We start from the raw sequence: 47885 nt of genomic DNA, 5'->3' as shown, positions 1-47885 counted from the left end.
ATTGATCAATGCATTGGTTGAGCAGTCATGAGCGGTAACCGTTTGCGTTCCCTGAATTTCCGGATAGATCGCTTTGGCAAGCTGTTTGCCGAGTTCAACACCCCACTGATCAAAGGAGTTGATATCCCAGATAACCCCCTGAACAAACACCTTGTGCTCATACATGGCGATGAGCTTGCCAAGATTGAATGGCGTGAGTTCATCGAGAAGAATGGTGTTGGTCGGCCTGTTACCCGGAAAAACCTTGTGCGGAAGCAGCGCTTCAAGAGCGGAAGGCTCCATTCCCGCAGCTTCAAGCTCAAGACGGACCTCCTCGGCGGTCTTTCCTTTCATAAGCGCTTCGGTCTGGGCAAAGCAGTTTGAGAGCAGAATATCATGATGCTCCCCTGCCGGATTCTGACTTTGAAGCGGCACAATAAAATCCGCAGGAATAAATCCGGTTCCCTGGTGCAGAAGCTGGAAAAATGCGTGCTGGGAGTTGGTTCCGGGCTCGCCCCAGATTACCGGACCGGTCGCATAATCCACGGTGTTACCATCCCGGTTGACTCTCTTGCCGTTACTCTCCATATCGAGCTGCTGGAGATAGGCCGGAAAGCGGTGCAGGTACTGGTCATAGGGAATGACTGCGTGTGAGGAGACACTGAAAAAGTTATTGTACCAGACGCCGAGCAGCGCAAGCAGAACAGGGATATTATGCTCAAGCGGTTCGTTCAGAAAATGCTCATCCATCGCCCAGGCTCCCTGAAGGAGCTCCTCAAAGCGCTCAAAACCGAGATAGAGCGCGATGGAAAGCCCGATGGAAGACCAGAGTGAGTAACGCCCCCCTACCCAGTCCCAGAACCGGAACATGTTGGCCTCATCAATTCCAAACTCGACAACCTTTGCCCTGTTGGTCGATACAGCGGCAAAATGCCTTGCAATATGCGATTCACTGGCGGCATGCCTTAAAAACCACTCGCGGGCACTCATGGCATTGGTGAGCGTCTCCTGTGTTGTAAAGGTTTTGGAGGCAATAATAAAGAGTGTCGTTTCCGGATCGAGTTTTTTCAGGGTTTCGGTGATATGGGTGCCGTCAATATTGGAAACGAAATGCACCTGAAGCCCTCCATGCGCAAAGGGGCGAAGTGCCTCTGTGACCATACAGGGGCCGAGATCGGAGCCACCGATACCGATATTGACCACATCGGTCAGCACTTTACCGGTGTAACCCTTCCAGGTGCCCGATATAATCCGCTCACAGAACCCTTTCATCTGCAAAAGAACATCGGCGATCTCCTCCGATAGATTGAGACCCTCTACTTCAAGCGCATATCCTGAAGGCCTGCGAAGAGCGGTATGGAGCACCGCACGATTTTCGGTTGAGTTAATAGCCTGGCCTTCAAACATCGCACTCCGTTTTGCTTCTACTCCTGCATTGCGAGCAAGTTCCACCAGCAGCTCCATGGTGCGCGGAGTTATCCTGTTCTTTGAATAGTCAAGAAGCAGTTCCCCACATCTGAGAGAAAATCGTTCAAACCGCTGAGAGTCGTTCCGGAACAACTCCCTCATGTGCAATGTTTCGGTTTCATGCTTGTGCGAGACAAGGGCACTCCATGCAGCGCTTCGTGACAGGTCCATGACAGGTAGTTTATTTGTTATAGAATAAAGGCTTGAAAAGAAGGGCCAGTTACAGAATCAATAGGGAATATAACGCAACACCAGGGTTGATCCATCCCGGCTTCGCTCGACATTGATGCTTTCTGCAATGCTTTTGATAATATATACCCCCCGACCGGAGAGTTGAAAGCGATTATGGGGATCGAGAGGGTCCGGAAGTTCTTCAGGATTGAAACCCTCTCCGCAATCCGTTATGGTTGCAAGAAGCATATTCCCTTCGGCGCAGAGTGAACATGATACGGAAAGTTCATCACTCTCCCTGTTTCCATGTTTGACAGCATTGATAAACGCCTCTTTCAGAGCGAGCTGCAGGTCGTCCGAAAATTGAGCACTGTACCCTTTCGATGCGGTAAAAGATGCTATGAAATCATGGAGAGCGCTGTATTGACTCTCTCCCCCGGTGAGCACTATCTCATGTCGGCAAACAGGCATGATTAATTCAGGAGAGCGTCTGGCACGGCGGCAGGTCCGTCAAGAACGCCATAAAAACGGGAGCAAAGAGCCATAAACGTAATATTCTTAGTTATGCGCAGTGAAATGACTAATAATTTATTACTAATTTGTAATATTTAGTTAAAATATTATATTTATTCAATGCGGATGAACAAGAGCAGGTGCCTTTTATTTCAAGAGTCGAAAATAAGAATTGATTCCGCAAACAACACACAAAAACATAACAAGGAGTTCATCAATGAAAAAAACAGCAAAATTATTAACGCTCGCTGTTGCAATTTTTGCAGGCTCGGTCGGAACAGCCCAGGCTGAAGGGTTTAAAGTAGGCGCTGATGTCGTGAGCAGCTATGTATGGAGAGGCGGAGAGCTTGGTAACTCACCGGCAATCCAGCCGGCACTCTCCTATACCTTCCCTGGAATCGGTATTGTTGTTGGTGGATGGGGATCATATGCCATTTCACAGGATGCAGGAACCCGATACAAGGAAGTTGACCTTTTTGCTACCATTCCGGTTGGACCGCTCAGCTTTACGGTAACCGATTACTATACATCAACGGCCACCAGCAGATCATTTGACTTCACCAATGACGGTCCGAACATTGTTGAGCTCAGTGTTGCCTATGCAAAAGAGAATGTCTCCCTTCTTGCAGCAATCAACGTAGCTGGCAACAATACCGGAGCCAACAAAAACGCCAAATACTGTGAAGCCGGCTACAAGTTCTATGACAAGGATGGCTATACAGCCAAAGGTGTTGTAGGTCTTGGTGATGAGGACGTGTATGGTGACAAGGAGGGCGATAAAATCGCTGTGGTAAACACCGGCGTATCGGTTTCCAAAGACCGCTACACCGCATCTTACATCTACAATCCTGACACGGAAGCTTCAAACCTTGTCTTTATGGCATCGTTCTGAAGATGATTACTGTCTGAGTTTTGTGCTCTCAGGCAATACAAACGAAAAGAGACCGTCAAAAGCGGTCTCTTTTCGTTTGTATAAAATGAAAAACGATGATCAAATATCGGCTTCGTAAATGATATACTCCTTGTAGGGTTTGCCTCCGATCACCTTGGCCAGTTTGCTCATGGCCTCATTGCACTTGAGAACCCAGCTCATTTCACTGGCAAAGACGCCATGTTTGCCTCCGTAATCGGCAATGTGTGTATTAAGAATGCTGTCTACACCCTTTTTGCGATATTCTGGCAGCACACCCATGGTTATGGTACGGACCATGGTGATTTTACGGCTGTACCAGAGATATTTAAGGAGGCCGATCGGAGAGAATGGATTTCCGTTGACATGCCTGAGCGCCTGGTTGACATCCGGAAGAGAGAGGGAAAAGCCTACCGTTCGTTTGTTTCGATCTTCGACAAAGTAGATATAGTGAGGATTCGCAAGCGGTTTCAGACTTTTTGCGAGGCAATCGAACTCTTTTGTGGTCATTGGCACAAAGCCCCAGTTACTCTCCCACGCTCGGTTGTAGATCTCTCTGATTCGTTCAATCTCGCCATCAAAATCCTTCATATTCAGAATCCGTATCGAGAGCCCCTCCTTTTTCATGACATGCTCCGAAATGCGGCGAAGACGCTCAATATCGATTATTTTCTGGTCGATATACCAGGCAAGAAGCTCCTGGCCGACACGGTGACCATAGTTTCTGGTCAGCTCATTGTAGTAGGGTGGATTGTAGAGCATAAGAAAAACCGGCGGACTGTCGTAACCTTTTGTCAGCATGCCGCACTGGTCGTTCATGGAGGGACTGACAGGTCCGCGCATCGCATTGAGACCCTTCTTCTTCAGCCAAGCCGCAGCAGCATCAAAAAGGGCATCGGCAACCTTCTGGTCATTGACCGATTCAAAAAAACCCCAGAACCCGACCTTGTCGCCGTGAAACTCGTTATGCCGGCGGTTCTCTATTGCCGCAATCGTACCGGCCATAACGCCATCTCTCCATGCCGTAAACATGGCAAGATCGGCATGTTCATAGAGGGGAAACTTCCCGGTATCGAGCGTTTTCATGTAATCGTCTATGACCGGGGGAACCCAGTATTTATTGAGTTCAGGATCATTCCGATAGATCTGCCAGGCAAATTTGATGAACTCCTTGCGCTCTCTTTTGTTGCCGACCTGTCGAATCTCAATAGCCATAAACCCTCTCGTTATGAATTAATGCTTCCCGGCAAGCGTGCGCATAACCGCAGCACCCTCCCGGAGCATCCGTTCGGTCTCTTCCCATGAAATACACTCATCGGTAATGGAGACTCCGTAGCGGAGTTTTCCCGGCTCTTCAGGAAACGGCTGGTTACCCGCACAGATGTTGCTCTCGATCATAACACCGATAATACTTCTGTTCCCTTCGGTTTTCTGCTTGAGAACATCCTCCCAGACCTTAAGCTGCTGTTCATGTTTTTTTCCTGAATTGGCATGGCTGCAGTCCACCAGCAGTGACTGTTCAAGGCCGGCCTTTGTAATCCAGGACTCGGCAAGAGCAATGCTTTTTGCGTCATAATTGGGTTTGTCGCCTCCCCGAAGCACAAGATGACCGAAAGGATTTCCTTTTGTCGTTATAACACTGCTGTATCCGTCAGGGTCAATGCCAAGAAAACTGTGCGGGTGCATTGCTGAACGGATCGCATCAACAGCCACATTGATACGGCCATCAGTAGAGTTCTTGAAGCCGACAGGCATCGAGAGACCACTGGCCATCTGCCGGTGGGTCTGCGACTCGATAGTTCTTGCTCCGATGGCTGCCCAGCTTACCACATCGGCAACATACTGCGGCGATATGGGATCAAGAAACTCCGTCGCTGCAGGAAGACCCATCTGATTGATTTCAAGCAGGAGCTTGCGGGCGTAAAAAAGACCGTGTTCGATGTCGTAGGTATCATCAAGATGAGGATCGTTGATAAACCCTTTCCAGCCGACTGTGGTGCGCGGCTTTTCAAAGTAAACGCGCATCAGGATACAGAGATCATCCTTGAGTTCGATCCTCAACGCAGCAAGTTTACGGGCATACTCAAGAGCCGAGTCCATATCATGTATGGAACAGGGCCCGACTATAACGAGCATCCGTCTGTCCTTGCCAGTCAATATATTTTCAACTTCACGGCGACCGTTAACAATAGTTGCGGCGGCCTGTTCATCAACAGGTAACTTCTCCTTGAACTCCCTCGGTGAAGAGAGGCGAATAATTCGTGAAACCCTTAAATCATGTAACTGTTCCATCAGCTTTCCAACAATAGTATCGTCATTAAAATTCACTGGATGCAAGATAAAAAAAACCTTTATATATAATCAGTATCGAATCCTATAAATTCCGGACAAGAGCACTGCAAGTTGAAGAAGGTTATTGAGGGCACCAGTGATATCCTGAAAAGAGAGACAATATTTCCTGATTCTTATCGTCCTAAAAAAATATATTATACTCGTAAAGAGCTGCGGGAATAAAATCTGAATACAACGCCTGCACTCATAACATAACGGGCAATCCTAATCATTCAAGAACATGAAAGTACTGATCACTGACGGTATTGATTCTCAATGCGCTCAAATCCTCAAACAGAACGGTTTTGACGTTACCGAAAAGCCAAAAATCAGCAAAGAGGAGCTCAAGGAGATCATCGGCGACTTTGACAAGCTGATCGTCAGAAGTGCAACAAAGGTAACGAGCGAAATTATTGAGGCGGGAAAAAAACTGCAACTTATCGGCAGAGCCGGAGCCGGTGTTGACAATATTGATATTGAGGCAGCCACCCGGAACGGCATCATTGTTATGAACACTCCTGGTGGTAATACTATATCCGCTGCTGAACATACCTGTGCCATGATGCTCTCGGCAGCACGCCTTATTCCCCAGGCTACAGCAGACCTGAAACAGGGCAACTGGAACAAAACCAAATTCACAGGGGTGGAACTTGAGGGAAAAACACTCTCTATTATCGGTCTCGGCAAGATTGGCCGCGAAGTTGCAAGCCGTATGCAGGCGTTCGGAATGAAAACGATTGCCTATGATCCGATGATCCCCGATGAATTTGCCGCACATCTTAACATAGAGCTCCTTCCCCTGCACGAAAACTTTATTCGGGCTGATTTTATCACTATTCACTCATCACTCAACGAGTCCACCCGCAATCTCATTTCTGAAGGGACTTTTGAGCTCATGAAACAGGGCGTGATTATTGTCAACTGTGCCAGAGGCGGAATAATCAATGAAGCTGATCTGGCTGAAGCCATAGAGTCCGGAAAGGTGCGAGCCGCAGCGCTTGATGTCTTTGAAACCGAACCGGTAAAAGCTGATAATCCCCTTCTGAAGCTTGAGCGCGTTATTGTCACTCCCCACATTGCGGCATCCACCAATGAAGCGCAGGAAAAAGTTGCTGTCCAGATAGCCGAACAGATCGTTGAATGGAAACGAAGAGGAAAACTTGAAGGAGCAGTCAATGCTTCCGCGGTAGAACTTGCCCAGGCTCCCGGTGTCAGCGCATACCTGGCTCTCGCTGAAAAACTTGGCGCCACACTTGCCCAGCTTGCTCCATCACAAGCCAATAAAATGACCGTATTTACTTCCGGCGAGTTTCTGCATAAATTCAATGAGGTTATTACGGCGGCAGCATTGAAAGGCTTTCTTGATGTCCGTCAGTCAAAAGACACCAACTATATCAATGCATTCACGATGGCAAAAGAGTGCGGTATAGGTCTGGAGCAGAAGTTTGAAAAGGAAAACCCCGATTATACCAACCTGATACGCATAGAGCTTGAAAACGGAAGTGAAAAACGCATGATTGGCGGCACCGTTTTTGGCGACAAAGAGATCCGGATTGTCATGATTGATCAGTTTCTGGTCGAGTTCAAACCGGAAGGCCACATTATTATCTACAATAATATCGACAAGCCGGGTGTTATTGCCCATGTCACCCAGCTGCTGCTTCAGCATAACCTGAATGTCGCCTATGTAGCCCTATCAAGGGACGAGGAGAAAAAGGTTGCCATGACGGCAATTGTGGTTGATGGTGAGGTATCTGATGCGCTGCTCCAGGCCGTAAGCAGTGTAAACGGAGTGTCCAGCGCTAATCTTGTGTTACTCTGAAGAGTTAAGCGAAGTAACGGTAAACAAAAAACCTGCCCGGCGGCAGGTTTTTTGTTTTGTGTACAGGTCTGTATCAGATCTTGGCTGATATTCTAATTCAACCCTTTGTGAAATCAATGCTGAGCCACTTGTCTTCGTAGGATGCCCCTGTTGACTCCATACCCGCAAGGAAGATCGGCAGTGCAACAATCTTCTGGTAATCGCCGATGCGGATGGTCAAATCATCGCCGAGTTTGAGGATTTTCGGTTCAAGACCCATGTTCTCCATAAACGGCAGTCTGACACGAACCTTATAGTGTCCGTCCGAAACCTTTTTAATATCAATCGGGTTTTCGGTGAAAAAGACATCAAGCGGATTCTGGTCGGCATAGACCTTTTCGCCTACCCTGCGGAGCATTGCCAGACCGACAACTTCATCATCAAACAAGGGGACTTCAGCAATCGGAATAGGAGCAAATGCTTCGGTGATCTGCTCAATATATTTCTGCTGAATGCCGCGCCATTTCTGGAAGTATGGATCAGGGCTCTGATCAGGCATGACCCGGTTGATGGTGATGCGATCAACCGTAATACCGTAAAGGTTAAGATAGGTCAAGGCACGCATAGACTCCTTGATAACCATCTTCTCGGGGTTCATGACAAGACGCATGGTTGTTTTTGAGCCATCAGCAAGCAGGTCAATAATACCTTCCGTTGACGAGAAGAGATTGTCAACCTTGTCATAGACCTCTTCGGGAGCGACAAAGTCATCGATTTTCTTGATCTTCTTGGAAAGAGGACGAAGTACCGGTTTGACCATGAATTTTTCAACATTGCGAATCATCTTGATAAACCAGCCGAATGTCTCGGGCAGGGAGAGAAGACGGAGCGTCTCGCCTGTAGGAGCGCAGTCAACAACAAGAAGATCATACTCATTCTGTTCATTATAACGCTTGATATAGGAGAGCGAAAAAAGCTCTTCCATACCTGGCAGCACGCCCATCTCTTCTGCGTACACCCCTTCAATTCCACGGGCTTCCATCAAATGAGCAAAGTGCTCTCTGACCACATCCCAGTTCAGATTGAGATCACCAAAAACGCTGACCTCCTGACCCCAAAGATTTTCGGCAATTTTAACAGGTGAAGGTCCAAGCTGTACATCAAGCGAGTCACCAAGACTGTGAGCCGGATCGGTAGACATGATCAGGGTTTTGTACCCCATGTCTGCCGCCTTGAGAGCCGTTGCCGCAGCAATGGAGGTTTTACCAACACCACCCTTTCCGGTAAAAATGATATTACGCATACGTTTTAATGATTCTCATTTAAAGAATTATTGAATAAAGCAGTTTCTGCCAACCATTATTCTCTGTCAGTCGAGCAATCTGAAAAGGCTTAAGATAAAAAATTCTTATGTAATCGCACAGGTTAAAAGCCCATAATTATCGGTGCGATAAAATAAATAACAGAACCCGACCCGCTGGCGTTAACGCTTTTTCCTGCGTTTTGAAGGGGCTTTTTTGACTGCTTTCGATTTTTTGTTTTTTTGGACTTTCTCAATTCTGGTTCGCCGGGAACCGTGGCGGACCGGGTTAGAAACCACGGCATCCACCTCCCTTTCCACCTTGATCTGTTGTCCGGGAGTAATACGGCGCCCTTTCAACCGGTTCAATTCACTGATTCTGTCAACAGTTATCCCGTACTTTCTGGAAATAGAAGAGAGCGTCTCCCCTTTTTTTACCTTGTGACGCAGAACTATTTTTTTTCCGGAAGATGACCGTTTTGAAGAATTCCCGGTATTATCACTTCCGGATGCAGCGTTACTGTCATTACCGCCGAAAACAACAAGCTTCTGGCCGGGAGTGACATCCGCATCTTTCAGACTGTTCCAGACGATAAGCTGACTGATATAGGTCCGGTAGAGTCGTGCGATGGAACCGAGGCTTTCGCCCTGCTGAACAACATGAATTTTCTCTGCCTTACCTGTTGCGCTGTTGGGGGAATTGAAGGCAGAATTGAGACTTTCAACCCGGGCAAGCAGTTGCTCGCGCTCAATTGTTTTCGGCGACTTGTAGGCATAGATCTCCTGCTCCCTGCGCTGAAACTGGGAAATATATTTTCTCGGAAGACGGAGCACATTGCCGGTAGCGTCTGAGGGGATGATACCAAGCTTGTACTGGGGATTAAGAAACTGGAGATCGCGCATCGGAACCCCTATGGTCTCATTGATCTGATCAAAGGAGAGCATGCGTGAAGTTCTGAGGGTATCAATATCCTTATAGAGAAAGCCGGGTTCGACAGGGCGGATATTGTGCTCGTTGTAATAACTCATGATGTAGTTTACCGCAATAAATGCCGGAACATATCCTCTTGTTTCTGCCGGAAGATAATCCCAGATGGCCCAGTAGTTCTTTACACCCCCGGCCCGTCTGATCGCCTTGTTGACATTACCCGGACCAGAGTTATAGGCGGCAAGAGCAAGGAACCAGTCTCCATAGATGTTATACAGATCCCGCAGGTGGCGGCTGGCTGCAACCGTAGCTTTTTCAGGGTCATACCGGTCTTCGATAAAAGAAGATGACTGCAGGCCGTACATTCTTCCTGTACCGTACATGAACTGCCACAACCCTTTCGCTCCGGCTGAAGAGACCGCCGTCGGATTGAGAGCTGACTCGACAATGGCGAGATACTTCATCTCAAGCGGAACATTGTAGGCATCAAGTTTTTCTTCAAAGAGCGGGAAGTAGATCTTGGTCAAACCAAGAATTTTAGCGGTCATGTTACGGCGGTCAACGGCATAGATTCTTATAAAACCGCGTACATGTTCATTATAGACAAGATTAAAAGGAGTTTTACGGTCAAGAGCCGAGATTCTGGCTGCATAGACAGAGTCGCTGTACTGGGGTATAAAATTGGCGGGAAAAGCGAATTTTTCCGACTCCCTGGTTGAGCGGGTAAAGTACTCATCCTTGAAGTAGGTTGCCGTAACAAGACTGTCAAGAATATCCGAAACAGATGACTTTCTGAACACGGCCCGGTCACTCGAAAGAGGATCAACAGCAAAAACCGGGAGAACCGGCAACTGCAAAACCAGTACAGTCAGTAACACCTTGAAGATCTTGTAATAAAAGCTGATTTTCACAAGCGGTACGTTCTTTAGAGGGGGGAATACGAAAAGATCAATACTTGTTAGGCAAAAATCTTTCTTGAAAAGATAACATAAAAACAGTTCAGGACTAATACAAGGGAGCACCGTTAATTGTCATAAGCGGTTTGATGTTCAAGCCCCGGAGGGGCGAAAGATGTGCCGCGCAGAAACCCTCTTTCGGCACAACTACAGCGCGAATCCTTCAGTAGGTTACTCTCCAGAGAAAGAGCCCCGAGGGAGCAACAGGATTAAGCTGTGTAGTCATAACCCCTGTTTCAAGCATCCTTTTGAACTCCTCCGCGCTGAGTGTTCCTTTTCCTGCGCGGAGCATGCCGTCAACAAGATATCGAACCATACTGCGCAGAAACCGGTTGGCTGAAATACTCAGGACGAGGAAGTGCTGATATCGATACCACTGGCAGGCCGTAACCGTACAGAGCCGACCGGGACTATCCCGGTCCTCCCTTGAAAATGCAGAAAAATCGTGAACACCCCGAACCGAGCCTGCAACCTGCTGCATCACGGCAAGATCAGGTGTGCCGAACGAACAACCGGAAAATCTGCCGTATATCGCCGATGGCTCGGCTATAAGAAAATATCGATAGTGGCGCTCCCGGGCGCTGTGCCGGGAATGAAACTCCTTCGGCATCTCAAGGGGATCAGTGATCCGGATGGTATCGGGCAACAGTGCATTGAGCGAGTGGACCATTCTTGAGAGATCCATCGGTGATGCGGTCGAAAAGTTGGCAATCTGTGCTTTGGCATGTACGCCCTTGTCTGTTCTTCCCGCAGCGGCAAGGGAGATCTTCTCCTGCAGAATCATCCCGAGTGCCGACTCTATCTCACCCTGAACAGTTACACACCCCTTGCGGTTCTGTCGCTGCCACCCGGAGTAGGGCGTGCCGTCATACTCAACGGTGATCCGTATGTTCTTCATATCTGGGATGTGCAGCCGGGGCAACGGGTGGCCTTAAGGGGGACGCTGCTCAGGCAGTATGGGCACTCTTTTGTTGTGGGCGCAGAAGGTGGAGCCGCCGCCGGCGTTTTCTCCATCCGCCGAAGGGTGTTGATGGCCTTGACAAGCAGAAAGACGGCAAATGCCATAATCAGAAAGCTTATCACCGAGTTCAGGAACACGCCGTAATTGATGGTGACGGCTCCGGCCGCTTTTGCATCAAGCAGGGCTGAATAGGGGCCCGCCTTGGCACCCTCTTTCAGAACGATGTAGAGGTTTGAAAAATCCACGCCGCCAAGCAGCAGGCCGAGAGGAGGCATCAGAACCTCGGAGACGAGGGTTGTAACAATTGAGCCGAAGGCACCGCCGACAATGATGCCGACCGCCATATCAACAACATTTCCCTTTACAGCAAACTCTTTAAACTCTTTCAGCATAATCTGCAATCCGGTAAAAGTTTGATTGAAGTCGCGATTTTGGTCTGCTTTTCAGGTTAAAATAACATTCTTTACAACCCGCCGAAAGGACAAACCGTCTTAAATCCCCATACCCTGAAACCCTGAAGCAAGAGGCGCCGCTCATGTTATGCAGGGATGATTATCTTTAGTACATTCCTCTTCAAAAACCGTTATCTTCTCCTTTTTCCTGCTTAAAATATAATACGTTGCAAACAACTTACCTTTCACTGCTCGTCAAGGCACTGGAAAGCCTGCCTGAGCTGTTACCCGGAACCACCTACAGAGTTCCATCCATCTGGACCGGAGATGAAACCGGAGCACAGCAGGTCAATCCCGCCCTATACTTCGGCACCATCATCAGCGAGATTCTGAAAAACCACAACCATGCCGGGGACGATCACTCCGGGAGTGCGTGGCGGTCTGAAGCTGTTGTCTATAACCTTTTTGTCCGCCTTGCGGCCGCATTTGATCACAACGGCGATGGCTGCATCGGAACAGAACCACTTGACTGCGGATTCAGGGAGACAGGAACACTCCTGAAAGCCATTGCTCTCCTCCCCTATATCAAAAAGCTTGGAGCCAATACCGTCTATCTTCTCCCGCTAACCGAAATAGGATCAGCATGTAAAAAAGGATCGCTGGGATCGCCGTATGCCATTAAAAATCCGCGCAAGCTCGACTCCCTGCTCGCCGAGCCTGCACTCGGCCTCTCAGCGGAAGTGCTGCTCAAGGCCTTTGTAGAGGCAGCTCATCTGCTCGGTATACGGGTTGTTCTCGAATTCGTTTTCAGAACAACATCTGTTGACAGCAGCTGGATTCAGGAGCATCCGAATTGGTTCTACTGGATTCGTGATGATGAAAGCGCCGCTCACTACGGCCCTCCAGGTTTTGATCCTGATACACTCAGCAACATTTATGGCCGGATTGAGCGCCATGATATGCAGAACCTCCCCGCTCCATCCTCTGAGTATCGTGACAGGTTCGTTTCACAGCCGGTTACCGTTACCCGAAATGATGGCGGACTTCAAGGAAGCAGTGCTGATGGTTCGCCATGCAAAGTGGCTACAGCTTTCTCCGACTGGCCCCCTGACGACAAGCAACCGCCGTGGAGCGACGTCACCTATCTGAAAATGCACAACCACGACGCCTTCAACTACATCGCCTATAATACCATAAGGATGTACGACAGCGCACTCGACAATCCGGAAACCTTCAATACCGGTCTGTGGGACGAAATTGCAGATATTATTCCATCCTTCCAGGAGAGCTACAATATCGACGGCGCCATGATTGATATGGGTCATGCCCTGCCATCTCTCCTGAAGAGAACCATTGTCAGAAAAGCCCGTGAAAAAAGAGCGGATTTTGCATTCTGGGATGAGAATTTTGATCCTTCGCCCTCAATACGGGAAGAGGGTTTCGATGCGGTCTTCGGTTCACTTCCCTTTGTGATCCATGATATTGTCTTTATCCGTGGTCTATTGAACTACCTGAACAAAACCGGAGTGGCACTCCCCTTTTTCGGCACCGGAGAGAATCACAACACCCCGCGAGTCTGCTTCCGTTATCCCCGTCAGGAGGCCGGACGAAACTTTTCGATGTTTATCTTTACGCTCACGGCGGTTCTGCCGGCCATACCATTTCTTCAATCAGGTATGGAGCTGTGCGAATGGTATCCGGTAAATCTCGGCCTTAATTTCACCGATGAAGACCGCGAGCTCTATCCGCCGGAAAAACTCCCCCTTTTCAGTCCCTTCAGCTATGACTGGGAAGGCGGCAACGGCCTTAAGCCCCTCAACAGCTACATCGCAAAGGTTCTCTCCATCCGCAGCCGATTCCTGGATCTTGTACTCTCGGGAGAACCGGGATCAATGACCATCCCCTATGTCAGTGAACCGGAGCTTTTTGCCGTCATGAGAAGTTCAGGTGCTCAATCGCTGCTCTTTATCGGCAACAGCAATCTTTACGAAGAGAGAAGAGGCACCCTTGAGTTCAGTATGCAAAACAGCACTCTGACAGAACTGATCGGAGGTGACACGCATTCGATATGCGAGCACAAACTTGAGATCCTCTGTAAACCGGGAGCGTGTATGCTTTTCGAACTTTCCGATAAGCAATGAGTTACAGAAAAGTTGCAAAAATAGTATCTTGCGTCATTTTCCATAAACCAAACTCTCTTTAAACTATGTCTATTCTCATTGTCGGTTCTCTTGCCTTTGATGACATCGAAACCCCCTTCGGGCGTTCGGACAACACCCTTGGCGGATCATCAACCTATATTGCCCTGTCGGCAAGCTATTTTACCGACAAGGTAGAGATGGTCGGTGTTGTCGGCTCCGACTTTGAACAGAAGCATTTTGATCTCCTTCATTCAAAAAACATCGACACCAAAGGAGTCCAGAAGGTCGATAACGGAAAGACCTTCCGTTGGGCCGGACGTTACCATTACGATATGAACACCCGCGATACGCTCGACACCCAGTTGAATGTCTTTGCGGATTTTGATCCCGTGGTTCCCCTTCAGTATCAGAATGCCGATTTTGTCTGTCTCGGCAACATCGATCCGGAGTTGCAGCTCAAGGTTCTTGACCAGATAAGCAAGCCGAAGCTTGTCATTCTTGATACCATGAATTTCTGGATAGAGGGGAAACCTGAAGAACTTAAAAAAACGCTTGAGCGTGTCGATATCTTCATTCTCAACGACAGTGAAGCCCGGCTCCTGAGCGGAGACCCGAATCTGGTTAGATCAGCAAGAATCATTCGCAACATGGGCCCCAAAACCCTGATCATCAAAAAAGGTGAACACGGTGCACTGCTCTTTACCGACAGTGGAATATTTGCGGCACCGGCATTCCCACTTGAGTCCATTTTTGATCCTACCGGTGCCGGAGATACCTTTGCCGGCGGCTTTATCGGCCACCTGGCACGCTGCGAAACAATCAATGATCTGGAGATGCGCAAGGCTGTGCTTTACGGCAGTTCAATGGCAAGCTTCTGTGTCGAAAAATTCGGTACCGAAAAAATTGCAGCACTTGATCTGCTTGAAATTGAGGATCGCTATCAGAGCTTCCTTGAACTTTCAAGGACCGACAACTGACGGTGAACGGGAAATATTCGTCATGGTGACGACAGGGACATGCAGAAGAACAAGGGGCGCCTCTGAATCATAAGAGGTGCCCTTTGACTGTCAAGGAAGGCCTCCCCGGAAAACAGTTTAAGACTATATGAACTATGGAACAGCTCAATCTGCTCGATTATGGGTTTATACTCGGCTACCTTCTTCTGACCCTTGTTATCGGCCTCTGGTTCTCAAAACGGGCTGCGGAGAATGTTGACGAGTTTTTTCTTTCCGGACGCCAGCTCCCCTGGTGGATCGCCGGTACCGGTATGGTTGCGACCACCTTTGCGGCTGACACCCCTCTTGCTGTTGCCGGATTTGTCGCAAAAAACGGCATTGCCGGCAACTGGGTCTGGTGGACCTTTGTTTCCGGAGGAATGCTGACGGTCTTCTTTTTTGCCCGGCTCTGGCGCCGGGCGGAGATCCTGACCGACCTGGAGTTCATCGAGCTTCGCTACAGCGGCAGAGCTGCACGCTTTCTTCGTGGATTCAAGGCGGTCTATTTCGGTCTCTTTATCAATGCGGTCATCATCGGCTGGGTGAATCTGGCCATGTTCAAGATCATCAGGATCATGCTCCCCGAGCTTAATCCTGAAGTGACCATTGTAGCCCTTGTTGTCCTGACCACTTTCTATTCCGGACTTTCCGGGCTATGGGGTGTATCCATTACCGATGCCGTACAGTTTGTGATCGCCATGGCAGGCTGCATTATTCTTGCTGTTCTTGCCGTCAACTCCCCGGCGGTTGTCTCGGCCGGAGGCCTGACCAAAGCTCTGCCTTCATGGATGTTTGACTTTTTCCCCTCATTCAGCCCGGCAGGTGCCGATCGGTCGGTAACCGGAGCTGCCGCCCTCACCTTCGCCTCTTTTGCCGCCATGGCATTTGTGCAGTGGTGGTCATCCTGGTACCCGGGAGCTGAACCCGGCGGCGGAGGCTATATTGCCCAGCGCATGATGAGCGCAAAAAACGAGAAACATTCGCTGCTTGCCACGCTCTGGTTTACCGTAGCCCACTACTGCCTGAGACCGTGGCCATGGATCATTGTCGGACTTGCAAGCCTTGTCATGTTTCCGGATCTTCCGCTGAACCAGAAGGAGGACGGGTTTGTCTATGTGATGAAGGCCGTGCTGCCTCCCGGACTGAAAGGGCTCCTGATAGCCGCCTTTCTTGCTGCCTATATGTCTACACTCTCGACCCATTTGAACTGGGGCACAAGCTATCTCATCAACGACTTCTACAAGCGGTTTCTTAAAACCGATGGAGATGAACGGCACTATGTCAACATTTCGAAAATCACCACCTTTCTGACGGCAGCTTTTGCGCTCTTCATCACCTTCTTTGTGCTTGAAACCATTACCGGTGCCTGGGAGTTCATAATCCAGTGCGGAGCTGGTACCGGCTTTGTGCTTATTCTCCGCTGGTTCTGGTGGCGCCTCAACGCATGGTCGGAAATCACCTCTATGGTTGTTCCTTTTATCGTCTTTGGCTGGATCAATTTCTTTACCTCAATTACCTTCCCCTCTTCGATTTTCATTATCGTTACCATCACCATTGCCGCAACCCTTGTCGTCACCTATTTGACAAAGCCGACCGAACCGGCACAGCTCGAAACATTCTACAGAACCACAAGAGTCGGCGGTCTGCTCTGGAAAAAGGTTTCCGTTAACCTTCCCGATGTAGAGTCAGATAAAGGATTTGTCATGCTCTTTGCCGACTGGGCTCTCGGCATTATCATGATCTACGCCATTCTCTTCGGTACGGGCAGAGTAATTTTCGGTGACGTCGTTCAGGGAGTGCTCTTCCTTGGCGGCGGGCTTGTTGCCGGAGCACTCATATTTGCCGACCTTAATCGCAGGGGCTGGAACAATCTCAACTGAAAACCATGTATCAACCCCGACTGATCCTTGCGTCGCAGTCCCCGCGTCGCAAGGATATTCTCTCTCTGATGCAGCTGCCGTTTGAGACGCTCGCGGTCGATACCGATGAGAGTCTCGACCCCTCACTCGCAATTGAAGAGAACGTCACCTCGATCGCCCGCAGAAAAGCAGAGGCCGCTTCCTCTCTGATAGAGAAAACCGGGCAAAGAACGGTGATTCTGGCCGCTGATACCGTAGTGGCCAAGGGTAACCGCATCTATGGGAAACCGGCAGGATTCGATGAGGCATTCGGGATGCTTAAAACGCTCCAGAACCGTTCACACCGGGTCTATACCGGCTTCGTTCTGCTCTCGGGCGACAAATCGCACACCGAGTGCGTTACAACTACCGTGGAGTTCGAACCCATGAGCGAGCGGGAGATAACCCGCTACCTGCTCGCACTCCAGCCTTACGACAAGGCCGGATCCTATGGAATACAGGATCCCCTGATGGCCTGTCACATAAAACGCATTGAGGGGTGTTACTACAACGTGGTCGGTCTTCCCCTCTCAAGGGTCTGCAAGGCGCTCAAGGCGTTTTTGTAAGTCTGCGTCTCCTTTTTCCGAATTTTTGCCGGGCGGACACCATTGATTATTTCAGGGGAGCACCTTACAGGCAGAAGAGCATCGGAATCAAGGGCTGACTGCACGGTCATAAACATCCCCTTTAGAAGAAGAATTACATCATTATATTGATTGTTGATCAACTCCTGACTTATGCTCCTGGAATCTCAATACGTAAAGGACTTTATCTTTCGGATTCAGGATACAATCATTCACGTTCAAGGTCTCTATTATGAAAAAACAGCCCTCATCAAGGCATAAAGAAATTGAGACCGGTAAAAAGGTGTTCAATGAGCCAAGTTCAACACCTTTTCCAGTTATCGGCCTTGGTTCTTCTGCCGGAGGTCTTGAAGCGCTTGAACTCTTTATGAAAAATGTTCCGGACTCTTCAGGGATGGCGTTTGTGATTGTTCAGCATCTGGACCCTACCCATAAAGGAATCATGGCGGAGCTGCTTCAGCGAGTTACACCTATACCGGTTCAGCAAATCACGGATCGGCTGAAAATTGAGCCCGACCATATCTATCTCATCCCGCCGAACAAGAACTTGACAATACTTCACGGAGTACTGCATCTTCTTGATATGGTCAAACCAAGAGGTTTACGGCTGCCTATTGACTTTTTTTTCCGTTCAATGGCCGATGACCTTCATCAGCACTCTTTGGGGGTTATCCTTTCAGGCATGGGTTCCGATGGTACGTTCGGCCTTCGGGCAATCAAGGAGAAAGGCGGCGCTGTTTTTGTGCAGGATCCTGAATCTGCGAAGTTTGACGGAATGCCCAGAAGCGCAATCGATGCAGGACTTGCCGATGTTATTGCTCCGGTTGAAATGCTTCCGGAAAAAATCATCTCCTATCTCAAACATGAACAGCTAAACTTCAAACAGACAGACACCCTTGAAGACGCATCGCTGAGTGCTTTGGCAAAAGTGATCATTCTCCTTCGATCCCAAACCGGACATGATTTTTCACTCTATAAAAAAAACACCATCTATCGCCGTATTGAGAGGCGAATGAGCATTCATCAGATTCAGAAAATCTCGTTTTATGTCAAGTATCTCCAGGAAAATCCCCAGGAAATCGAGTTGCTTTTCAGGGAGCTGCTGATCGGAGTAACCAGCTTTTTCCGTGATCCGGCAGCCTGGGAAATCATGAAAAAACGGGCAATTCCTTCACTCATTGCTGCCCGGCCATCAGGCGGTCTTTTGCGAGCCTGGGTTGCCGGTTGTTCAACCGGTGAAGAGGCTTACACCCTTGCGATTCTCTTCCGGGAGGTTATTGATGCAATCAAACCTGCGGGAAATTTCAAATTACAGATTTTTGCCACCGACCTTGACAAGGATGCTATCGACAAGGCCAGGGCTGGAGTCTACCCGTCAAATATTGTGGCTGACCTTACAGCGGAACACATCAAACGCTATTTCGACAAAGATGACAGCGGCTACAAAATCAAGCGCGAAATTCGTGAAACCATTGTGTTTGCCCCCCATAACGTCATTATGGATCCGCCCTTTACCAAGCTCGATATTGTTATCTGCCGCAATCTGTTGATCTATATGGAGCAGGAGCTCCAGAAAAAGCTTCTGCCGCTCTTTCATTACAGTCTTAACAATGGCGGTATCCTTTTTCTTGGCAGTGCGGAAACCATTGGGGCCAATAACAATCTGTTTGAAACCGTTGACGGCAAGGCACGTATTTTTCGCCATATTCATCAACATAGCCGGACTCTGCCGATTGATTTCCCCTCATCGTTAATCAACTTCCCGCCTCCTTCAAGGGATTTTTCAGCTCATCCAGCCACGGTAACATCCGAACTCAATCTGAAGGCAATCACCGATCAGCTGCTGCTTGATCACTACACCCCGGCCGCAGTTCTCACCAATGAAAACGGCGATATTATCTATATCAGCGGTCATACCGGCAAGTATCTTGAACCGGCAGCAGGAAAAGCAAATCTGAATGTATTTGCCATGGCCAGGGAGGGTATTCGCTATGACCTGAATATACTTTTCGGTCATGTGCAGCATGAAAAAGGAGAGTTAACCAAAAAGGGCTTGACTGTCGGAACCAACGGCGGGAAACAGAGTGTTGATTTGAGTGTAAAGCTTCTTGAACAACCCGAACCATTGAGAGGGCTGGTCATGATTGTTTTTACCGACAGCACAAAATTTGTTTCGGGCATTGATTCCGACAGGACGTTGGCGGAATATTCCGGAGACGGCCGGATTGCATTGCTTGAAAATGAACTGCAAGTGGCAAAGGATGAGATTCTGAGCATTCGCGAACAGATGCAGACATCACAGGAGGAGCTCAAATCAACCAATGAGGAGATGCAATCTGCCAATGAGGAGTTGCAGAGCACCAATGAGGAGTTGAATACCTCGAAGGAGGAGATGCAGTCGCTCAACGAAGAGCTGCAGACAGTTAACCATGAGCTGCAGTCGAAGGTAAGCGACTTTTCGCAGACAAATAATGACATGAAAAACCTCCTCAACAGCACCGATATTGCAACACTCTTTCTCGATGATGAGCTTAATATTCGCCGTTTTACCAACCGTACAGCCACAATAATCAAGCTGATTCCCGCTGATATTGGCCGCCCCATAACCGATATTGCAACCGACCTGCACTATCCGGCTTTGGAGAGCGATGCCCGGGAGGTGCTTCAATCGCTTGTAATGAGCGAAAAAAATATTGCCGCATCTAACAACCGATGGTTTAAGGTCAAGATCATGCCCTACCGGACTCTTGATAATCGCATTGACGGACTGGTGATTACCTTTAATGATATCACCACCGCCATGAGACTGGAAGAGAGCCTGAGAGAGACAGATGAGAGTTATCGTTTTTTGATTGATACCATGCAGATTGGCGCTCTTATTCAGGACGCTTCCGGAACTGTTATAATGATCAACCGGGAGGCTTACCGTATTTTCGGATTCTCCAAAGAAGAGATCAAGGGTAAACTTCTCGATCAACTCCCCCTGAAATTTGTCCGGAGTGACGGTACCGATCTTCCTCAGGATGAACGGCCGTCACAAATAGCGTTGCGGACAGGCAACCCTGTCAGAGGAGTTGTCATCGGTATAATGGGACATTCAGACAAAAATTTCACATGGATCAATGTCAATTGCTTTCCCCGCATCCGAAAAGGAGGTGATAAAGCTGATATGACCTATATCTCATTTTATGAAATATCCGGTCCGACTAAACCTGTTACCGAATAAAATCTTCATACAGCAGAATGTTCATGAATCAAAAGAGACCTGATTCTGATACCCTATCAGAATTGTGCGCCAAAGCTGAAGCAGGGCTGAGAAATAGTCAGGATAATGCCGTTGAGTTCTCCGCCTCCCCCGAAGAGATGCGGAGGTTGATTCATGAACTCACTGTTCACCAGCTTGAGCTGAACATGCAGCATGAGGAGCTGTTTCAGTCGAGAATCGAACTGGAAAAGAGTCTCAATCGATACGCCGACCTTTACGACTTTGCTCCGGTAGGCTATCTGACACTTTCACGTGAGAGCAGAATAGTCGAAGGAAACCTTACCGCTGCAAAGATTCTTGGTGTCAGCCGATCCCTGTTACCGGACAAATACCTCTATAACTTTATTACGGCTTATGACCGTACCCCCTTTACAGCATTTATTGAGCAGGTATTCACCCTGAAGGGAGAGCCGTCATACTGCGAAGTATCGCTGAAGCCGAAGGCTGTTCAGGCGGATCAATTGCATTTGGCCACACCTTCATCTGTGCGCATGGATGCCGTATTAAACGATAATGGAGAGAATTGTCGACTTGTGCTTACGGATGTCACCCGTCAACAAAAAGCAGAGCATGTCATATCAGCCAATCATGAACGTCAGCAACTTATTCTGAAAGAGACACATTCCGGCATTTGGGAGTGGGATATTAAGAGCAACACCAATGTCTGGTCGGATGAACTTTGGCCGATGTACGGCCTGGAACAAAACGATCTTGAGGCCTCCTATGAACTCTGGAAAGAGTGCATTGAACCCCGGGAGCGTTCAGCCGTTGAGACAGCGGTCTGGCATGCGGTACAACAGGGCGAGGATTTCTCAATTGAGTGGCGTGTCAGGAACTGCCCTGATCCAGGCCGTTGGCTCATGTCCAAAGGAATTCCGTATAAAGACCAAACTGGCGAGATTACACGATATGTTGGAATCGTTGTGGATATCACGGAGCTGAAACGTGCCCGGCAAATCGGAATAGAAGAGCGGCTTTTCACCAAAAACGTTATTGAAAGTATTCCCGGCGCTTATTATATCATTGATACAAATGGCAGCTATATCGGCTGGAATGCATTCCTGCGCGATGAAATTGTCGGAAAACCGGAGAGCGAGATGCTGCATACCCCGGTCGGTTCCGTCCTGCATCCGGAAGATCTTCCTGTCGTTCAGCAAAAAATCATCAATGTTATTGAACATGGGATTGAAGAAAAAGTTGAAGCGCGAGTGCTGCTCCGTGGCGGGCCGGAATTCCGGTGGTATCTCCTGACAGGTAAAAAAATAATTATCGACGGCAACACTTGTGTTATAGGAACAGGTATCGATATTACCGAGCAAAAGCAGATAGAAGAGGAGAATGCCCAGCTTGAAATGCAGCTCGTGCAGTCACAGAAAATGGAGATGCTCGGAACCCTCGCAGGAGGCATCGCCCATGACTTCAACAATATGCTTGGCGTTATACTTGGCTACACCGAGATGCTTCTTGACGAGTTCTCCCCTGCCGATGCACACTATCTGGACATTGATGCCATACGTGAAGCGGCAGCACGATCTGCCGAACTGACACAGCAACTGCTTGCCTTTGCCCGGAAACAGACCATCGTCCCGGAAGTATTTCAGCTTAACGCCTCCGTTGAAAAGATGCTTCCGATGCTCCGTCGCCTTATCGGGGAAAATATCACACTTCACTTTGTACCGGCCACAAATAAAACACAGATAAAGATTGATCCATCCCAGATCGACCAGATTCTTGTCAACCTCTGTGTCAATGCACGGGACTCGATAACCGGAAATGGCCAGATAACCATTAAAATTAACCGGTGCGATATAGCTGAAAGCAGCAGTGAACTATCGAAAAAAGTTGTCGAATATTTGGCCCTTTCCGTAAATGACGACGGGTGCGGGATAGCTAAAAACGATATCCCTCATATTTTCGAACCATTCTTTACCACAAAGGAGCAGGGAAAAGGTACAGGTCTCGGGCTCTCAACCATTTACGGAATCGTCAAACAGAACAACGGCCGCATCGACTGCAAGAGCGAATCAGGAATCGGAACAACCATAACGGTCTACCTGCCCCTGAACAGAGATCAATCCGCCTCGGAGAGAGAGGAGGTGTCGGATCCATTGACACATCAGGGAGATCATACAATCCTGATAGTGGAAGATGAACCCGGTATACTCAAACTCTGCAAACTCATGCTTGAACGCAAGGGATACCGTGTACTTGTCGCTGAAACACCCCGTGACGCCATCACCCTTGCCGACAAATATAACGAGAAAATCGATCTGCTTCTGACGGACGTCATCATGCCGGAAATGAACGGACAGGATCTCTCTGAAATCATTCTTGCTGTCCGCCCCGATATAAAAATACTCTTCATGTCCGGCTATACCGCAGATGCTCTTGGCGGCACAACCAATATCCATACAGAACATCACTTTATCCGCAAACCCTTCACCATTACCTCGCTCAACAACGCCGTCTTTGACACCCTCAACGCCGACAATCCGCTTTAACAATCGCCCTTTTCCTCCCTCGAGGGGAGGTTTCGCTTCTTCGGATAATCTTCTATCTTTCCTCTTCATTATGGCTACATGGATCCATTATTACCGATAAACATGCCTTGCGAAGCAACAACGAAACAGGTCATCGTCATTCTCGGGCCAACGGCTTCCGGTAAATCCGCCCTGGCCCTTTCTGTGGCAAGGAAAATCGGTGCGGAGATCATCTCGGCTGATTCACGCCAGATCTATCGTGAACTCGATATAGGATCCGCAAAGCCTTCCCGGGATGTACTCCGGGAGATAAAACACCATTTTGTTGACGAAAAGAGTATCGGTGAGCCCTTCACTGCCGGTGATTTTGCGACTGAAGCTGTTCAGCGTATACAGGATATTCACAAGCGAGGCAAAGCTGCGGTTGTTGCCGGTGGCTCGACGCTCTATCTGGAAGGGTTGCTTGAAGGGTTTGCAGACCTCCCTGCTGCTGACCCTGTAATAAGAGCGCGGCTCCTGGAGGAAATGGAAAGAGAGGGCAAAGAGGCTCTTTTTGAACGGTTGCGCCAGCTTGACCCCGATCAGGCCGGAACTCTTGACGCAACCAAGAGTCAGCGGCTCATACGCAGCCTTGAGATCATTGAAATCACTGGCAGGCCTGTTACAGCATTACAGGCGGAGAAAAACAAGCGTCAACCCTCAATCAGCTATACTTCCGTAGCCCTTTCGATGCCCCGCGAACGGCTCTATGAGCGAATAAACCGTCGAACTGACGAGATGATTGAAGCAGGTCTTTGCAATGAGGCTGAAATGCTCTATCATAGGTATCATGAATTGCTTGAGTGCGGCAAAACATCTGCACTGCAATCGGTGGGATATCAGGAACTTTTTCAATACTTTCAGGGAAAGATTGCATTGCCTGCCGCAATCACTCTTATAAAGCAGCACAGTCGTAATTATGCAAAACGGCAGTTGACTTTTTTTAAAAATAGGCTTAACGTTAACTGGATAACTGCTCCAGAGAGTAATGATGAGCTTGAGGTTCTTGCCAACCGGCTGTCAGGAACACGATAACCAGAAAAAGTATGCCGGTTATTATCACCAACCCCTGTTCGGCGGGTTTATCACAGAGACAACGCATGCCTTTTTGACTTTGTAGATCGCCACTTCCAGCGGTGTACAAGTAAGGCCAACCGGTAGTATCGTTATGAAACACTCAATTTCAACCCGCAAAGAGCTAACTATCCTGAAAATTGAGGAAGATGTATTCGATTTTCGTCATGGCAGTGCATTCAAAGAGATCATTGACAGCCTTGTTATTCATGAGAACAGCAAAAATCTTATCATTGATTTCTCTCTTGTGAAAGCTATTGATTCCTGCGGCATAAGCTCAATGCTGCTTGCCCATCAATTGGCAAATCAATCACACGGTCTGGCTATTTTCGTCTCTCTGTGTCAGCAGATCAAAGATCTCCTCAAGCTGACAAATCTCGATAAACAGCTCTATATCTTTTCATCAATCAATGAGGTAATGACCCTCATTGAACCTGCCATGAAGGGCAAGCGTGGTCCAAGGGGTAAAGCTGCAACTCCGGCCTATGAAGCAGTCGATGAGTTGTGTGAAGAGCTTGATCTTATTGCTGAACATGACCTGCATGATGATACGCTCGATGTTGCGCTTGTCGATCCTGACGAGATTACGGGTCAGGCTGAGCTTTCGGATCCTCCCGCTGTTAAGGAACCAGGAATAAAAAAGAGAGGTCGCCCTAAAAAATCCTGAGAAATACCGCTATATTACACAGTAGCCCAGAGAACGACTACCACACTTCACTCTAAAAGGAGAGGTTGGCACCATGGGCAGTAATTTTTTCAAACACCGTCTTTCAGATCTTCTTTCTTCGGCAGGCATTACCGTAAACGGCAGTGCCCCATGGGATATTACGGTTCATGACGACCGCTTTTATCGCCGTGTCCTCTCGGAAGCACATCTTGGCGCCGGTGAGTCCTATATGGATGGCTGGTGGGACGCTCCCGCTCTTGATGAGTTTTTTTACCGCATCCTCAGGGCCGGAGTTGAAAAACAGCTTTCCGGCCTTCCCCGTCTGCTCAATGGAGTGCTTGGCAAAGTCATCAACCTTCAGAATCCATCAAGAGCCTATACTGTCGGCGAAACCCATTACAATATCGGTAACGACCTTTATTCGATGATGCTCGACCGCCAGATGATCTACAGTTGCGCATACTGGAAAGAGGCCTTGACTCTTGACGATGCGCAGGAGAAGAAGCTGCGTCTGGTATGCGAAAAACTGATGCTGAAACCCGGAATGAAGGTGCTCGATATAGGGTGTGGATGGGGAGGGGCTGCACGCTTTGCTGCGGAAAACTACGGGGTTACCGTAACCGGTATTACCATTTCAAGCGAGCAGGCTAAACTGGCAAGGGAGCTCTGCCGGGGCGTGCCTGTTGAGATAAAGCTCTCTGATTACCGGGATATCAGCGGAAGCTATGACCGGATCTACTCCATCGGCATGTTTGAGCATGTCGGCCACAAGAATTACCGCAACTACTTTCAGATTGTCCGCAACCATCTTGCTGCTGACGGACTCTTTCTCCTGCACACCATCGGAAGCAACCGTTCGGGAACAAATACCGATCCCTGGACCAGTAAATACATTTTTCCCAACTCCATGCTCCCTTCAGCCAGCCATTTGACCGCTGCAGCCGAAGGCAGGCTTATAGTTGAAGATTGGCACTCTTTCGGCCATGACTACTACCGCACCCTCAAGGCCTGGCATTCGAATATTGAAGATAACTGGGCAGCTCTTTCACTTGCGTATGATGAGCGTTTCCATCGCATGTGGCGATACTATCTGCTCAGTGCCGCGGGCTCCTTCAGGGCACGTCATGTGCAGTTGTGGCAACTGCTCTATTCAAAAAACGGAATTGAAGAGGAGTTCCGGGTTCCGAGATAGCTTCCGGATGATGCTAAACTGTCGAAGCGTATGGTTGACACCTTCTTCAAAAGAGAGCTTGAACGGCTGTTCGGCTCTGCCGATATCCGCATCGGGGGTAACCGGCCCTGGGATGTTCAGATACATAACACGAGTGTCTACCGTCGGGTCATCACCGAAGGCAGCCTGGGGCTTGGCGAGTCCTATATGGATGGAGAGTGGGAGTGCGACGACCTCGAAGCGTTTTTTTTCAGGCTGCTCTCTTCGAGAGTGGATAAAAAGGTGGTTACGGTGGCGGACAAGATCAATAAATACTTAGGCAAAATCCGCAATCTACAGTGCCCGACGAGGGCCTTTACGGTCGGAGAGACCCATTACAATACCGGTAACGACCTGTTTAAGGCCATGCTCGATACCCGGATGATTTACAGTTGCGGTTACTGGAAAGAGACCAACAGCCTTGACGAGGCCCAAAAAAACAAACTCCGCCTTGTGTTCGACAAGTTGCAACTTCAGCCCGGCATGAAACTGCTTGATATCGGGTGCGGTTGGGGTGGTGCTGCACGCTATGCAGCGGAGCACTACGATGTATCCGTAACGGCTCTGACTGTTTCAAGCGAACAGGCCCAATTCGCCAGGGAACAGTGTGCCGGAATGCCGGTCAACATAGAGCTGATGGACTATCGTGATCTTCATGGTTCTTTTGACCGGGTATACTCTATCGGCATGTTTGAGCATGTGGGGTATAAGAACTATCGCCACTATTTCGAAATCGTCAACCGGTGCCTTAAACAGGACGGTTTGACCCTGCTGCACACTATCGGAAGCAATCAGCCATGCACCAATGGTGATCCATGGAGCTGCAAATATATATTTCCGAACTCCATGCTCCCTTCTGCAAGCCAGATCTCGGAAAGCTATGAAGGGCTTTTCATGCTCGAAGACTGGCATGTTTTTACCCATGATTACGCGCTGACGCTCAAGGCATGGTATGAAAAGTTTGAACAGTCATGGCCTGAACTGCAATCAGGATACAGTGAACGGTTTCACCGCATGTGGCGCTACTACCTTCTGAGTTTTGCCGGAGCCTTCCGGGCACGATCCATTCAGCTCTGGCAGGTACTGCTCTCCAAAAAGGGACTTCAGGGACGGACAGCCATTCCGAGATAGATCAGCGATAAAGATATGATGGTGCGGGGGTGCTCCGGTTGAACTGTTCGATCTGCCGAAAGCTCTCCTCCATGATTTTATCAAGCGGCATCTGCCTTGTGATCATCTCCCTGAAACGGGGCGTACCGGCAAGCAGGTCAAAAAATCTGCCATCCTTGACAACCCTTCCGGGATAGAGTCGCTCAAGCTCAAGCAGAAGAGCTGCGGCGGTTCTGAATGGACGAAAGCCTTTCCTGTCGGTAAGGGAGAGTTTCAATCCATGGCAAAGCTCTCCCTGATACTTGTTGGAGCGGGGAGTGAATGTGACCGGCTGAACACTGACCCCCGCCAGCCGGTATGCGTTGAGAGCCAGAGCCAGCTCACTGCTGTTGATAAAGGGGGCTCCGAACTGCATAAACGGCGCATCGGTTCCGCGTCCTTCGCTTATTGTTGTTGCTTCAAGAAAGACTGTTGCAGGATAGAGCAGTGCCGTGTTGACGTTTCGGATATTTGGTGAAGGCGTTACAAATCTGAATCCCGCATACTCATCACCAAACCGCTCCCGGCTGTACCCCTGCATCGTGATCACCCGCAGGTCAAGTTTTTTAAACCGCTGCTCCTTCAGCAAAAGGGCAATCTCTCCGACCGTCATGGCGTGAACAAAGGGAATATTGACGGCACCGACAAAGGAGTCATACCCTTTTTCCACCATAAATCCCTCCTGAGGAAGAGGGATAACCGGATTGGGGCGATCAAGTACCATGAACGCGATACCGGCCTCCTCACACGCTTCCATGGCACTCTTCATGGTTGAGATATAGGTATAACAGCGAGAGCCGACATCCTGAAGATCAAAAACAAGAATATCCACCTCCTTCAACTGTGACGGATCAGGTTTTTTGGTGGCACCGTAAAGCGAATAGACCGGAAGCGCATTGGCTACAACGGTATTTGCTATCGTCCGGCCTGCTTCGACGTCGGCTGCAAAGCCGTGCTCAGGTGCCATAAGAAACTTCAGGTTGACGCCACTGCGGAGCATGAGCAGGTAGTCAGCCTCCCCGTTGCGGTTCACACCTGCCGCATTGGTAACAAGAGCAACCCTCATACCTGAAAGCTCCCTGAAACACGATGCTTCAAGCCGGTCAATGCCGCAGCGCAGGCTCTCTTCTGCCCGGAGTGAAAACGGCAAAAAAAGGGAGAGCAATGCAAAAGTAAATACAGAGATCGGCAGCATAACTTTTTTTGCGCAAGAGCTGCAAGCCGCAGGATGAAGAGTCTCTTCAGTCATAACAACATAGCTCATCACGGAGAGTCCCGTGCGGTTGTGAGGAAATGAGCAGGTATCAACACCAAGGTAACCGGATTTTCCGACTATACCCAATGATCAACCGGAAGCGGTTAAGGAGGTGCTCCGGACTCCGGAGGGATGAAAACAAAAAAGCCGCCATGTTGCAGGCGGCTTTTTTTACTGGTGGTGGGGACAGGACTTGAACCTGCAACCTTCGGGTTATGAGCCCGACGAGCTACCAATTGCTCCACCCCACGATGTTGTGCTCACAATGTAAGCAAATAAACTTCAGTTGCAAACATTTATTGTATCTGCCGGCCATTTATTTCCTCTCCGGCAGGTTCCACAACGAAAAGCTTTCCGTCCGGGCCTTCAACAGCCAGAATCATCCCTTCGGAGTGTTCATCACGGATGGTACGATCAGCAAGATTGGCAACAAGAACTACATTTTTGCCCACCATCTCTTCGGGGGAGTAATTTTTTGCTATACCCGCAAGCACCTGTTTTGTCACTGAACCCACCTGGAGCTGAAGTTTCAGCAGCTTCCCTGCTTTTTTAACTTTTTCGGCCGAGATAACACGGGCAACCCGCAAATCAACTTTGAGAAAATCATCAAATGAGATGACCGGTTTGAACTCCATCTTCTGCTGCTCGGCGCCGGACTCGCGTTTTTCTGCTTCGGCCACCAGCAGTTCTATTTTCCGCAGTTCAGGAGCAATATCGGAATCCTCTATTTTCGTAAAGAGAATTTCAGAATCTCCACGGAGCCGGTGTCCTTTTTCAAGCATGGGACGGAGCAGTGATTCACTGAGGGAGTGGCCATGGGTCAACAGGTCGTCAATGGTACCGGAAAAGCCAAGCATGGCATAGATCCGGTTGCTGGTTCCGGGAATAACCGGGTAGAGCGCAACAGCAAGCGCATGACAGAGATTGAGTGAAAGGGCCATGGTTTTAGCCGCTTCCTCACGGTCACTCTTGATAACCTTCCATGGTTCCGCCTCGGTGAGAAAGCGGTTTGCCGCCCTTGCCATCTCCATTCCAAGAGAGAGAGCATCCCTGAAATGAAACTGTTCAAATGCAAGATCGAGCTGGCTCAGAAGCTCCTGCCAGTCTATGCCGATTGTGTTCCACTCGTCGAAGGTGCAGGCATAAGGAACCTCGCCATCAAAACGGGCATTGGTAAAGTCAATGGATCGTTTGATGAAGTTACCGAGGGTATCGGCAAGTTCACCGTTGGTACGGTTCTGGAAGTCCAGCCAGCTGAAATCGGTATCCTTGTTTTCAGGATAGTTCATGGCAATGCTGTAACGGAGCGTATCGGCCGGGAACTTCTCAAGAAACTCCCCGAGATAGACCGCATAGTTCCTTGATTTCGAGAACTTTCTTCCCTCGAAATTCATGAATTCCGAAGCCGGAACATTGTCAGCAAGATTGTAGCATCCCTCCATGCGTCCTTCATTCCAGGCCATCAGAATTGCCGGAAACATCAGGGTATGGAAAACAACATTATCCTTGCCGATAAAATGAACGAGACGGCTTTCAGGGTCCTGCCAGTACTCTTTCCAGCGGTCAGGGCTCCCCTGCTCCTGTGCCCACTCCCTGGTAAAAGAGATATAGCCGAGTACGGCATCAAACCAGACATAGAGCACCTTACCCTCGGCTTCAGCGCTGTCGAGTGGCACCTTGATTCCCCAGTTCAGGTCGCGGGTTATGGCACGGTCATTGAGTCCCTGCTTCAGCCAGGTACGGCTGTAATTGACAACATTTGAGCGCCACTCATCCTCATGGCTGTTCACATAGGCTTCAAGCTGCGGCTGAAACCTGCCGAGCGGGAAATACCAGTGCATGGTATCGCGAAGTTCGGGAGTTTCATCTGAAAGCTTGCTCTTCGGATTGATCAGTTCAAGGGGGCTCAAATGCGTGCCGCACTGCTCACACTGGTCACCGTTGGCTTCCGGATTATTACAGATCGGACAGGTTCCGGTAACGTACCGGTCAGAAAGGAAGCGATCGGCTTTCCTGTCAAAAAAAAGCTTTTCGGTCTTCTTGTTGAAAATGCCTTTGTGCTCTATCTCGGTGAAAAACTCCTGTGCGGTTGCATGATGAGTGGCTGATGAGGTTCTTCCGTAATAGTCAAAGGAGATAGCGCACTTGCGGAATGCATCAAGGTTCATCCGGTGATAGCGGTCAACAACATCCTGAGGGGAGATGCCTTCCCTTTCGGCCGTAATGGTTATCGGCACGCCATGTTCATCAGAGCCGCCTATATGGAGAATATCCTCACCCTTCAGCCGTTTGTACCGGACATAGATATCAGCCGGAAGATAAACCCCTGCAAGATGACCGAGATGAACCGGCCCATTGGCATAGGGAAGAGCCGTTGTGACAAGTGTTCTTTTGAAATGAGACATGCTTACAGATAGAGAGCGTTATGAATGGGAGCGTTGGTATCCTGCTGCATCACCCCTGTTTTTTGATGAACAGAGCATTGAACTTTTCAATCGGGTATTTGCGCTTCTGATCACTTTTTTCATAATGCAGCCATACCAGTTTTTTCTGCGCGTCAATGCTCTCAACAACTGCGGCGCCTTCGGGAGTTGCGACCCTGCTGCCCACTGAAGGCAGCTGCGACTGGGATGAGGAGTGGTGCTGACACCCTTTTTCATGTTTGGAGTAACCCAGACAGCATTTAGGGCGGTTGCACAGCCCGGTTATATTGAAAGCATGGCTCTCGTTGCCGGACGCTTCGGAATATTGTGATTTTTCGGCAAACGGATTTGCGTGTATTTTCTGCAGCCAGCTTGAGCAGCACAACAGACAGCCGCAGGGACCAAAGTCATTTGCCCTGCGGGCCTCCTCACGGGTTGTAATCTGCACCATCTGAATCCTCGCCTTGAACTCGCCGGCAAGATCCCGTACAAGAGTCCGGAAATCAACCCGGTGCGAAGAGGTGTAGTAAACCGACAGTTTCTGCTGATCCATTCGCAGCTCCACATCAACCAGCTTCAGATCAAGTTCATGTTTTTTGATCTTGTTCACACAGATATCGCGGATCTCGGCCTGTCTGGTTTTAAGATCCAGAATTGCCTGGCTGTCACTCTCATCGGCAGAGCGCACAACAACCGAAAACTCCTGGCCGCTTTTATCCAGCCCTTTCAATCGAAGTTTCTTTCGGGCAATCTGACCTGTTGAATAGACAACTCCGAAATCATAACCTCCATCAGATTCAACTATAACCTGCTGCCCAACACTGAAGGCACTTCCGGTGTTATTGGAAAAAAACTCACGTCGGCAGCCCTGGAGCTCAACTTCACAGATATCAGGATAAATCTCCTCCGGAGCATCACCGTAAAGGGCCTCCACCTCACTGTGCAGCAATTGAGAAAGTCTCAGACGTACTCTGGCATTATCACCCAAAAGACAACTGCAAATAACATTACTCATAACAGATTGTTTTGAGATGCAGGAAAGAGTTTCACTGCGCATTAAACAATATTACAATAACAACTTAAATGTCTTGCGGACGGTATATAAGGTGCTTTGGTTTTAATCCCGGCAGCAAGGCAGTCAATCACTGCGCTTCACTTGCCATGCACTTGACTCATGCTGCCTCCAAGGTATGCAAATTTACACTATTTTTGGAACCCTGCACCGCTTTAGATGCGCCGACAGGAACAAAAAAAGCGCCAGCCTATGCTCTATCCAGATGCAGCACTCTCCTGAACTTTTCAACCCTCCGATTTATTGAGGAGCCCCCTTTGAGCAGGATCTTTGCGTCATCAAGATTGCGATCGGAAATTCTCGACGTAAGCTCGTCAAGATGGCTCTCGGTTATACTCTGCATGGATGCGGTAAGCTCATCCGGACCGCTATAGTTTTCAGCCGTCACAAGAAGCGGCGCCCTGAAAGAGAGAAAGAGTTCCGGTTTCTGCTCTTCGAGATAATCAATCCTGCTGACAACAGAGAGCAGGTAAATCTGCCCTGTTTTTTCAATTACCCTTGAGAGTATTGAGGCTGTACCCTTGAAAAAGAAGAGTGGTCGTTTGTCAATATGCTCAATCTTTCCCTGGGGAAAAATCCAGAGCGCGTTCTGGCGGTCAGAGTCGGCACTCAGCAGCTCGGCCGCATAACGAAGCGTAGCCGGAAGTGTTCTCGGGCGTGAACGGTCAAGGGAAAAAGCGCCAATACGGGTAAAAAACCGATGCTTGTGCAACTGCTGATACTCGATAATGATATGAAGGTTCTGATGAAAATACTCCTCGGTGCAGAGCTGTGACCAGAAGCCATCCCACCAGTAGGCATGATTGGCATAAAAAATAACCGGAGTGCCGGGATCCATATCCGGCACTCCGGGCGGCATAAAGACGCAGACCGAATTAAAATACCGTCTGAACTGGCGGCGGGAGTACCACCCGAACCACAGGGTATAGAGGCTGCTGCGACGGACTTTCAGCATATACCGACTATTTGAATGCTCTCCTGATACGATTGACCGCTTCTTCAAGCGAGGCAATAGAGGCCGCATAGGAGAGGCGAAGATTGTTGGGTGCCCCGAAGGCATCACCGGGAACCGTTGCCACAAAATGCTCCTTGAGCAGGTATTCGGCAACATCTGCCGAATCTTGCATCACAACACCGTTGAAGGTCTGGCCAAGCACACCGCTGATATCCGGGAAAATATAAAAGGCACCCTGTGGAAGAGCCGTCCTGAATCCGGGAATACTGTTGAGGGCTGCGTACATATAGTCCCGCCTTTTTTCAAATTCAAGACGTCGTTCCTCAACAATACGCTGATCACCGATAAGTGCAGCCACAGCCGCTTTCTGTGCAATCGCGTTGGGGTTTGAGGTGGTCTGCGACTGAATCTTGTCGCAGGCATCAATCAGCCATTTCGGCCCTGCAAGATAACCGATTCTCCAGCCGGTCATGGCGTAGGTTTTGGAAACCCCGTTACTGACAATTACCCAATCCTTCATGGCGGGAATCCTTGCCGGAGAGAAGGGACGGATACCGCCATAGACGATCATGTCATACATCTCGTCTGATAGGACGAAAATCTCCCGGCCTTCAAGCACCTGCATGAGTGCCCGTACCTCGGCTTCATTATAGACCGCTCCCGTAGGATTGGAGGGTGAGTTCAGCACGACTATTTTTGTTTTCGGGGTAATGGCTTGTTCAAGCTGGAGAGGAGTAATCTTGTATTCACTCTCAATGGTGGTATGAACAATGACCGGCGTGCCTCCGGCAAGACGAACCATTTCAGGGAAACTGACCCAGAACGGTGCCGGAACAATCACCTCATCCCCCTCTTCGCAGAGCGCGAGAAAGGTGTTTGCAAGGGTCTGCTTTCCTCCGTTACTGACGATGATCTGGTTCTCCTGAAACTCAAGCCCATTATCACGGCGGAACTTCTCGATAATGGCTTTTTTCAGCTCCGAAATACCGGAGTTGGCGGTATAACGGGTAAAGCCGGACTTGATTGCGTCAATTCCTGCCTGATTGACATGATCAGGTGTCGGAAAATCAGGTTCACCGGCTGAAAGGCTTACGACATCCTTCCCCTCTGCTTTCATTTTACCGGCAAGATTGCTGATTCTCATAGTCTGCGACTCCTGCATGCTGAGAACTCTGCGGGTCAGATATTTTTCTTCAGGATGAGATGATGTGGACATATCGAATGTTTTGTTATGATTTTTGTACGTTTCGTTCTTCGCGTTTTAGATTGAGCATCTCCATGACACAGGGATGAACAAATTTACTGACATCACCACCCAGCATGGATACCTCCCTGATAATCGATGAGGCAACATAGGTATACTTGACATTCGGCATAAGAAAAACCGTTGTCACTTCAGGATAGAGATGGCGGTTCAGAAGCGACATCTGAAACTCATACTCAAAATCCTTGACCTGCCGCACGCCCCGTATAATTGCTTTCGCTCCAAGTTGCCGTGCATAATCGGCAAGAAGTCCCTGACGGAGCACTTCAACCCTGACTCCGGCATATTCACCGACAACTTCATTGATCATTGCCTGCCGCTCTTCAATCGTAAAGAGTGACTGTTTCTGGGTATTCTCGGCAATAACCACGATTACCTCTTCAAAAATATTCAGAGCACGTTCGAGTACATCAAGATGACCGTTGGTGAACGGATCAAATGTTCCGGGATAAATGGCATTTGTTTGCATCGCATCACTCCGTTCGGGTCTGAAAAAAAGTAACTCTTGTCATGCCGTAATCCTTTTGAAAAGAGTAGTATGGAGAGTGTTTGAACTCAAGATGCGCACGGTGTTCAATAAGCAGGATTCCCTCATCAGCAAGAAGGGCGCCGCCGGCAATCTTTTCAATCAACTGCCCGTAATCCGGCCAGGAGTAGGGTGGATCACAAAAAACCAGGTCAAATGGTTTTGATGGCCGGGAAAGAAATGCTGAAACATCTGCATTAACTATCTTCACCCGCTCTTCAACCCCCAGCTGAAGTGCCGTTGCCTTAATGGCTTTGAGCGCATCGACATGCTGATCGACAAAACATACTGATGCTGCCCCCCGGCTCAGAGCCTCGAAACCAAGGGAGCCGAATCCGGCAAAGAGATCAAGTACGGTTATGTTATCAAAATCGAGCCTTGCAGCAAGCGTGTCGAAGAGCGATTTCTTGACACGGCTGCTGCAGGGACGAATAGCATTGGTTGATGAACTCCTGATTTTCCTTCCTTTGTATGTTCCTGCAAGTATCTGCATGAAATACTACGGCCTAAAAGTCACCATAAACAGTCTCGCCAAGGATGGCAAGTGCTTTGACTGCATCTTCCTTTGACGGAGGTTTGCCGTGCCAGTTGGAGTTATCCGGCATTGACCCCTCAAAGAAATGAACGCCTTTTCCCATTACCGTCGTTGCAAGCACAACCGAAGGTCTGCTCCGTTTCCCCCCTGCTCTCAGGTTCTCGATGGTGGAAACAAAATCCTCGATATCGTTACCGTTGCAGTGACAAACATCCCAGCCAAACGCCCGCCACTTGTCGGCAAACGGCTCAACACTCATAACATCGGTAACTTCACCGTCAATCTGCAGATTGTTGTAGTCAACTATACCAATCAGATTACCAAGTCCGTAATGAGCAGCACTCATGGCTGCCTCCCAGATCTGTCCCTCCTGACACTCTCCGTCACCCATCAGACAGAAAACATCGCTCTGCTTGCCATCCATGCGAAGTCCGAGAGCTGCACCGACGGCCGCAGAAAGTCCCTGACCAAGAGAGCCGGATGCGATTCTGATGCCCGGAAGCTTCGATTCGGACGTTGGATGGCCCTGAAGGTAGGAGTTGACCTGACGCAGTGAGTTCAGCTCACTCAGCGAGAAATAGCCTGCACGGGCAAGTACACTGTACCAGACCGGTGCGATGTGACCATTTGAAAGAAAAACCATATCAAGATCATGCTTCTCCCAGAACTCATGCGGTTTATGCAGGAGAAGGCGAAAGTAGAGGGCAGTAAAAATATCGGCCATTCCGAGTGAACCGCCGGTATGACCGGAATTGGCCATAGCGAGCATTCGGACAATATCCCGACGGACCTGTCGGGCCATCTCTTTGAGATCGTCAATCGAATCAAGCTCGAGAAGTGTGCCTTTTTTTTCGGCTGGATACAGTTTTAAGTCTTTTGCCATGGTAATTCAACAAAATTCTTGGGAATTAATGAACTATAAATTTGAACGTTACGGGTTCTGTTAAATAATAAAAAAAACTCATTCATGCTGCCGCTTTCTTTCCCTGATAAACTTCCAGACGGAAAAAAGAATGAGCAGTACAAAAAAGATCGTAACGGGAATACTGTAGAGGGCAACATAACCACCGATATTTTTCCAGTTACTTCCGAGAAAGTATCCGCCATAGAGCAGCAGCACATTCCAGAGCAGAGCACTTACTGCAGCCGCAAGCAGTACGAAGAGTGTTTTGAGATGCATCAGACCGGCCATGACCGAGATAACCGCTCTGGAACCAAACAGAAAACGGTTCAGAAAAACGGCAAGGTAACCATGGGTTGCAAATTTCCGGCGCAGAAGCTCCATGTCCGAAGGGGGGAAAAAACGGTGAACACGTTTTGAGAACCAGTGCTGTGCAGGAGTATCTCCACCGGAGTACAACTTCAATCCAAAATGTTTACTCAAAAGGAAAATCACCATAAATCCGGATACTGAACCCATCGAAGCCCAGAGTACGGTACCTGCAAAGGTAAGGCTGCTGCTGTAGATCAGGTACCCGATAAATGCAACAGGCACATCACCGGGTATCGGAGGGATTACGTTTTCGAGAAAAGCAATCAGAAAAAGAAATAGATAGACCGAAAAAGGGTCAGCATGCTGCAGATAACTGATTGCAGATTCAAGCATATTTTATTTCCGGTCTTCACATCTGTTGGTTTCAGTCAAGATCAAGAACACGTCTCTGCACTTCACTGTAGGCATCCTCAACGCCGCCAAGATCAAAACGGAAGCGGTCCTTGTCGAGCTTTTCGTTGGTGTCAAGATCCCAGAGACGGCAGGTGTCGGGACTTATCTCATCACCAAGCAGAATAGTGCCCTTGTTGCGGCCGAACTCAAGTTTGAAATCAACCAGCTTGAGTTTTCTGTCGGCAAAGAAGCGTCTGAGCACCAGATTGATTGCTTCCGCACGGTTCTTCAGTACCGCAATCTCCTCATAGGTGGCAACACCGAGAGCCACGGCATGAGCGTCATTCATCAGAGGATCATCAAGATCATCATTTTTCAGATAGAGCTCCACAATGGGTTGTTCAAGCAGTGTCCCTTCAGCAAAACCATACCGTTTTACCAGCGACCCTGCCGCGATGTTGCGAACGACGACCTCAACCTTGATGATATCGAGATAACGGCAGAGCATCTCACGCTCGGAGAGCTTTTCTACAAGATGGGTACGAATGCCGTTCTCTTCAAGCAGGGTAAACAGTTTGCAGGAGATTGCATTATTGACAACACCCTTGTCGGCTATGCTCCCTTTTTTCTTGTTGTTGAAAGCGGTAGCATCGTCCTTGAACTCCTGGATTACCAGGTCGCTGTCATCCGTTAAAAAAACCTTTTTTGCCTTGCCTTCATAAAGCTGTGTCGTCTTGTTCATCATTCCACTTTTAAATATTGATTGACTCCGGCCGGCAACAGCCGTTACTCTCTTTAAAAATATGCTCCTGCGCTCACTCGCTCTGCTGATCGGAAGCTGCCTGCTGCACGGCACCGGTCAGAACAATGGTAATCTGATCATCAGTGAGACCCTTCTCTTTCAGAAAATTCATAAATCTGAAGACGCCAAGATCTGAAAGCATGGCTTTCGGCTGGTCCTGTGGAGAGAGCCCCCTTGTACCGCTGTACTCCTTGGAGGTCTTGATCCAGTCTTCGATGAACTGTTCTGATTTGCCGTTTTCCAGAAAATATCCGGTAACGATCGTTTCAACCTCCTCTGTTACCGGGTCAGGGTGGGCCTGAAACAAAAGCTGCATCTCTTCTGAAATTCTCGTCAACACAATAACCGCTTCCCTGTTAAGGGTCTCCTCGAGGATATCTTTTGCCTGTTCCTTGACATCGCTCTTCTGGGTCATAGGGCCTTCCGGATCATTGGATAATAAAATATTGACATCTGAAAATTCCCGATTAAGTTACATAATGATTATGGTAAAGAAAAAAAATTAGACAGAAAGGGGTTATGAGCCGACTGCTCTGCTGTTTTTTTCTTGTTTCCATGGCCCTGTCGTGGTCTCCCTGTCACGCTGCCGGTGCTCCATCAGGCAGAAAAGAGATCGTGCTGTTGTGGTGGAACATTGAAAACCTTTTTGATACACACGACGACCCGGTGACCGATGACGACGAGTTCACCCCCCAGGGAAGCAGGAACTGGACGGCAAAAAAACTCTTGCTCAAGGAGATGCGTATCCGCCACACCCTCATGGCGGTCGAAGCCCATCCTGACTACGGGAAATTTCCTGACATCGTGGCATTTGCCGAAGTTGAAAACCGGCAGGTTTTTCAACAGACACTCTCCGGACTTCCGGGCATCACCTATAAAACGGTCTATTACGACTCTCCGGACCCGAGAGGTATCGATATCGGGCTTGCCTATAACCCGAAGGGTGTCACCTTGAAAGCATCCCGGGCCTATAGTGTCACCCTTGATGAAAAACCGACGCGAAAGATCATTATTGCCGAATTTTCAGATTCCGGAGACTCATTTCACCTGATTCTGAATCACTGGCCATCAAGAGCATTCGATACCGGGTGGAGTGAACCGAAACGTCTTGCTGCGGCAAAGGTCACCCGGCATATTCTTGACAGCCTCCGCTCATCCAATCCTACAGCCGATATCATTACCATGGGCGATTTTAACGATGAACCCGCCAATCGCTCACTTTCAGAGGGGCTTGGTTCATCATTTGATGCAGCACAAGTGCGTCGCAACAGCAAAACACTGCTCTACAACTGCTGGAGTGGCTATCAGGGAATCGGCAGCTACTACTATCATCGAAAATGGGAGCGTATTGACCAGATTCTTCTCTCTGCCGGCATGCTTGACAAGGAGGGTTTTTCTGTTTCCGGTGATCCATTCCGATGCTTTACATTCTCCCGGATGCTTCTCTACCCTGACAATAAGCCCTGGCCTACCTATGAAAAAAGGGAGTACCGTGGGGGCTACTCCGACCATTTGCCGCTGCTGCTGAAAATTCATTGAAAGAGCTCTCCTCTCCATCTGCACTTTTGCATGCAACACTCTGTTGATCGGAGGGTTGTGCGTCCATTTCCGGATACCATCGCTGCATTTTAAGCATCTTTTAAGCACCCGCTTACCCTTCTTTAAGGTTGATACCGGTATGTTTGAACTGTATTGAAAGCGCTCTCTTCGGCTGTTGTCATTACCCCTTGGGAGAAAAACAAATGCAAAACAGAAGGAATACCATGAAATGCCCGGCATGCAATACCATCAATCTTCTGATCTCTGAACGTCAGGGAATCGAACTTGATTATTGCCCGGAATGCCGCGGTGTATGGCTCGACAGGGGCGAGCTGGACAAGATTATTGAGCGCTCAGCAACTGAATTACGCCCGGTACGTCAGGAGCATCATAAGGAGGAATCACGTCACAGTTATCATGAAGAGGATCACGACTACTACACGGACCCGAAAACCGGCAGAAGAAAACGAAAAGGGGGCCCTCTCGGCTTTCTTGGAGAGTTGTTTGACTAAAGCTGTAATACCCTGCAATCGTCACAGAATCTTTATCAACCACAAAATCAAACTATCAGATGAAAAATAATTTCCTCTCTCTTTTGTGCTTACTGGTGCCGTTGATGCTGATCTCCTTATCGGGTTGCAACAATATGACATCTGAAATGAATAATTTTTCTATGGGTTCCGAATCGGGAAGCAACGATATTATAAAGGGTGGGGTGATAGGGCTCAGACGCGCTCTTGCCGTTGACACCACTTCAGCCAATGTGTTCATCGGGAGCGCTATCATTAAAATCGATTCCGGCGACTGCGAAGGGGCCATATCCGACCTTACCAGGGCAATAAAACTCAACCCGGAATCCGTAGTGGCTTACTCGGGAAGAGCAACCGCAAGATTTGCGGAAGAGGATCTGAAGGGGGCTTTGGCTGATCTTGTCATGGCCGAAAAACTTAAGCTGACGGAATCCCTCGGATTGAGAGTGCTCTGAGAGCAAAGAGAACCGATCACCACCATGCCGGAGCATGCCGTTTAATTCAAGGGAGCTGTCCGGCGAGCCTTATCATGAAGTCAGAGCCAGTTTCTGCTTTTAAAGAACATCACTCCGGAAGTTGAGAGCAGAAAAGAGAAGAGCAGAATAAACCAGAACCCTAAGGGTGAATTTTCAAAGGTATTGGGCACATTCATCCCGTACAGGCTTGCGATAAGGGTCGGGATCATCAGAATGATCGATATCGACGTAAGCCGCTTCATCACTACATTCAGATTATTGGAAATTACCGAGGCATAGGCATCCATCATACCGCTGAGAATATCACTGTAGATGTTCGTAATCTCCTGTGCCTGTTTCAGCTCGACCTCGACATCCTCTATCAGATCAAGATCATAAGCATCTCTTTTTGATTTGATATTCTTTATGCGGTGAAGCAGAATATCATTGCCCTTGAGAGATGTCAAAAAATAGACAAGACATTTCTCGATCTGGAGCAGTGTCTGAAGATCCTCGTTTTTAATGGACTTGTCGAGCTTGCTTTCAGCATTTTTTATCTGCTGGTTGATCTGTTTCAGATACTTGAGAAACCAGATACTTGAAGAGAGGAGGAGCTTGAGAAGCAGATCAAAATTGTTTTCGACCGTGATATTTTTGCGTTTCGTATGCTCGATAAAGTCCTGTATCAGTTCGGTTTCAAAAAAACAGACCGAAAGGATAATATCCTCATTGAAAATAACACCGAGCGGGATGGTCGTGAACGGAAGATCATCGTCATTGGTTTTATAGGGAATTCTCAACAGAATAAAGTACCATCCATCCTCAACTTCAATACGCGGCCTCTCATCGATATCCTCAATATCGTTATAAAAGGACAAGGGGACTTTAAGCTCATTGATTACATAATCCCGGTCATCATCGCTGGGACATTCAATGTTAATCCAGCAGTTCTTCTGCCACGTTTCAATGGGCTCCAGTCCGTTTCCGTTTTTAAGAAATACCCGCATGATGATGACCTGTTAAGTAATGATATAAACTCAGTCCTTCCTTTAATCGCGGAACCATGTAATAGCGGCAGCCATCAGAAGGTCGCGTCACGCTGCCCGATGCTTCTGATTACTTGATATATTGTTAACCGTCCACTCAACCTTCTCCCGGAAGGGCGATTGTCGAGCGGAACAACCCTCTTTCCGGCAAATTTCACAGGAGTAGTCAAGGCATCCATCGGTATGCACAAAGAGCTCGATAGATTCGCCGAACTCTGTGCTGACCAGTTGATTGAGGCGGTCAATTTCCTCGTGAGCCTCATGAACATTGAGATACCACGGAACAGTCAGATGGCAGTCGAGATGCAGGGTACTGCCATACTTGATAATCCGCAAGTTATGAAGATCTACCCAGTTTTCCCCCCTGTTTATCTGTAATATTTGAACCATTTTTTCCAGTAACGCTTCATCCGCCTCATCCATAATTCCCCGGAGCGAGTCGCGGATGATTTTGTATCCGGTAAAGACAATCAGGAGCGCGAAGAGAAGGGCAACCGCGCTGTCGAGCCAGGCGATTTTGGTAAAAAAGAGGAGAATCAGTCCGACAATGATGCCGATCGTTGAATAGGTATCAGACTGGAGGTGTTTACCGCTTGCAACAAGCGCCAGGGAGTTGTTTTTAAGCCCCTTTTTTACCGCAACCGCACCGACAAGGTAGTTGATTACCGCTGTTGCTGATATCAGGTAGATGCCAAAATCAAGCTGGCCTATCTGGCGTGGATTTCCAAGACCTTTTACTGCCTCATAAATAATGAGTAACCCTGCGGCTGAAATCAGTGCTCCTTCAATCGCCGCCGAGATGAACTCCACTTTGCCGTGACCATAGGGATGACTGGTATCTTTTGGTTTGGCAGATACATAGAGGCTGTATAATCCGATGAATGCACTGGTCACATTGACCGTGCTTTCAAGTGCATCGGTAAGAATGGCTACAGAGTTGGTCAGATACCATGCTGCCATTTTAATCAAAAACAGCAGAACACCGGTAACTGCCACGATTTTCTGAAAGTTGAAGTTCTGTTTTGCAGTGCTCATTATGGTGCAGAAAATCTTTGAACGAAAAAAAAAGCAACGCAACCGCGTGTAAGGGAGAGGCTATTGACGAGAGTACCTTCCTGATCTGAAGACGCCGGTTAATTTCAGCAGTTCAAACCAGAGCACACTGCCGAATCCGGCAGCAAGACAAAGGAGAAGATCCGTGAAACGGATGGCAGAAAATCTGAACAGTGTGACAAAAAACGGAACATAGAGCACAATTCCAAGAAAAAGCATTGCGCCGGCGATAACCGGAATCAGTGCTGAATTCGGGAAAAAGAGCGATGCCCGGATGGTCGTGCTCCAGGAGCGGTTGGTCAGAATGAGGCAGAGATTGGCAATCATGAGTGTTGTAAAGGTAAGCGTTCGAACTTCGGCAATGCCAGCCCCCCTGTTGTGGAAAAACCAGAAAATACCCATGACAACACCAAGCACCACAACTCCCTGCATGACACCGGCAGCGATCATGCTGCGGCTGAATAAAGGCTCATCTGCTCTCCTTGGCGTGCGAGTCATAACATCACGCTCCTCCTGCTCTCCCTCAAAAACAATCGAACAGGCCGGATCAATGATAAGCTCAAGAAAAGCAATATGGGCCGGCAAAAAAAGCAGCGGCCACTGAAAAAGCACAGGAAGAAGCAGCATCCCGGCAATAGGTACGTGAATGGCAAAAATATAGGCAATTGCCTTTCGGATATTGTCAAAAATCCGGCGTCCAAGCCTTATGGCCTCTACTATGGATGAGAAATCATCGTCAAGGAGTACCATCGATGCCGACTCCCTTGCTACATCGCTTCCCCGTCCCCCCATGGCAATGCCGATATTAGCGGCTTTAAGAGCCGGAGCATCATTGACCCCGTCACCGGTCATGGCCACAATCTCCCCATGCATCTGGAGAGCTTTAACCAGACGAAGTTTCTGTTCAGGAACGACTCTGGCAAAAATATTCACCGAACCAATCCGCTCCTGCAGCTCCGTTTCCGCCATCCCCTCCAGCTCACTGCCGGTCAAAACCATTTCCGGCTCTTTCAAGCCTATCTGACGCGCAATAGTTGTGGCTGTGCCGGGATAATCGCCGGTAATCATCACGACACGGATACCGGCGGCATAACACTCCGCTATAGCCGCGGGCACGGTCGGCCTGACCGGATCCGCAAGCCCGATAAGGCCGAGAAATTCAAAGACGAAGTCATGCTGTTTTTCCGGCAGTTCGGAATGCACAAAATATGCCCGTGCTACTCCAAGCACCCGCAATCCGGTATCTGCCAGCTCATTGATGCGAAGAGAGAGTTGCTGTATTGTCAACGCATCGAGATGGCAGAGATCCATAACCGCTTCGGGAGCACCTTTGGCTGCTATGATATATTTTTCGCGACCCTCCGACTTCCAGACCCGGGAAAGGGAGAGCAGCTCTCTGGACAGAGGATACTCATGCACCAGATTCCAGTCACCATGCAGGTGTTCACTCTCCTTCAGATACCTATCTCCGATGAGCCTGATGGCCTTTTCCATCGGATCAAAAGGATCGAGCTGACTTGCCAGGATACTGAACTCAACCAGTTCGTGGAAATCTTCGGGCATCTCTTGTTCTTCTGATGATGTGATATCGATACGCTTCTCTCCGGCAATGAGGGCATCGACTGTCATCCGGTTCATGGTCAGCGTGCCGGTCTTGTCTACACAGAGCACCGTAGCTGACCCGAGCGTCTCTATTGCCGGCATTCGGCGCGTAAGCACCTGTTTTTTGGAGATCCGCCATGCGCCCATAGCAAGAAATATGGTCAGCACAACCGGAAGTTCTTCGGGGAGAGTAGCCATGGCGAGGGTAATACCCGCAAGCACCCCTTCAAGCCATTCCCCCCTGTGTGTGAAGGAGTAGAAAAGGATCACAACAATGCAAAGAGAAATTCCGACAATGGCAAGATTTTGCACCCATCTGCCGGTCTCCTTCTCAAGCCGGGTCTCTTCCTGCGCTACACCCTTAATCACCTTGCCTATCTTTCCGAGTTCCGTACCGTTGCCGATAGCTGTTACTCTGGCAATCCCCTGCCCCTGAACCACAAGTGTACCCGACCAGAGAAACGGAAGGTCATCACCACCTGGGCGGACATCAACGGCCGCGCTCTCTTCGTCACTCTTCCTGACAGGAACCGACTCTCCGGTCAAAAGCGATTCATCAACCATAAGATTAAGCGCGGAGAGGAGTTGAGCGTCTGCCGGAACACGGTCCCCCTCACCGACAACAAGCAGATCACCTTTTACCACCTCACGTCCGGCAATACGGCGCTGGGCTCTATCCCTGATAACAGAGGCTCTCGGACTGGAGAGATCTTTTAACACTTCGAGTGCATGCTCTGTTTTCCGCTCCTGATAGAGTGTAAGAGCCATCACGAAAAACACAAAACCGAGCAGCATCAATGCCTCATAGAGATCACCAAGAACCAGATAGACCGCTCCGCAGGCGACAAGAAGGAGAAACATCGGCTCCCTGACTACGCCGAATGCAAGGATAAAGAGGTTGCGCCGGCTGGAGGAAGGCAGCTCATTGTATCCATCGGAGGCAAGTCTGGCGGCGGCTTCTGCATCAGAAAGGCCGACAAACTCCTCCTGCGGTATGCTGTTGTTCATGAAGGCTGCGGGTAAACAATCCTTAACGCACAAAGAGAACTTATACTACCGTTCCGTACTTTATAAGATAGTGCGAAGAAGAGGTAAAACACTATGCATGATACCCGTGACTGATTTTATACATAAACCATGACGACTGCCAGCAAAAAGCACTCTCTCCTGAAGCGATTCTGGGGGATTTTCGGTCCCGGCCTTATCACCGGAGCAAGTGATGACGACCCCTCAGGGATCGCCACCTACACGCAGGCCGGTGCCGCCTTCGGCTCCCAGCTGCTCTGGAGTGCCATTGTCACCTACCCTCTGATGGTCTCTGTTCAGGAGATGTGCGCCCGCATAGGGCTCGTAACCAATCACGGGCTGATCGGCATCATCAAGAAATATTACCCGAAATATCTTCTCTATCTGATCCTGATTATCAGCTTCCCCTCCATAACACTCAATATCGGCGCCGATATTGCCGGAATGGGAGCCGTCGGCAACCTGCTCTTTCCGGCCATACCCGCATTTTCATTCTCGATTCTCTTTACCGCCCTTATACTCTACAGTGTCATCTTCTGGTCGTACCATAAAATAGCCTTCATACTCAAATGGCTCTGTATCAGCCTCGTCAGCTATATTCTTATCCCCTTTCTTATCGGTGTTGACTGGCCCCATGTTCTGAAGGATACCTTTCTGCCGTCGTTCACACCCGACAAAGCCTATTTCCTGATGCTGGTCGGCATTCTCGGCACGACAATCTCTCCCTATCTCTTTTTCTGGCAGGCATCCATGGAGGTTGAAGAGCGGCACGAAAAAAAGCTTATGGTGGATAAACGAATTATCGAGGAGATGGAGGCGGATGTCAAGGGTGGAATGCTCTTTACCAATATTGTTTTCTACTTCATCATTCTTGCTGCGGGCACCGTACTCTTCAATGCCGGAATCCATAACATCACTACCGTGGAGGAGGCAGCCCGTGCGCTGCGCCCTTTGGCCGGAGACCAGGCCTATCTTCTCTTTGCCCTCGGCGTTATCGGTACCGGGTTTCTTGCCATTCCGGTACTTGGCGGAGCATTGAGTTACATGATGGCGGAAACCTTCGGATGGAAAGAGGGACTTGACAAAAAATACTATGAGGCTCCGGGATTCTACCTCACCATGGCCATATCGCTTATAGTTGGTCTGTTGATCCACTTTATCGGCATCAGTCCGATACAGGCGCTCATCTACACCGCCGTGCTTTACGGCGTTACTGCCCCTGTGCTCATTGCACTCATCCTGCACATCTGCAACAGCAAAAAAATAATGGGCAGGTACACCAACAAATTCTGGTCGAATTTCTTCGGTATTGCAACCTTTATTCTGATGACCGTCTCATCACTCTTTCTGCTCTGGTACACCCTCGGTAACTGAATGAATGGATGTTCAGCCGACTATCGCGGGTTGTTCTTTGAGCAAACGGTGAAAACAGTACGGGTTATTGTGATACTGGCCTGTTGAAGCTATCGACATGACTGAGCACCCCCCTTTACATTTTTCACCATGCTCACAAGCTGTACAGTTATCTCCAAGATCGGCAGTTGAAAATCTCCTTGTACCGGAAAAGGAGTTTTCATCAAACCAGATATCCCAGAGTTCACGCTCACGCAGGCTTCCCTCAACATAACGGTCAGGCATGGAAAGACACCCTTTGATCAACCCGTTACTGGTGATGCCGCAGGATGAGATGCCGGCAGCACACCCGCTCCAGGCTCTTGTTCTTGAGTCAAGTGATGAGAAGTAGCCGACACCGTCCGCAGGTACAAGATTAATCATTGATGAAGAACATGGCTCCTGGCGACACTGGATGAAGCTTCCAAGTTCAAGAAATGTTTCATCGGAGAGGGTAAGTTCACCCTCTTTTGCCCGCCCGAGAGAAAAGGTTGGCTGTACCTGCCAGTGTTCAATACCGAGATTGCAGATAAATGTTTCAAGTGCCTGAAGTTCCTCAATGTTAGTGTCGTTGACCGCCGTGATCACGGCAATGGGAATACCCGCTTTGAGGGCTGTCTCTATGCCGCTGACAATTGTTCTGAAGAGTCCCGGCCTTTCCCTTATTCGGTCGTGCGTCGCTTCAAGACCGTCAAGGCTGATACCGACAGTTGCAATACCACTCTCTTTGAGTTGAGGAACATTTTCTTTCAGAAGCGAGCCATTTGTAACCATCCGTACCGGGATGCCAAGCTTGTTAAGGTGCGTAGTAACAGCAAACCACTCCGGACGGAGCAGAGGTTCTCCTCCGGTGATATCGACTTCCTGAACAAAAAGATCCGGAAACTGATCGCAAATAGAGAGCAGTTCTTCCAGAGAGAGCTCATTTGAACGGGACCTTGTGGTTGCAGCAGAAGCACAGTGCCGGCATCTGAGATTGCAGGCAAGGGTAAGTTCGAGGCCTATAACGATTGGAAATCCTTCAAAAGACATGGTGGGGGGCTCCTTTTTTTGAAGTCGAAAAATCAAACATCATTCCGGGACGAGCGTTGAGCTCATCCCGGAAAAACAGGAGAAGATCATAGGAGTTTGTTAGCCTTTGCGTAGCTCATCAGCGCGATGTAGTCACCAGCCTTCAGGGTCACTTCACGATGTGAAATGATGTCATCGGCGATGTTCATGATCGCAGAAGCGATCTCCTTTGGCGGTTCAGCACCTTCTGCCACATGTGCCACAACCTGCTCTCTGATCATGTCGAAAAATTTCTCTGACGGCCTTACCTTGAGAAGATCAGCCCGTTTTGCCAGCAGTTTGTCAATAATCACCAGATACATGACCACACTGGGGTCGAATTTTAAATGCATTCTGATTGAGCCCATGATGTAACCTCCCCTTGTTAATTGTTTCAAATACCGACTACTCTTTCTTTCTGAAAAGCCGCACAGATCCATCGATCAATCTGTCTCATAAACGTATTCATACGGTGTTATATTATAATTTATTCCGAATTATAGCAACTATCTTTTCAAATAGTCATCCGCATTGTTTAATATT

The 47885-nt window shown here is 48.9% G+C and carries 40 protein-coding genes and 1 tRNA gene; 16 read left to right on the top strand and 25 right to left on the bottom strand.

Features of this window, described 5'->3' with window-relative positions; genetic code table 11:
• Positions 1-1617, bottom strand: a 1617-nt coding sequence (gene pgi, locus CFERDRAFT_RS09065; RefSeq protein WP_006366928.1) for a glucose-6-phosphate isomerase, incomplete at its 3' end; no start/stop codon positions are given.
• Positions 1618-1674: 57 nt separating this feature from the next.
• Complete coding sequence (locus CFERDRAFT_RS09060; RefSeq protein WP_006366929.1) at positions 1675-2088, bottom strand: ATP-binding protein; 414 nt, start codon at positions 2086-2088, stop codon at positions 1675-1677.
• 259 nt (positions 2089-2347) lie between these two features.
• Here CFERDRAFT_RS09060 and CFERDRAFT_RS09055 point away from each other — a divergent pair, with 259 nt between their 5' ends.
• Positions 2348-3022: a TorF family putative porin gene (locus tag CFERDRAFT_RS09055; protein WP_006366927.1), complete on the top strand. Its 675-nt coding sequence runs from the start codon at positions 2348-2350 to the stop codon at positions 3020-3022.
• Between the two features lie 99 nt (positions 3023-3121).
• Here the strand turns inward: CFERDRAFT_RS09055 and CFERDRAFT_RS09050 are convergent, their stop codons facing one another.
• Positions 3122-4255: a hypothetical protein gene (locus CFERDRAFT_RS09050; RefSeq protein ID WP_006366925.1), complete on the bottom strand. Its 1134-nt coding sequence runs from the start codon at positions 4253-4255 to the stop codon at positions 3122-3124.
• A gap of 18 nt (positions 4256-4273) precedes the next feature.
• A complete protein-coding gene (locus tag CFERDRAFT_RS09045; RefSeq protein ID WP_006366924.1) occupies positions 4274-5332 on the bottom strand; it encodes a 3-deoxy-7-phosphoheptulonate synthase in 1059 nt (352 codons plus the stop codon).
• A 280-nt stretch (positions 5333-5612) separates the two neighbouring features.
• Between CFERDRAFT_RS09045 and serA the strand changes: the two genes are divergently transcribed.
• The gene (gene serA / locus CFERDRAFT_RS09040; protein ID WP_006366923.1) at positions 5613-7193 is read left to right on the top strand and encodes a phosphoglycerate dehydrogenase; all 1581 of its coding nucleotides are present in this window, start codon (positions 5613-5615) and stop codon (positions 7191-7193) included.
• 97 nt (positions 7194-7290) lie between these two features.
• On the opposite strand, the gene CFERDRAFT_RS09035 is transcribed toward serA, so the two are convergent.
• The 4 genes from CFERDRAFT_RS09035 to mscL all read right to left on the bottom strand — a co-directional run bounded on the left by CFERDRAFT_RS09035 (position 7291) and on the right by mscL (position 11709).
• Positions 7291-8475, bottom strand: a complete 1185-nt coding sequence (locus tag CFERDRAFT_RS09035) for an ArsA family ATPase (protein WP_006366922.1) — start codon at positions 8473-8475, stop codon at positions 7291-7293.
• Positions 8476-8655: 180 nt separating this feature from the next.
• Positions 8656-10311, bottom strand: coding sequence for a lytic transglycosylase domain-containing protein (locus CFERDRAFT_RS09030; RefSeq protein ID WP_232209791.1), 1656 nt, complete (start codon positions 10309-10311; stop codon positions 8656-8658).
• 208 nt (positions 10312-10519) lie between these two features.
• A complete protein-coding gene (gene truA / locus CFERDRAFT_RS09025) occupies positions 10520-11254 on the bottom strand; it encodes a tRNA pseudouridine(38-40) synthase TruA (RefSeq protein WP_006366920.1) in 735 nt (244 codons plus the stop codon).
• Positions 11251-11709 carry a large-conductance mechanosensitive channel protein MscL gene (gene mscL / locus CFERDRAFT_RS09020; RefSeq protein WP_006366919.1) on the bottom strand — a complete coding sequence of 153 codons (459 nt, stop codon included), beginning with the start codon at positions 11707-11709 and terminating at the stop codon, positions 11251-11253. The genes truA and mscL overlap by 4 nt, the downstream gene beginning before the upstream one ends.
• 227 nt (positions 11710-11936) lie before the next feature.
• Between mscL and CFERDRAFT_RS09015 the strand changes: the two genes are divergently transcribed.
• The 10 genes from CFERDRAFT_RS09015 to cfa (CFERDRAFT_RS08970) all read left to right on the top strand — a co-directional run bounded on the left by CFERDRAFT_RS09015 (position 11937) and on the right by cfa (CFERDRAFT_RS08970) (position 27193).
• Positions 11937-13850, top strand: a complete 1914-nt coding sequence (locus CFERDRAFT_RS09015; RefSeq protein ID WP_006366918.1) for an alpha-amylase family glycosyl hydrolase — start codon at positions 11937-11939, stop codon at positions 13848-13850.
• A 65-nt stretch (positions 13851-13915) separates the two neighbouring features.
• Complete coding sequence (locus CFERDRAFT_RS09010) at positions 13916-14827, top strand: carbohydrate kinase family protein (protein ID WP_006366917.1); 912 nt, start codon at positions 13916-13918, stop codon at positions 14825-14827.
• A gap of 134 nt (positions 14828-14961) precedes the next feature.
• The gene (locus tag CFERDRAFT_RS09005; protein ID WP_006366916.1) at positions 14962-16725 is read left to right on the top strand and encodes a sodium:solute symporter family protein; all 1764 of its coding nucleotides are present in this window, start codon (positions 14962-14964) and stop codon (positions 16723-16725) included.
• 5 nt (positions 16726-16730) lie between these two features.
• Positions 16731-17309 carry a Maf family protein gene (locus CFERDRAFT_RS09000; RefSeq protein ID WP_006366915.1) on the top strand — a complete coding sequence of 193 codons (579 nt, stop codon included), beginning with the start codon at positions 16731-16733 and terminating at the stop codon, positions 17307-17309.
• Positions 17310-17559: 250 nt separating this feature from the next.
• Complete coding sequence (locus tag CFERDRAFT_RS08995) at positions 17560-20553, top strand: chemotaxis protein CheB (protein WP_006366914.1); 2994 nt, start codon at positions 17560-17562, stop codon at positions 20551-20553.
• A gap of 23 nt (positions 20554-20576) precedes the next feature.
• Entirely contained in the window at positions 20577-23093 is a 2517-nt protein-coding gene (locus CFERDRAFT_RS11760; RefSeq protein ID WP_198002411.1) for a PAS domain-containing hybrid sensor histidine kinase/response regulator, read from the top strand.
• 102 nt (positions 23094-23195) lie between these two features.
• Positions 23196-24146 carry a tRNA (adenosine(37)-N6)-dimethylallyltransferase MiaA gene (gene miaA / locus CFERDRAFT_RS08985; RefSeq protein ID WP_040433601.1) on the top strand — a complete coding sequence of 317 codons (951 nt, stop codon included), beginning with the start codon at positions 23196-23198 and terminating at the stop codon, positions 24144-24146.
• A 133-nt stretch (positions 24147-24279) separates the two neighbouring features.
• Positions 24280-24852, top strand: a complete 573-nt coding sequence (locus CFERDRAFT_RS08980) for an STAS domain-containing protein (RefSeq protein WP_006366911.1) — start codon at positions 24280-24282, stop codon at positions 24850-24852.
• Positions 24853-24925: 73 nt separating this feature from the next.
• On the top strand, positions 24926-26044 hold the full coding sequence (gene cfa, locus CFERDRAFT_RS08975; RefSeq protein ID WP_006366910.1) for a cyclopropane fatty acyl phospholipid synthase: 1119 nt from the start codon (positions 24926-24928) through the stop codon (positions 26042-26044).
• A gap of 30 nt (positions 26045-26074) precedes the next feature.
• The gene (cfa, locus tag CFERDRAFT_RS08970; protein ID WP_006366909.1) at positions 26075-27193 is read left to right on the top strand and encodes a cyclopropane fatty acyl phospholipid synthase; all 1119 of its coding nucleotides are present in this window, start codon (positions 26075-26077) and stop codon (positions 27191-27193) included.
• 1 nt (position 27194) lies between these two features.
• On the opposite strand, the gene CFERDRAFT_RS08965 is transcribed toward cfa (CFERDRAFT_RS08970), so the two are convergent.
• The 12 genes from CFERDRAFT_RS08965 to CFERDRAFT_RS08910 form a co-directional block, all read right to left on the bottom strand.
• A complete protein-coding gene (locus tag CFERDRAFT_RS08965) occupies positions 27195-28475 on the bottom strand; it encodes an exo-beta-N-acetylmuramidase NamZ family protein (protein ID WP_006366908.1) in 1281 nt (426 codons plus the stop codon).
• Between the two features lie 166 nt (positions 28476-28641).
• Positions 28642-28717, bottom strand: a tRNA-Met gene (locus CFERDRAFT_RS08960).
• A gap of 45 nt (positions 28718-28762) precedes the next feature.
• Complete coding sequence (metG, locus tag CFERDRAFT_RS08955; RefSeq protein ID WP_006366907.1) at positions 28763-30871, bottom strand: methionine--tRNA ligase; 2109 nt, start codon at positions 30869-30871, stop codon at positions 28763-28765.
• A 49-nt stretch (positions 30872-30920) separates the two neighbouring features.
• A complete protein-coding gene (locus CFERDRAFT_RS08950; protein ID WP_040433600.1) occupies positions 30921-31904 on the bottom strand; it encodes a PSP1 domain-containing protein in 984 nt (327 codons plus the stop codon).
• A 247-nt stretch (positions 31905-32151) separates the two neighbouring features.
• Positions 32152-32916, bottom strand: a complete 765-nt coding sequence (locus CFERDRAFT_RS08945; protein ID WP_040433599.1) for a lysophospholipid acyltransferase family protein — start codon at positions 32914-32916, stop codon at positions 32152-32154.
• Between the two features lie 7 nt (positions 32917-32923).
• Positions 32924-34132 carry a pyridoxal phosphate-dependent aminotransferase gene (locus tag CFERDRAFT_RS08940; RefSeq protein ID WP_006366904.1) on the bottom strand — a complete coding sequence of 403 codons (1209 nt, stop codon included), beginning with the start codon at positions 34130-34132 and terminating at the stop codon, positions 32924-32926.
• Positions 34133-34145: 13 nt separating this feature from the next.
• On the bottom strand, positions 34146-34649 hold the full coding sequence (gene coaD / locus CFERDRAFT_RS08935) for a pantetheine-phosphate adenylyltransferase (RefSeq protein WP_006366901.1): 504 nt from the start codon (positions 34647-34649) through the stop codon (positions 34146-34148).
• Positions 34650-34653: 4 nt separating this feature from the next.
• On the bottom strand, positions 34654-35199 hold the full coding sequence (gene rsmD, locus CFERDRAFT_RS08930) for a 16S rRNA (guanine(966)-N(2))-methyltransferase RsmD (protein ID WP_006366900.1): 546 nt from the start codon (positions 35197-35199) through the stop codon (positions 34654-34656).
• Between the two features lie 13 nt (positions 35200-35212).
• Complete coding sequence (locus tag CFERDRAFT_RS08925) at positions 35213-36124, bottom strand: transketolase (RefSeq protein WP_006366899.1); 912 nt, start codon at positions 36122-36124, stop codon at positions 35213-35215.
• A 78-nt stretch (positions 36125-36202) separates the two neighbouring features.
• Entirely contained in the window at positions 36203-36847 is a 645-nt protein-coding gene (locus CFERDRAFT_RS08920) for a DedA family protein (protein ID WP_006366898.1), read from the bottom strand.
• Positions 36848-36878: 31 nt separating this feature from the next.
• Positions 36879-37589 carry a phosphoribosylaminoimidazolesuccinocarboxamide synthase gene (purC, locus tag CFERDRAFT_RS08915; RefSeq protein WP_040433602.1) on the bottom strand — a complete coding sequence of 237 codons (711 nt, stop codon included), beginning with the start codon at positions 37587-37589 and terminating at the stop codon, positions 36879-36881.
• Between the two features lie 73 nt (positions 37590-37662).
• A complete protein-coding gene (locus tag CFERDRAFT_RS08910) occupies positions 37663-38064 on the bottom strand; it encodes a hypothetical protein (RefSeq protein ID WP_006366896.1) in 402 nt (133 codons plus the stop codon).
• Positions 38065-38168: 104 nt separating this feature from the next.
• On the opposite strand from CFERDRAFT_RS08910, the gene CFERDRAFT_RS08905 reads away from it, so the two are divergent.
• The 3 genes from CFERDRAFT_RS08905 to CFERDRAFT_RS08895 all read left to right on the top strand — a co-directional run bounded on the left by CFERDRAFT_RS08905 (position 38169) and on the right by CFERDRAFT_RS08895 (position 40173).
• Entirely contained in the window at positions 38169-39188 is a 1020-nt protein-coding gene (locus tag CFERDRAFT_RS08905; protein ID WP_006366895.1) for an endonuclease/exonuclease/phosphatase family protein, read from the top strand.
• Positions 39189-39412: 224 nt separating this feature from the next.
• A complete protein-coding gene (locus CFERDRAFT_RS08900; RefSeq protein ID WP_040433598.1) occupies positions 39413-39700 on the top strand; it encodes a TFIIB-type zinc ribbon-containing protein in 288 nt (95 codons plus the stop codon).
• 146 nt (positions 39701-39846) lie between these two features.
• Entirely contained in the window at positions 39847-40173 is a 327-nt protein-coding gene (locus tag CFERDRAFT_RS08895; protein ID WP_144277126.1) for a tetratricopeptide repeat protein, read from the top strand.
• Between the two features lie 80 nt (positions 40174-40253).
• On the opposite strand, the gene CFERDRAFT_RS08890 is transcribed toward CFERDRAFT_RS08895, so the two are convergent.
• From CFERDRAFT_RS08890 to CFERDRAFT_RS08880, 3 genes are all read right to left on the bottom strand, one after another.
• Complete coding sequence (locus tag CFERDRAFT_RS08890; protein ID WP_006366892.1) at positions 40254-41180, bottom strand: magnesium transporter CorA family protein; 927 nt, start codon at positions 41178-41180, stop codon at positions 40254-40256.
• Positions 41181-41267: 87 nt separating this feature from the next.
• Positions 41268-42254 carry a cation diffusion facilitator family transporter gene (locus tag CFERDRAFT_RS08885; protein ID WP_006366891.1) on the bottom strand — a complete coding sequence of 329 codons (987 nt, stop codon included), beginning with the start codon at positions 42252-42254 and terminating at the stop codon, positions 41268-41270.
• 60 nt (positions 42255-42314) lie between these two features.
• The gene (locus CFERDRAFT_RS08880) at positions 42315-44882 is read right to left on the bottom strand and encodes a cation-translocating P-type ATPase (protein WP_006366890.1); all 2568 of its coding nucleotides are present in this window, start codon (positions 44880-44882) and stop codon (positions 42315-42317) included.
• Positions 44883-45011: 129 nt separating this feature from the next.
• Between CFERDRAFT_RS08880 and CFERDRAFT_RS08875 the strand changes: the two genes are divergently transcribed.
• Entirely contained in the window at positions 45012-46274 is a 1263-nt protein-coding gene (locus CFERDRAFT_RS08875) for an NRAMP family divalent metal transporter (RefSeq protein ID WP_006366889.1), read from the top strand.
• Between the two features lie 12 nt (positions 46275-46286).
• Here CFERDRAFT_RS08875 and CFERDRAFT_RS08870 read toward each other — a convergent pair whose 3' ends face one another.
• Positions 46287-47324: a radical SAM/SPASM domain-containing protein gene (locus CFERDRAFT_RS08870; protein ID WP_006366888.1), complete on the bottom strand. Its 1038-nt coding sequence runs from the start codon at positions 47322-47324 to the stop codon at positions 46287-46289.
• Between the two features lie 86 nt (positions 47325-47410).
• Positions 47411-47695, bottom strand: a complete 285-nt coding sequence (locus CFERDRAFT_RS08865; protein ID WP_232209790.1) for a hypothetical protein — start codon at positions 47693-47695, stop codon at positions 47411-47413.
• Positions 47696-47885 lie beyond the last annotated feature (190 nt).

It is taken from the genome of Chlorobium ferrooxidans DSM 13031 (assembly GCF_000168715.1).
Classification (GTDB): domain Bacteria; phylum Bacteroidota; class Chlorobiia; order Chlorobiales; family Chlorobiaceae; genus Chlorobium; species Chlorobium ferrooxidans.
This window is presented reverse-complemented; position numbering and strand designations above follow the sequence as displayed.

Excerpts from the sequence above, each read along its gene's own strand:
- CFERDRAFT_RS09060 (WP_006366929.1), bottom strand. The coding sequence starts at position 2,088 with ATGCCTGTTTGCCGACATGAGATAGTGCTCACCGGGGGAGAGAGTCAA.
- CFERDRAFT_RS09055 (WP_006366927.1), top strand. The coding sequence starts at position 2,348 with ATGAAAAAAACAGCAAAATTATTAACGCTCGCTGTTGCAATTTTTGCA.
- CFERDRAFT_RS09050 (WP_006366925.1), bottom strand. The coding sequence starts at position 4,255 with ATGGCTATTGAGATTCGACAGGTCGGCAACAAAAGAGAGCGCAAGGAG.
- CFERDRAFT_RS09045 (WP_006366924.1), bottom strand. The coding sequence starts at position 5,332 with ATGGAACAGTTACATGATTTAAGGGTTTCACGAATTATTCGCCTCTCT.
- serA (WP_006366923.1), top strand. The coding sequence starts at position 5,613 with ATGAAAGTACTGATCACTGACGGTATTGATTCTCAATGCGCTCAAATC.
- CFERDRAFT_RS09035 (WP_006366922.1), bottom strand. The coding sequence starts at position 8,475 with ATGCGTAATATCATTTTTACCGGAAAGGGTGGTGTTGGTAAAACCTCC.
- truA (WP_006366920.1), bottom strand. The coding sequence starts at position 11,254 with ATGAAGAACATACGGATCACCGTTGAGTATGACGGCACGCCCTACTCC.
- mscL (WP_006366919.1), bottom strand. The coding sequence starts at position 11,709 with ATGCTGAAAGAGTTTAAAGAGTTTGCTGTAAAGGGAAATGTTGTTGAT.
- CFERDRAFT_RS09010 (WP_006366917.1), top strand. The coding sequence starts at position 13,916 with ATGTCTATTCTCATTGTCGGTTCTCTTGCCTTTGATGACATCGAAACC.
- CFERDRAFT_RS09005 (WP_006366916.1), top strand. The coding sequence starts at position 14,962 with ATGGAACAGCTCAATCTGCTCGATTATGGGTTTATACTCGGCTACCTT.
- CFERDRAFT_RS09000 (WP_006366915.1), top strand. The coding sequence starts at position 16,731 with ATGTATCAACCCCGACTGATCCTTGCGTCGCAGTCCCCGCGTCGCAAG.
- CFERDRAFT_RS08995 (WP_006366914.1), top strand. The coding sequence starts at position 17,560 with ATGAAAAAACAGCCCTCATCAAGGCATAAAGAAATTGAGACCGGTAAA.
- CFERDRAFT_RS11760 (WP_198002411.1), top strand. The coding sequence starts at position 20,577 with ATGAATCAAAAGAGACCTGATTCTGATACCCTATCAGAATTGTGCGCC.
- miaA (WP_040433601.1), top strand. The coding sequence starts at position 23,196 with ATGCCTTGCGAAGCAACAACGAAACAGGTCATCGTCATTCTCGGGCCA.
- CFERDRAFT_RS08980 (WP_006366911.1), top strand. The coding sequence starts at position 24,280 with ATGAAACACTCAATTTCAACCCGCAAAGAGCTAACTATCCTGAAAATT.
- cfa (WP_006366910.1), top strand. The coding sequence starts at position 24,926 with ATGGGCAGTAATTTTTTCAAACACCGTCTTTCAGATCTTCTTTCTTCG.
- cfa (WP_006366909.1), top strand. The coding sequence starts at position 26,075 with ATGGTTGACACCTTCTTCAAAAGAGAGCTTGAACGGCTGTTCGGCTCT.
- CFERDRAFT_RS08965 (WP_006366908.1), bottom strand. The coding sequence starts at position 28,475 with ATGAGCTATGTTGTTATGACTGAAGAGACTCTTCATCCTGCGGCTTGC.
- metG (WP_006366907.1), bottom strand. The coding sequence starts at position 30,871 with ATGTCTCATTTCAAAAGAACACTTGTCACAACGGCTCTTCCCTATGCC.
- CFERDRAFT_RS08950 (WP_040433600.1), bottom strand. The coding sequence starts at position 31,904 with ATGAGTAATGTTATTTGCAGTTGTCTTTTGGGTGATAATGCCAGAGTA.
- CFERDRAFT_RS08945 (WP_040433599.1), bottom strand. The coding sequence starts at position 32,916 with ATGCTGAAAGTCCGTCGCAGCAGCCTCTATACCCTGTGGTTCGGGTGG.
- CFERDRAFT_RS08940 (WP_006366904.1), bottom strand. The coding sequence starts at position 34,132 with ATGTCCACATCATCTCATCCTGAAGAAAAATATCTGACCCGCAGAGTT.
- coaD (WP_006366901.1), bottom strand. The coding sequence starts at position 34,649 with ATGCAAACAAATGCCATTTATCCCGGAACATTTGATCCGTTCACCAAC.
- rsmD (WP_006366900.1), bottom strand. The coding sequence starts at position 35,199 with ATGCAGATACTTGCAGGAACATACAAAGGAAGGAAAATCAGGAGTTCA.
- CFERDRAFT_RS08925 (WP_006366899.1), bottom strand. The coding sequence starts at position 36,124 with ATGGCAAAAGACTTAAAACTGTATCCAGCCGAAAAAAAAGGCACACTT.
- CFERDRAFT_RS08920 (WP_006366898.1), bottom strand. The coding sequence starts at position 36,847 with ATGCTTGAATCTGCAATCAGTTATCTGCAGCATGCTGACCCTTTTTCG.
- purC (WP_040433602.1), bottom strand. The coding sequence starts at position 37,589 with ATGAACAAGACGACACAGCTTTATGAAGGCAAGGCAAAAAAGGTTTTT.
- CFERDRAFT_RS08910 (WP_006366896.1), bottom strand. The coding sequence starts at position 38,064 with ATGACCCAGAAGAGCGATGTCAAGGAACAGGCAAAAGATATCCTCGAG.
- CFERDRAFT_RS08905 (WP_006366895.1), top strand. The coding sequence starts at position 38,169 with ATGAGCCGACTGCTCTGCTGTTTTTTTCTTGTTTCCATGGCCCTGTCG.
- CFERDRAFT_RS08900 (WP_040433598.1), top strand. The coding sequence starts at position 39,413 with ATGAAATGCCCGGCATGCAATACCATCAATCTTCTGATCTCTGAACGT.
- CFERDRAFT_RS08895 (WP_144277126.1), top strand. The coding sequence starts at position 39,847 with ATGAATAATTTTTCTATGGGTTCCGAATCGGGAAGCAACGATATTATA.
- CFERDRAFT_RS08890 (WP_006366892.1), bottom strand. The coding sequence starts at position 41,180 with ATGCGGGTATTTCTTAAAAACGGAAACGGACTGGAGCCCATTGAAACG.
- CFERDRAFT_RS08885 (WP_006366891.1), bottom strand. The coding sequence starts at position 42,254 with ATGAGCACTGCAAAACAGAACTTCAACTTTCAGAAAATCGTGGCAGTT.
- CFERDRAFT_RS08880 (WP_006366890.1), bottom strand. The coding sequence starts at position 44,882 with ATGAACAACAGCATACCGCAGGAGGAGTTTGTCGGCCTTTCTGATGCA.
- CFERDRAFT_RS08875 (WP_006366889.1), top strand. The coding sequence starts at position 45,012 with ATGACGACTGCCAGCAAAAAGCACTCTCTCCTGAAGCGATTCTGGGGG.
- CFERDRAFT_RS08870 (WP_006366888.1), bottom strand. The coding sequence starts at position 47,324 with ATGTCTTTTGAAGGATTTCCAATCGTTATAGGCCTCGAACTTACCCTT.
- CFERDRAFT_RS08865 (WP_232209790.1), bottom strand. The coding sequence starts at position 47,695 with ATGCATTTAAAATTCGACCCCAGTGTGGTCATGTATCTGGTGATTATT.